The 57671-nt window shown below is 35.6% G+C and carries 50 protein-coding genes and 6 tRNA genes (2 of these 56 cut by a window edge); 25 read left to right on the forward strand and 31 right to left on the reverse strand.

Annotated features, from left to right (window positions below; genetic code table 11):
• The 4 genes from GOQ17_RS04120 to GOQ17_RS04135 form a co-directional block, all read left to right on the forward strand.
• On the forward strand, positions 1-477 hold the 3' portion of the coding sequence (locus tag GOQ17_RS04120) for an SIMPL domain-containing protein (protein WP_159635201.1). It extends 255 nt beyond the left edge of the window; the window shows 477 of its 732 coding nt (coding positions 256-732); the start codon falls outside the window, past its left edge; the stop codon is at positions 475-477.
• 131 nt (positions 478-608) lie between these two features.
• Positions 609-681, forward strand: a tRNA-Thr gene (locus tag GOQ17_RS04125).
• 23 nt (positions 682-704) lie between these two features.
• A tRNA-Tyr gene (locus GOQ17_RS04130) sits at positions 705-785 on the forward strand.
• A 9-nt stretch (positions 786-794) separates the two neighbouring features.
• Positions 795-867, forward strand: a tRNA-Thr gene (locus GOQ17_RS04135).
• A gap of 286 nt (positions 868-1153) precedes the next feature.
• On the opposite strand, the gene GOQ17_RS04140 is transcribed toward GOQ17_RS04135, so the two are convergent.
• The 3 genes from GOQ17_RS04140 to GOQ17_RS04150 form a co-directional block, all read right to left on the reverse strand.
• A tRNA-Phe gene (locus tag GOQ17_RS04140) sits at positions 1154-1226 on the reverse strand.
• Between the two features lie 40 nt (positions 1227-1266).
• A tRNA-Phe gene (locus GOQ17_RS04145) sits at positions 1267-1342 on the reverse strand.
• A 38-nt stretch (positions 1343-1380) separates the two neighbouring features.
• Positions 1381-1456, reverse strand: a tRNA-Phe gene (locus GOQ17_RS04150).
• A gap of 185 nt (positions 1457-1641) precedes the next feature.
• On the opposite strand from GOQ17_RS04150, the gene mnmA reads away from it, so the two are divergent.
• Positions 1642-2733: a tRNA 2-thiouridine(34) synthase MnmA gene (gene mnmA, locus GOQ17_RS04155; RefSeq protein WP_159635204.1), complete on the forward strand. Its 1092-nt coding sequence runs from the start codon at positions 1642-1644 to the stop codon at positions 2731-2733.
• Between the two features lie 60 nt (positions 2734-2793).
• Here the strand turns inward: mnmA and rimK are convergent, their stop codons facing one another.
• From rimK to GOQ17_RS04185, 6 genes are all read right to left on the reverse strand, one after another.
• Entirely contained in the window at positions 2794-3726 is a 933-nt protein-coding gene (gene rimK / locus GOQ17_RS04160; RefSeq protein WP_159635208.1) for a 30S ribosomal protein S6--L-glutamate ligase, read from the reverse strand.
• 59 nt (positions 3727-3785) lie between these two features.
• Positions 3786-4217 (reverse strand): ATP-dependent zinc protease family protein, encoded by a 432-nt coding sequence (locus tag GOQ17_RS04165; protein ID WP_236537049.1) that lies wholly within the window; start codon positions 4215-4217, stop codon positions 3786-3788.
• 5 nt (positions 4218-4222) lie between these two features.
• A complete protein-coding gene (locus tag GOQ17_RS04170) occupies positions 4223-5401 on the reverse strand; it encodes an AIR synthase related protein (RefSeq protein WP_159635211.1) in 1179 nt (392 codons plus the stop codon).
• A gap of 74 nt (positions 5402-5475) precedes the next feature.
• Positions 5476-5955, reverse strand: a complete 480-nt coding sequence (locus GOQ17_RS04175; protein WP_159635214.1) for a DNA-deoxyinosine glycosylase — start codon at positions 5953-5955, stop codon at positions 5476-5478.
• Between the two features lie 15 nt (positions 5956-5970).
• Complete coding sequence (locus tag GOQ17_RS04180; protein ID WP_159635216.1) at positions 5971-6474, reverse strand: ribonuclease H family protein; 504 nt, start codon at positions 6472-6474, stop codon at positions 5971-5973.
• A gap of 62 nt (positions 6475-6536) precedes the next feature.
• Complete coding sequence (locus GOQ17_RS04185) at positions 6537-6971, reverse strand: FUSC family protein (protein ID WP_201288522.1); 435 nt, start codon at positions 6969-6971, stop codon at positions 6537-6539.
• A gap of 287 nt (positions 6972-7258) precedes the next feature.
• Between GOQ17_RS04185 and GOQ17_RS04190 the strand changes: the two genes are divergently transcribed.
• A complete protein-coding gene (locus GOQ17_RS04190; RefSeq protein ID WP_236537050.1) occupies positions 7259-7972 on the forward strand; it encodes an endonuclease/exonuclease/phosphatase family protein in 714 nt (237 codons plus the stop codon).
• A 50-nt stretch (positions 7973-8022) separates the two neighbouring features.
• Here GOQ17_RS04190 and GOQ17_RS04195 read toward each other — a convergent pair whose 3' ends face one another.
• From GOQ17_RS04195 to GOQ17_RS04210, 4 genes are all read right to left on the reverse strand, one after another.
• Positions 8023-8670 carry a hypothetical protein gene (locus GOQ17_RS04195; protein ID WP_159635225.1) on the reverse strand — a complete coding sequence of 216 codons (648 nt, stop codon included), beginning with the start codon at positions 8668-8670 and terminating at the stop codon, positions 8023-8025.
• Between the two features lie 11 nt (positions 8671-8681).
• Positions 8682-9791, reverse strand: a complete 1110-nt coding sequence (gene lpxB, locus GOQ17_RS04200) for a lipid-A-disaccharide synthase (RefSeq protein WP_159635228.1) — start codon at positions 9789-9791, stop codon at positions 8682-8684.
• Positions 9792-9946: 155 nt separating this feature from the next.
• Positions 9947-11161 (reverse strand): porin, encoded by a 1215-nt coding sequence (locus GOQ17_RS04205; protein WP_159635231.1) that lies wholly within the window; start codon positions 11159-11161, stop codon positions 9947-9949.
• 207 nt (positions 11162-11368) lie between these two features.
• Positions 11369-11596: a hypothetical protein gene (locus tag GOQ17_RS04210; protein WP_159635234.1), complete on the reverse strand. Its 228-nt coding sequence runs from the start codon at positions 11594-11596 to the stop codon at positions 11369-11371.
• A 537-nt stretch (positions 11597-12133) separates the two neighbouring features.
• Between GOQ17_RS04210 and GOQ17_RS04215 the strand changes: the two genes are divergently transcribed.
• The 5 genes from GOQ17_RS04215 (at position 12134) to GOQ17_RS04235 (ending at position 17158) form a co-directional block, all read left to right on the forward strand.
• On the forward strand, positions 12134-12841 hold the full coding sequence (locus GOQ17_RS04215) for a GNAT family N-acetyltransferase (protein ID WP_159635237.1): 708 nt from the start codon (positions 12134-12136) through the stop codon (positions 12839-12841).
• A 68-nt stretch (positions 12842-12909) separates the two neighbouring features.
• Complete coding sequence (gene argG, locus GOQ17_RS04220; RefSeq protein WP_159635240.1) at positions 12910-14097, forward strand: argininosuccinate synthase; 1188 nt, start codon at positions 12910-12912, stop codon at positions 14095-14097.
• On the forward strand, positions 14097-14543 hold the full coding sequence (locus GOQ17_RS04225; protein WP_159635243.1) for a GNAT family N-acetyltransferase: 447 nt from the start codon (positions 14097-14099) through the stop codon (positions 14541-14543). The genes argG and GOQ17_RS04225 overlap by 1 nt, the downstream gene beginning before the upstream one ends.
• Before the next feature lie 15 nt (positions 14544-14558).
• A complete protein-coding gene (argC, locus tag GOQ17_RS04230) occupies positions 14559-15578 on the forward strand; it encodes an N-acetyl-gamma-glutamyl-phosphate reductase (RefSeq protein WP_159635246.1) in 1020 nt (339 codons plus the stop codon).
• Between the two features lie 41 nt (positions 15579-15619).
• Positions 15620-17158 carry a SulP family inorganic anion transporter gene (locus tag GOQ17_RS04235; RefSeq protein WP_201288524.1) on the forward strand — a complete coding sequence of 513 codons (1539 nt, stop codon included), beginning with the start codon at positions 15620-15622 and terminating at the stop codon, positions 17156-17158.
• Here the strand turns inward: GOQ17_RS04235 and GOQ17_RS04240 are convergent.
• Positions 17155-17532: a hypothetical protein gene (locus GOQ17_RS04240; protein ID WP_159635249.1), complete on the reverse strand. Its 378-nt coding sequence runs from the start codon at positions 17530-17532 to the stop codon at positions 17155-17157. The genes GOQ17_RS04235 and GOQ17_RS04240 overlap by 4 nt on opposite strands.
• A 157-nt stretch (positions 17533-17689) precedes the next feature.
• On the opposite strand from GOQ17_RS04240, the gene GOQ17_RS04245 reads away from it, so the two are divergent.
• Positions 17690-18478 carry an SDR family oxidoreductase gene (locus GOQ17_RS04245; protein ID WP_159635252.1) on the forward strand — a complete coding sequence of 263 codons (789 nt, stop codon included), beginning with the start codon at positions 17690-17692 and terminating at the stop codon, positions 18476-18478.
• 85 nt (positions 18479-18563) lie between these two features.
• Entirely contained in the window at positions 18564-19418 is an 855-nt protein-coding gene (locus GOQ17_RS04250) for an endonuclease/exonuclease/phosphatase family protein (RefSeq protein WP_159635255.1), read from the forward strand.
• 50 nt (positions 19419-19468) lie between these two features.
• On the opposite strand, the gene GOQ17_RS04255 is transcribed toward GOQ17_RS04250, so the two are convergent.
• The 4 genes from GOQ17_RS04255 to GOQ17_RS04270 all read right to left on the reverse strand — a co-directional run bounded on the left by GOQ17_RS04255 (position 19469) and on the right by GOQ17_RS04270 (position 26655).
• Complete coding sequence (locus tag GOQ17_RS04255; protein ID WP_159635258.1) at positions 19469-20932, reverse strand: RagB/SusD family nutrient uptake outer membrane protein; 1464 nt, start codon at positions 20930-20932, stop codon at positions 19469-19471.
• A 17-nt stretch (positions 20933-20949) separates the two neighbouring features.
• Positions 20950-24153 carry a SusC/RagA family TonB-linked outer membrane protein gene (locus GOQ17_RS04260; protein WP_159635261.1) on the reverse strand — a complete coding sequence of 1068 codons (3204 nt, stop codon included), beginning with the start codon at positions 24151-24153 and terminating at the stop codon, positions 20950-20952.
• Positions 24154-24376: 223 nt separating this feature from the next.
• Positions 24377-25429, reverse strand: a complete 1053-nt coding sequence (locus tag GOQ17_RS04265) for a dipeptide epimerase (protein ID WP_159635264.1) — start codon at positions 25427-25429, stop codon at positions 24377-24379.
• A 14-nt stretch (positions 25430-25443) separates the two neighbouring features.
• The gene (locus GOQ17_RS04270; protein WP_236537051.1) at positions 25444-26655 is read right to left on the reverse strand and encodes a C40 family peptidase; all 1212 of its coding nucleotides are present in this window, start codon (positions 26653-26655) and stop codon (positions 25444-25446) included.
• 121 nt (positions 26656-26776) lie between these two features.
• Here GOQ17_RS04270 and msrA point away from each other — a divergent pair, with 121 nt between their 5' ends.
• Positions 26777-27286 (forward strand): peptide-methionine (S)-S-oxide reductase MsrA, encoded by a 510-nt coding sequence (gene msrA, locus GOQ17_RS04275; protein WP_159635267.1) that lies wholly within the window; start codon positions 26777-26779, stop codon positions 27284-27286.
• Positions 27287-27374: 88 nt separating this feature from the next.
• On the opposite strand, the gene GOQ17_RS04280 is transcribed toward msrA, so the two are convergent.
• Together GOQ17_RS04280 and GOQ17_RS04285 are read right to left on the reverse strand one after the other, a co-directional pair.
• Entirely contained in the window at positions 27375-30038 is a 2664-nt protein-coding gene (locus tag GOQ17_RS04280) for a DNA gyrase/topoisomerase IV subunit A (RefSeq protein ID WP_159635270.1), read from the reverse strand.
• Positions 30039-30302: 264 nt separating this feature from the next.
• Positions 30303-32330, reverse strand: a complete 2028-nt coding sequence (locus tag GOQ17_RS04285; protein ID WP_159635273.1) for a heavy metal translocating P-type ATPase — start codon at positions 32328-32330, stop codon at positions 30303-30305.
• 182 nt (positions 32331-32512) lie between these two features.
• On the opposite strand from GOQ17_RS04285, the gene dinB reads away from it, so the two are divergent.
• Entirely contained in the window at positions 32513-33694 is a 1182-nt protein-coding gene (gene dinB / locus GOQ17_RS04290; RefSeq protein ID WP_159635276.1) for a DNA polymerase IV, read from the forward strand.
• Positions 33695-34085: 391 nt separating this feature from the next.
• On the opposite strand, the gene GOQ17_RS04295 is transcribed toward dinB, so the two are convergent.
• From GOQ17_RS04295 to GOQ17_RS04310, 4 genes are all read right to left on the reverse strand, one after another.
• Positions 34086-34712 (reverse strand): L,D-transpeptidase family protein, encoded by a 627-nt coding sequence (locus tag GOQ17_RS04295; protein ID WP_201288526.1) that lies wholly within the window; start codon positions 34710-34712, stop codon positions 34086-34088.
• A 92-nt stretch (positions 34713-34804) separates the two neighbouring features.
• Complete coding sequence (locus GOQ17_RS04300; RefSeq protein WP_159635283.1) at positions 34805-35374, reverse strand: pentapeptide repeat-containing protein; 570 nt, start codon at positions 35372-35374, stop codon at positions 34805-34807.
• 278 nt (positions 35375-35652) lie between these two features.
• Positions 35653-36225, reverse strand: a complete 573-nt coding sequence (locus GOQ17_RS04305) for a Crp/Fnr family transcriptional regulator (protein ID WP_159635286.1) — start codon at positions 36223-36225, stop codon at positions 35653-35655.
• 123 nt (positions 36226-36348) lie between these two features.
• Entirely contained in the window at positions 36349-38034 is a 1686-nt protein-coding gene (locus tag GOQ17_RS04310; RefSeq protein WP_159635289.1) for an RluA family pseudouridine synthase, read from the reverse strand.
• A gap of 147 nt (positions 38035-38181) precedes the next feature.
• Between GOQ17_RS04310 and GOQ17_RS04315 the strand changes: the two genes are divergently transcribed.
• The 6 genes from GOQ17_RS04315 (at position 38182) to GOQ17_RS04340 (ending at position 44759) form a co-directional block, all read left to right on the forward strand.
• Positions 38182-39144, forward strand: coding sequence for an aldo/keto reductase (locus GOQ17_RS04315; protein ID WP_159635292.1), 963 nt, complete (start codon positions 38182-38184; stop codon positions 39142-39144).
• A gap of 18 nt (positions 39145-39162) precedes the next feature.
• A complete protein-coding gene (locus tag GOQ17_RS04320; protein WP_159635295.1) occupies positions 39163-39633 on the forward strand; it encodes a Dps family protein in 471 nt (156 codons plus the stop codon).
• 217 nt (positions 39634-39850) lie between these two features.
• On the forward strand, positions 39851-41053 hold the full coding sequence (gene fabV, locus GOQ17_RS04325) for an enoyl-ACP reductase FabV (protein WP_159635298.1): 1203 nt from the start codon (positions 39851-39853) through the stop codon (positions 41051-41053).
• 171 nt (positions 41054-41224) lie between these two features.
• Positions 41225-41506 carry a hypothetical protein gene (locus GOQ17_RS04330; RefSeq protein WP_159635301.1) on the forward strand — a complete coding sequence of 94 codons (282 nt, stop codon included), beginning with the start codon at positions 41225-41227 and terminating at the stop codon, positions 41504-41506.
• Positions 41507-41524: 18 nt separating this feature from the next.
• Positions 41525-43192, forward strand: coding sequence for a TlpA family protein disulfide reductase (locus tag GOQ17_RS04335; RefSeq protein ID WP_159635304.1), 1668 nt, complete (start codon positions 41525-41527; stop codon positions 43190-43192).
• 82 nt (positions 43193-43274) lie between these two features.
• Positions 43275-44759: a glycoside hydrolase family 130 protein gene (locus GOQ17_RS04340; RefSeq protein ID WP_317163263.1), complete on the forward strand. Its 1485-nt coding sequence runs from the start codon at positions 43275-43277 to the stop codon at positions 44757-44759.
• A 40-nt stretch (positions 44760-44799) separates the two neighbouring features.
• Here the strand turns inward: GOQ17_RS04340 and GOQ17_RS04345 are convergent, their stop codons facing one another.
• A complete protein-coding gene (locus GOQ17_RS04345; RefSeq protein WP_159635307.1) occupies positions 44800-45525 on the reverse strand; it encodes a 3-keto-disaccharide hydrolase in 726 nt (241 codons plus the stop codon).
• 146 nt (positions 45526-45671) lie between these two features.
• Between GOQ17_RS04345 and GOQ17_RS04350 the strand changes: the two genes are divergently transcribed.
• A complete protein-coding gene (locus GOQ17_RS04350; protein WP_159635310.1) occupies positions 45672-46700 on the forward strand; it encodes a nucleoside hydrolase in 1029 nt (342 codons plus the stop codon).
• 52 nt (positions 46701-46752) lie between these two features.
• Here GOQ17_RS04350 and GOQ17_RS04355 read toward each other — a convergent pair whose 3' ends face one another.
• The 4 genes from GOQ17_RS04355 to GOQ17_RS04370 form a co-directional block, all read right to left on the reverse strand.
• Positions 46753-47727, reverse strand: coding sequence for a 2-hydroxyacid dehydrogenase (locus GOQ17_RS04355; protein ID WP_159635313.1), 975 nt, complete (start codon positions 47725-47727; stop codon positions 46753-46755).
• Positions 47728-47738: 11 nt separating this feature from the next.
• Positions 47739-49400, reverse strand: coding sequence for a DNA polymerase/3'-5' exonuclease PolX (locus GOQ17_RS04360; RefSeq protein ID WP_159635316.1), 1662 nt, complete (start codon positions 49398-49400; stop codon positions 47739-47741).
• A gap of 106 nt (positions 49401-49506) precedes the next feature.
• Positions 49507-50811, reverse strand: coding sequence for an NAD(P)/FAD-dependent oxidoreductase (locus GOQ17_RS04365; RefSeq protein WP_159635319.1), 1305 nt, complete (start codon positions 50809-50811; stop codon positions 49507-49509).
• Positions 50812-51139: 328 nt separating this feature from the next.
• On the reverse strand, positions 51140-52135 hold the full coding sequence (locus GOQ17_RS04370; RefSeq protein ID WP_159635322.1) for an acyl-ACP desaturase: 996 nt from the start codon (positions 52133-52135) through the stop codon (positions 51140-51142).
• Between the two features lie 176 nt (positions 52136-52311).
• On the opposite strand from GOQ17_RS04370, the gene GOQ17_RS04375 reads away from it, so the two are divergent.
• Both GOQ17_RS04375 and GOQ17_RS04380 read left to right on the forward strand, forming a co-directional pair.
• On the forward strand, positions 52312-53535 hold the full coding sequence (locus GOQ17_RS04375; protein WP_159635325.1) for an aminotransferase class V-fold PLP-dependent enzyme: 1224 nt from the start codon (positions 52312-52314) through the stop codon (positions 53533-53535).
• Position 53536: 1 nt separating this feature from the next.
• Positions 53537-53953 carry a SufE family protein gene (locus tag GOQ17_RS04380; RefSeq protein WP_159635328.1) on the forward strand — a complete coding sequence of 139 codons (417 nt, stop codon included), beginning with the start codon at positions 53537-53539 and terminating at the stop codon, positions 53951-53953.
• 27 nt (positions 53954-53980) lie between these two features.
• Here GOQ17_RS04380 and murI read toward each other — a convergent pair whose 3' ends face one another.
• Both murI and GOQ17_RS04390 read right to left on the reverse strand, forming a co-directional pair.
• Positions 53981-54805 carry a glutamate racemase gene (gene murI / locus GOQ17_RS04385; protein ID WP_159635331.1) on the reverse strand — a complete coding sequence of 275 codons (825 nt, stop codon included), beginning with the start codon at positions 54803-54805 and terminating at the stop codon, positions 53981-53983.
• Between the two features lie 69 nt (positions 54806-54874).
• The gene (locus GOQ17_RS04390; protein WP_159635333.1) at positions 54875-56296 is read right to left on the reverse strand and encodes a glycoside hydrolase family 125 protein; all 1422 of its coding nucleotides are present in this window, start codon (positions 56294-56296) and stop codon (positions 54875-54877) included.
• Between the two features lie 185 nt (positions 56297-56481).
• Here GOQ17_RS04390 and GOQ17_RS04395 point away from each other — a divergent pair, with 185 nt between their 5' ends.
• Positions 56482-57671, forward strand: partial view of a gliding motility protein RemB gene (locus tag GOQ17_RS04395; RefSeq protein ID WP_159635336.1) — the 5' portion only. 454 nt of this gene lie beyond the right edge of the window; only the first 1190 of its 1644 coding nucleotides appear in the window; the start codon lies at positions 56482-56484; its stop codon lies off the right edge, out of view.

Below are 57671 nucleotides of genomic sequence, written 5' to 3' on the forward strand. Positions count from 1 at the left end.
AAAGGTATTAAAGAAAATGAAATTTTGTTTGATGCAGTAAATATTATACGTGATTTCAGTTACCATACGGATGAGCGTGGTAATAGTTATAATACGTTTACAGGCTATAGTTTGAATCAGACTGTAAGTGTAGAGTCTCGCGATCTCGACAAAGTAGATAATGCATCTCGGGAGATATCGGGATTAATTTCACAAGGGGTGGAGTTAGCATCTAATGCGCCAAATTATTATTATTCCAAACTAGAAGATTTGAAATTAGCACTTATTGCTGAAGCTTCACAAAATGCAAAATCTAGAGCAGAAAATATAGCAAAAGAGTCAGGCAGTAGTTTAGGGACATTATTGAAAGCTGATCTAGGCGTATTTCAAATAACCGGTCAAAATAATAATGAAGATTTTTCGTATGGTGGAGTTTTCAATACGACATCAAGGGCTAAAACAGCGAATATAACCGTAAAAGTGAGTTACGGTCAATAATGAATTAAATTGAATATTAAAAAATTGGTTTGATATTCAGTTTATTACTGTTTAAGTATGGTTTTTAGGTTCTAAATATTTGGATTATTGGTTTCAAGTTTAGATATTTGCACCACGTTCTTAAACAGTACGCCTCCTTAGCTCAGCTGGTAGAGCAACTGACTTGTAATCAGTAGGTCATTGGTTCGATTCCGATAGGAGGCTCAAATGTGAGAATTCACAGGTCTGGAGGGGTTCCAGAGCGGTCAAATGGGACGGACTGTAAATCCGTTGCTTCGGCTTCGAAGGTTCGAATCCTTCTCCCTCCACTCCAAAAAGCCTCTTTAGCTCAGCTGGTAGAGCAACTGACTTGTAATCAGTAGGTCATTGGTTCGATTCCGATAAGAGGCTCTAATCAAAAAACTCCACTTCAAAGAAGTGGAGTTTTTTTTGTTTACGATAATTGCCAGTCATTTATAATCCAATTTTTCATAAATTCTATCGACATTTATTTGAGATTTTTATTAAAGATATGCTTGATGTTATTCGAATAAAAAACAATCTTACATATATTTTGTATTTATTTCTAGATCAAGTGTTCAAAGGTTGGTAGATACGAATTGTGTTAAGTACAAAGGGAAACTTTTTTTAGAAATTCATAAAAAAAGCCTCTGAATTTTCAGAAGCTTTTTCTTAGTGGTGCCAGCTGGATTCGAACCAGCGACACAAGGATTTTCAGTCCTTTGCTCTACCAACTGAGCTATGGCACCTTTCAAGTTTTTGATTATAAACTGTTACTTTCAGTTTTTTTGGTGGTGCCAGCTGGATTCGAACCAGCGACACAAGGATTTTCAGTCCTTTGCTCTACCAACTGAGCTATGGCACCTTAAGTTTTTGATTAGAAACTGTTACTTTCAGTTTTTTTGGTGGTGCCAGCTGGATTCGAACCAGCGACACAAGGATTTTCAGTCCTTTGCTCTACCAACTGAGCTATGGCACCTTTTTCAGCAACAATTTATCTTTTGTTGCGTTGCAAATGTAGCTTCTTTTTTTGAAATCTAAAACATTCCAAGCATTTATTTTTACTTAATTTTCCAATTACTTGATTTTGATTAAGATAAAATTACATGAAATAAACACGGTTATACATGTTTTTAGGGTATCTTTGCACTTTAATAATTTGATATGAGTAAAAAGGGTAGAGTATTGGTCGCGATGAGTGGTGGGGTAGACAGTTCAGTTGCGGCTGTGATGTTGCATGAGCAGGGGTATGAAGTGATTGGTATTACGATGAAAACTTGGGATTATGCAAGTTCAGGAGGTTCATCGAAAGAAACTGGCTGTTGTAGTTTGGATAGTATCAATGATGCGCGTTCGTTGGCTGTGAGCTATGGTTTCCCTCATTATATTCTAGATATACGTAATGAATTTGGTGATTATGTAATTGACAATTTTGTCGATGAGTATATTGCTGGTCGTACGCCAAATCCTTGTGTATTGTGCAATACGCACATCAAATGGGAAGCTTTAATTAAGCGTGCTGATAAGTTGGATTGTGAGTTTATCGCAACAGGTCATTATGCTAATATACGTCAGCATGATAATGGTCGTTATGTGATTTCAAAAGGTTTGGATGAACATAAAGACCAATCTTATGTGCTTTGGGGCGTCTCACAAGAGAATTTGGCAAGAACGCAATTTCCTTTGGGGTCATATCATAAGTCAGAAATTAAGCAAATGGCTTTGGATATGGGGCAACATGAATTAGCAAATAAATCTGAAAGTTACGAAATCTGTTTCGTGCCAAATAATGATTACCGTGATTTCTTGCGTACCAAAAGACCAACATTAGACCAAGAGATTGGTCCGGGTAATTTTATCTTGTCTGACGGTACTGTGGTAGGGCAACATATTGGTTATCCTTATTTTACCATAGGACAACGTAAAGGTTTGGGAATTGCATTAGGGAAACCGATGTTTGTAATTGAAATCTTACCAGAAAGCAATTCAGTAGTTTTGGGTGAAGAGCATGAATTGGAAAAAACACAAGCTTTCGTACGCAATATAAATTTAGTGAAGTACGCTTCAATCGACGAACCGATGGAAGCTGTTACGAAAATCCGTTATAAAGACGCTGGAGCACAATCTATATTGACGCAGCAAGGAGATATCATGCAAGTGGATTTTCCACATGCGGTAAAAGGTATTGCTCCTGGTCAATCAGCTGTGTTTTACGAAGGAAACGACCTTTTGGGTGGTGGATTTTTGATGAAATAAGTAGTTAAAAACTAATATTTACGATAGTTTCACTTTATTGTTAAAAAAGAAAGCAAGCTTTTAAAGCTTGCTTTCTTTTTTAACCTTGCGCTTAGGTGCAGGTTTATTCTGTTGTTTGAAATCGTATTGACGTTCCAAATATTTAATGATTTCTGCGGCAATATCTTTGTTTGTCGCTTTCTCAATTCCTTCTAATCCCGGAGAGGAGTTAACTTCCAAAATCAGCGGTCCACGAGCTGATTGTAGCATGTCAACACCAGCTACTGTCAAGCCCATAGCTTTGGCAGCAGCTACAGCACTTTCGCGCTCTTTGCGTGTTAATTTGATGATTTCTGCAGTCCCACCACGATGTAAGTTTGAGCGAAATTCTCCTTCTTTAGCAGTACGCTTCATCGCACCAACTACTTTTCCATCTACGACAAACGCACGAATATCAGATCCTTTTGATTCTTTGATGTATTCTTGTATCAAGATATTATTTCCCAATCCATAGAAAGCCTCGATCACGGATGAAGCTGCTTTTTTGGTCTCAGCTAATACCACACCAATACCTTGTGTTCCCTCTAATAATTTAATGACAAGCGGAGCACCGCCAACCATATTGATTAAATCGTCAACATCTGATGCTGTGCGCGCAAATCCTGTCGTCGGTAATCCTAATCCTGCTCCTGATAGAATCTGCATACAACGAAGCTTGTCTCGAGAACGAGTAATGGCTTGGCTTGGGTTAGCACTGATGACATCCATCACCTCAAATTGTCGAACAATAGCCGAACCATAAAACGTCACCGATGATCCTATTCTAGGGATTATGGCGTCAATATCATTTATATCTTGTCCTTTATAATGAATGCTCGGTTTGCCCTGTTGGATGCCTACGTAGCATTTGCTATGGTCCATGACGATACATTCGTGCCCACGTGCTGTTGCTGCTTCTACCAGACGATAAGTCGAATAGATGTTTTTGTTTGTCGATAAGACTGCTATTTTCACAAAATGATTGTTAAAGGTTTTTTATAAAACAAGAAAGTAAATATTTGGTTTTGCTTTATTTAAAGAGAATTGGCTGCTAAATTTTTTTTCGAAACATCAACCAGAAATTTTTTGTTGATGAAATTTCTACCTAATAACATAGGATACGTCATAGATGATCGATCACGAAGTGATAATTTAATATCATACAACTGATCAAACATTCTGATTTTAGTCACAAAGATGTGTCTCGTTTCGGTTTGTCCAAAGGAACTTTTTACCACTCTCTCACGATGTATCGGGAAAGTAATGGTGAGGATTTCGTCTTCTTCAAGATGTGGACGAATATGGCAGGTAATGAAACGCTGGTCATTCTTTTCCGTTATTTCAAAATCCTCACAATGTAAGACTGAAGTGTCTGCCCCTGTGTCGATTTTAGCTTCAATATTGTACATCCCGAGTTCAGGAAGATCAATAATTTCTATTCGACCAATGATGAGCTTATCCTTCACAAGTATTATTCGTATATAAATGTACCATAAGGTGACTTAACTGTCACTTGCTTTTTGTCGCTTGCTTCTACACGACCAACAATTTGTGCAGGAATACCGAATGATTCTGAAATCGCAATAATATCTTGCGCTATTTCCTCCGAAACATATAATTCCATACGATGTCCCATATTGAACACTTTGTACATTTCTTGCCAATCTGTATTCGATTCTTTTTGAATTAATTCAAAAAGTGGGGGAATAGGAAACAAGTTGTCTTTGATAACATGAACCTTATCTACAAAGTGAAGCACTTTTGTTTGCGCGCCACCTGAACAGTGAACCATACCATCAATTTGTGAGCGGTATTTGTCCAAAATTTGTTTAATTACAGGTGCGTAAGTACGTGTAGGTGATAATACCAATTTACCCGCAGTAACTTCTTCGCCAGTTTCTGTTGTAATTTTATCTGTCAACGCTTTGCCACCAGCAAATACTAAGTCGTAAGGAACTGCTGGGTCAAAACTTTCAGGATATTTCTCGGCTATATATTTACTGAATACATCGTGACGAGCCGAAGTCAAACCATTCGAACCCATACCGCCGTTGTATTCTTTCTCGTAAGTAGCTTTTCCGTAAGAAGCCAAGCCAACGATTACATTTCCAGGTTTGATGTTGTGGTTAGAGATTACGTCTTCACGCTTCATACGACACGTTACTGTACTATCCACAATAATTGTACGTACCAAATCACCCACATCAGCCGTTTCACCACCAGTCGAGTAGATCCCAACGCCCATTTCGCGCAATTCGGCTAGAATTTCTTCCGTTCCGTTGATGATTTCAGCTATAACTTCACCCGGAATATTGTTTTTATTACGTCCGATAGTAGACGACAAAATAATATTGTCAATAGCACCCACACACAATAAATCATCTAAATTCATGATGATGGCGTCTTGCGCTATACCTTTCCATACAGAGATATCACCCGTTTCTTTCCAATATACATATGCTAAGGACGATTTAGTACCTGCACCATCTGCATGCATGATATTGCACCATTGCTCATCACCGCCTAGTATATCAGGGATGATTTTGCAAAAAGCCTGTGGGTATAAACCTTTGTCGATATTTTTGATAGCATTGTGTACATCCTCTTTCCCAGCGGACACACCTCTTTGGTTGTATTTTAAGTCTGACATCTTGCCACAAAGATAATCAAAGGACTTTAGTATAACTAAATTTTTTACAAACACTCAATGGTAGTTTTCCACGCCTAAAATTTGATAATTCCCCAATGATGCAAGAGTTTATCTAAAGAGAATTGTGCGTTGGCAGGACTCGTACTTGGTAAAGTGGTATATTTGATGTTTTGTTGTTTATCGAAATACTTGTCATATAGCTTTTGAGCTTTTTGACCGTTAAAAATTACTTTGGTAATAGATGGGCTTGCAACTAAAAGTTGGTTTATGGAATTCGGAATAACTTCTGTTATGGCGGTGTCCATACTTCCCGGGCGAATCGCGGATGCACACACGTCCCAAAGTGCAATTTGTTGTTGGTGTAGTAAGTTTATTCTTTCTGCATAATCTGTTGTAAACTCCTTGCTAAAAAGTGCAAATAGAACTTTCCAAAATCTATTTTGTGGATGCGCATAATATTGGTCTTTTGCAATTGATAAATCTCCGGGTAAAGAGCCTAAAATTAGGATTCTAGGTTTTGAAGGAATGATAGGAGCAAAGGACTCTTTGAGCATTTTATATGTATATTATTACAACAACCCCTGCTTTTCTTCCATTTCAAATACAGAATCAATTTGCCATTTCAAAGGGTCTTTAGAAGCAGCTACGGCTAATTTATCGCAACGTTCGTTCAAAGGATGACCAGCATGTCCCTTTACCCAAACTAATTTTACATCGTGCAATTTATAAGATTGCATAAGGCGAAGCCATAGGTCTTTGTTTTTCTTGCCCGCGAAACCCTTTTGCATCCATCCATATACCCATTTTTTGTCGATAGCATCGATAAAATATTTAGAATCGGAGTAGATAGTGACTTTTTGCTTAATATTCTTCAGTGCTTCCAAACCGACGATAACCGCCATCAGTTCCATACGATTGTTCGTTGTTTTACGATATCCACCCGAAAATTCTTTTTCAATTAGTTTACCCTGAAAATCTGGATTTGAACCTGTGTAGATTGTGCGTAATATAGTTCCATATCCGCCAGGACCAGGGTTTCCTCTTGAAGCACCGTCTGTATATAATTCAATCATTATCTACAAAAATACAATTTTAATAATGGAATGGAGTTTAAGAATATAAGTCTTGATTATTTTTAATACGGTATTCCGAATTTCCTTTTAAGCGGTCTAAAAATCATCGACGTAAATACCACAATCAATAATCCGATTATACATCCCACAGCCACAGAGCCGAATCTGTAAATAGGTGCTTCTACTAAGGAAGCTTCATGAGGTTGTACCATAATTATAAGTAAAGCAACTAAGGCTACACGAGCCATATTCATTACATTGAATAATCGACAAACCACTATCGTGATGAAAATGCCTAATAGAATAGAATATACTGATGGTGTCAAAAATATAAGCAATACCATAGCTACAGCTGAGCCTATAAAATTTGACTTAAATCGCTCAATAGAAAGTCGCCTAGTGTCTTTTTCTTCAGGTGAAATAACTAGAATTATAGATAGTAAAGTCCAGAAAAGTTCAAAATCTGGGTATGCTATATACAATTGGTACCCAATCATAAAGCCTATACAACATCTGATAATGTAAATAAGCAATGGTGAGGAAACAATTCTTTTTAGCAGTTTGTCAAACATTCAAGTTTAGGATTTGTGACGCAAAATTACGTATTGTATTATGTTTTATACAATCTAATTTGAGTTTTCGTTTTTTGATGTCAGTTAACGATAATTTTGATTAGATTTGAGTCAATTGTTACATCTTAATTATGATCCGATATTCTTTTATATTCCTTTTGGGAATTATCATTTTCTCTTCTTGTAATTTATTTAAATCACAGCGTAGTGAAGTGAAAAAACTCACTACCTTAACCTACAACATCCATCATGGCGTGCCTGAAAATTCGACAGTAGTTAATCTAAATAATATAGCCGAAGTAATTAGGAAGAGTGGGGCAGAACTAGTAGCTCTACAAGAAGTTGACGTTAATGTACCAAGGTCAGGAAAGGTTAATCAAGCAGCAGAACTCGCTAAGTTGTTGAATATGCATTATTATTTTTCCAAATCTATTGACTTTAATGGAGGTGAGTATGGGGTAGCTATTTTGAGTAAATATCCATTGTCTAATATGCGAAATGAATTGCTACCAATGCCTATTTCTGGTGAACAACGTAGTGTTGCGATTGCCACTGTAAATTTGCCGGATAATGTTTTACTTGAATTTGCTTCGACGCATTTGGATTTAAATGTACCTAACAGAACTGCACAAGTAGAAAGATTGAATGAGATAAGTAAAAAAGATGGTAAACCCTTTTTTGTTGCAGGCGATTACAATGCGACGCCTACATCTTCTGAAATGGTAAAACTAAAAGAGGAATTTACACTTTCATGCTTAGGCGATTGTCCTTTAACCTTTCCAGTTAAAAATCCAAATAGAGCAATTGATTATATTGCGTATAATCGTGTGGCAGCCAAACAGTTTTCGCTAGTTTCTGCATATGCAATGGAAGGGGAGTTTGCTTCCGATCATTTGCCTCTAGTGGCGATCTTTAATTATAAATAGACATAAAAAGAAAATCCCTTAAAATTTAATTTTAAGGGATTTTCATAGTTTTATTCTTTACTCGTAATCGTAACTTTTCCTTCTTTACCAGGTGATCCCGAATAGATTTGACCCTGTGGTACACCACGTAGTCCTGGGGCTGAAGAACGTATTTGATCATATATATTTCTTAAATCAGAAGTTGGGGTAACTCTCAATCCACCTGGCGTTACATCTGTGTGCAAATATTTTTTTGCTTTTTTATCCTCCTTTTGGGGTGTTATACCACTTGGATCGTAAACAAGATTAATATTACCTGCATCGCCATTGGGATAAGTACGTGTTCCATTCATCGCATCTTGTCCCCTTGCAACGATGTACAAAGACCCTAGTTTTTGAAAATTGATATCAATATCAAAATTAGAAGCATTGTTTTTACCAGCCATTCCACTTATAAATACTCTTTCACCAATCTCCGCGTAACCGACCACAATTTTTACCTCTTTTTTGCCGTAAAATTGTAATGATGAACGGTCTTTCATTATTAAGGTATCAATGTATAAAACAGCACTTGAATCTTTAGTGCGTTCTGCAAAGACTTTCTTTTCTTTCTTATTTAAGACCAATTTACTAATCTTAATTTCTTCTGTCTGTGCTTGAATATTTCCAACGAAAATTAATAGCGACAATACAGCTGTTATAATTTTTGAGAAATTCATAAAACTCATTTTTAATTTAAATACTCTATGATGAGTTTGGCTGTACGAGCAGAGGCTCCCGGATTGCCTAGCTTCTCCGCCAACACATCGTAATTTTCTAAAATACTAGCACGATGCTCGGATTCCATTAAGATTTTTCCAATCTCATCTTTGATGTCCGAAGTCGTGCAATCCTCTTGTATCAACTCAATAACAGACAAGTAATTGTTGATAAGGTTTACTAAAGAAATGAATTTAACTTTTATTAACTTACGTGCTATCCACACCGAAATAGGGTTGGCTTTGTAGACTACAACCTGTGGTACACGCAATATTCCTGTTTCCAAAGTCGCAGTTCCGCTTGTTACAACGGCTGCCTCAGCATTTTTCAATAAGTCGTAAGTTTGGTCAAAAACTATAGGAATTTCCAAATCTCCGATGTATTGCTGATAATAGGATTTCTCAAAGTTTGGAGCACCTGCAATGACCAATTGATGTTTTGGAAATGAGAATGAAAGCTCAACCATCTCTGGCAGTATCTCATCAATTTCCATTTTGCGACTACCTGGTAACAGTGCGATAATGGGTGCGTCTGACAGATTATTGTCTTTTCGGAAATTAGGATTGAATTCATAAGCAGATATAGCATCGAGTAGGGGATTCCCAACGTAATCTACTTTCATCCCAAATCGTTTATAAAAATCAACTTCAAAAGGTAGGATGCAGAACATATGGTCGACCACTTTTTTGATTTTGTGCACACGTCCTTGATTCCATGCCCATATTTTTGGTGAAATATAATAGCATACCTTGATACCTTGCTTCTTCGCGAATGAAGCAATCTTCATATTAAATCCAGGAAAATCAATTAGTATGACAGTATCAGGCCTGTACTTCAGAATATCTGATTTTACGTCTTTGAGATTTCTCGAAATGGTCTTCAGATTTTTTAATACCTCAACAAAGCCCATAAAAGCCATTTGTGAAGTATGGATTAATGGAACTTGACTTGCTGCTTCTTGCATTTGATTGCCACCAACAATTTTGAAATCAGCTTGTGAATCTTCTGTTTTTAAAGCTTTAATCAAATTTGCGCCATGTAAATCCCCCGATGTTTCTCCAGCTATAATGTAATATTTCATGTAATTTTCCTTTTGAATCCTTAAAGATAAGTATTCTTTTAGGATGGATGCAGATTTGAGCTGGATTCCATAAGTCCTACTAAGAAAAATTACATTAAATCAAAAAAGGTCATTATTTCGTTAATAATGACCTTTTATAATGTGTTTAATCTCTATTAAATACCTAATTCGATTTGGAACATGCCACCCCAACTATTTTTATTGTTACTGTTGTTATACATGCCGTCTTTTACGGTATAGGTACCGTTCAATTGAAATTTCAAACGGTGGGCTTTTAAGTATTTTGTTAAACCTAATTCCAAAACTTCCGTTTGACGTTCGAAATCAGCAATTTGTTGATGCGGTTTCAGATACGTATAACGAGCTGCTACTTCATATCCTTTGTTCAATAGATAAGAAGTTTGCTGATTCACACCCCATCCTTTGTAAGCATAAGTTTCTTCCGTCGGGTCTTCTTCTAATACATTAAGTGGATTATCGACATCACGACGCATATATTCGACTTGATACGCGAAGCCTTGATATTTAAAAATTGCATCCGCAAAACCTGTCTTTAGGGTAAATGGATTGGCTACATATTTACCTAGCTGTCCACCCTCACGAATAGTACGGTCATTATAACTATAACCACCGCCGATAGACAATTTAGGTGTTTCCTCTCTTTCTAAGTCACCTTCTGAATAGTCACCACCATTTTCAAATTCTCCTAATGGCAAAAATTCTAAACGTCCAGTATATGCCAAACCATCATCTGTCGAAAGAGCTGGACGACCTTCACCAGTTGAGATAGCTGCTTTTGCATTGAAAGGCATATTGCCAATCTTATTACTCAAGTGAAAAGTGACACCAAAGTCACGGTCTATCGCAAAATTGCCATTTACCAACGAACGATCTGTAAATTGTAATTGTCCTGAAGAATTGACGCGTTGGCGGTTTCCAGGAAGTTTATTTTGACCAAAAGAAATATAGAAATCATCCGAAAAATTGTAGAATAAAACCGCATCACGTACAATATTAGCGATACCTGTATCATCAACATCTTGGTCTCCACGTGTGAAGGCTAATTGAACCGAATAGGAAATCTTTGGAGTGTAAATATAACCATCCATACGCATCCGCAAACGGCGAATACGAGCATCAAACTTACCATTATCCTCACCATCTAGTACATTGCTGAATCCTACACGATTTTGCATACGAAACCGGAAGTTGGTATAGAATAATGAATCAGGAGAGGTATATTGTATGCCTTTGAAATTTAAAATGGTCGCACGGTCATCTCTTTCTTGAGCAATAGCATTATTCATATGGCTAAGAGTAAAAATTGCTGCGGCAGCACCTAAAAAAAATACTTTTCTTAAAGTTGTCATTCCTAAAGTTAAGTTTATATAATTTGTTTTATGTTAACTAATAACCTTTTAATTAGTTTGCTAACATTAAATTAACACAAATATATACTTACATTCTGGAAAAAGATGGGAAATGCCACAATCTAACAGTTATATAACTTCAACTTAACATTAAGTTAACAATAAGCTGGTTTTAGTTTAGTCAGAAGATGATTTATTACAAAATTACTAGTTAAGCTCTTGCTCGGCTTCTCTGGCATCTATTTGATGTTGTTTGTAATTTTCAATTGCATTTTTACTCGCTTTTTGAGAAACGTATAATGCAACAATTGCAATTACAGTAACTACACTTATACCCCAAGCATATTTACGTTTATCTTGTTTCACTAACCAATACATCACATATATATAAGGGATAGCAAAAATAATATAGAAGATAATACTTGGACCTACCATGATTGTTTGTTTTAATGTTCTGCAAAATTAAGGTATTTACCATCATAAACAAAATGACTTATCCATCAGTTTGTTGTTAACAATATCACCCAAATCAGCAAAACGTAGTTTATTTATATAAATAATTTTAAACATTTCAATGTTTTTAGTGTCTTATTGATAGTTTAATGATAGAGGGTGTTTTGATATATATTATTTTGAAAAAAAAGTCTAATTCTATTACATAAACAAAAAAATAAATTAATACTTTTGCGGAGTCAGATTTAAGAAAGAAAACATATTACTCGATGTATTGTAATAAAGTAAATATTAGTATCAACAGACAAGTTTTCAATAAGCTTGTGCAGATGAGCTATGCTTTATGCAATAGATTGAATTGTCCAATTCTGCGATTTCGACGACCTATTCTGCCTCGAGCTTGATTTCGGAGGCAGAGCACTTTAGCTTCAATAGAATTCGTGTAGCTCTACGAATTTGACAATCCTTAGTTATTTATTTTGCACGAAAGTGCGTTAATTATTAGGTCGACATCTTAAGATGACAATTTCAGATTTTTTAATTATTCCTGCGACAGCTGATCATGTAATCTACGCTGATGCTATTTGTAACGAAATGTTTGAGTCTGCAAAAGCTCGTGGAACGGGTATTGCAAGACGTAAGCCAGAGTATGTAGCCAAAAAGATGGAGGAGGGGAAGGCGGTTATAGCGTTACATAAGGATGGACGTTGGGCAGGCTTTTGCTATATCGAAACATGGTCTCACGGGGATTATGTGGCTAACTCTGGTCTTATTGTGAGCCCGGAATTCCGTAAGGTAGGTTTGGCGAAAGCAATTAAAAAACGCGTATTCGAACTTTCACACGAGAAATATCCTAAAGCGAAGATTTTTGGCTTGACCACTGGTTTGGCTGTGATGAAAATTAATTCGGAATTAGGATATGAGCCTGTGACGTATTCGGAGTTGACTCAGGACGAGGAGTTTTGGGCGGGTTGTAAAAGCTGTATCAACTACGATATTCTGGTAAGTAAAGACCGCAAAAACTGTATGTGTACAGCGATGCTTTGGGACCCAGAGGAGAAAGCGAAAGAGTTGCAAGAGCGATTGAAACGTAGAGCAGAAGCGAAAGAACGTTTGGAAAGAATTTCGAAAAAACAATCTCTTTTGAAGCGTATAGAGGCAAAACTGTGGCGTTCAACAAAGAAATTTGTTGCTACGGTTTTTCCGACGCGTGCTGAAACAGCATAAAAAGATTAATTAGTACATTTGTAATACATTAGAAATAAGGACACTTCCTATAAATATTTATATAAAGAATGAAAAAAGTAGTTTTAGCATTTAGTGGTGGTTTAGATACATCGTTTTGTTGTATTTATTTGACTAAAGATTTGGGCTTGGAAGTACACTCTGTAGTCGTAAATACAGGTGGATTTTCTGTTGAGGAATTAAAAAATATCGAAGCTCGTGCATATGAGTTGGGCGTGAAATCACATACCACAATCGACGACACTGAAAACTACTACCGCGAAACTATTAAATATTTGATTTTTGGTAATGTGTTGAAGAATGCAACTTACCCATTATCAGTTTCCGCAGAACGTGTGTGTCAAGCAACAGCTATCGCGAATTATGCAAAGAAAATCGGCGCAGAATCCGTAGCGCATGGCTCTACAGGTGCGGGTAATGACCAAGTTCGTTTTGATATGATCTTCAATACCTTGATTCCAGGTGTTGAAATCATTACGCCAATTCGTGATTTGAAATTATCTCGTGAGGCTGAAATTGAATATTTAGGTAAGCATGGTTTCCCATATAGCGCTGAAAAAGCTAAATACTCAATTAACAAAGGGCTTTGGGGTACTTCAGTTGGTGGTGCAGAGACTTTGACTTCAAACCAATACTTACCAGAATCAGCTTGGCCAACAGCTACTACTTCTACAGAACCACAAACGGTTACAATAGATTTTGAAAAAGGTGAGCCTGTAGCATTGAATGGTGAGAAAATCGGTGCAGTAAAAGTTATCCAACAATTACAAGATTTAGCACAGCCTTACGGCATTGGTCGTGATATTCACGTAGGTGACACCATTATCGGTATCAAAGGTCGTGTAGGTTTTGAAGCTGCTGGTCCGATTATTTTGGTAAAAGCACACCATACGTTAGAGAAACATACGTTAACAAAATGGCAATTGGCGTGGAAAGATCAAATCGCTGCATTCTATGGAAACTGGATGCACGAAGGTCAGATGCACGATCCTGTAATGCGTGACATCGAAGCATTTTTATCTTCAGCACAAGAGACTGTTACAGGTCGCGTGATTGTGGAATTGCACCCATACCGTTTCGTAATTGTAGGTATTGAGTCAGCGCACGATTTGATGAATAATAAATTTGGTAGCTATGGTGAGATGAACGAAGGTTACACTGGAGATGATGTAAAAGGATTCTCAAAGATCTTCGGAAACCAAACTATCATTTGGCATAAAGTAAATAGCAAAGGCTAATGATTGTCCTTGGTACATTAGATAATTTACATGATTTAGTGGGCCTATTCGATCAATATAGAATCTTTTATAAGAAAGATTCTGATCTTGAAGGAGCTGCAAATTTTTTATCTGATCGTATCCTGAACAAAGAGTCTGTTATTTATATCTATTATGATAATAATATTGCGGTAGGGTTTACACAACTTTACCCTAAATATTCTTCAGCACGAATGGTACGAAACTGGATTTTGAATGATCTATTCGTCCTGAAAGAATATAGAAAAACTGGGATAGCCACTCAGTTGATCAATAAAGCTATTGAATTTGCAAAATCCAATGATGCAAATTTTGTACAGTTAGAAACCCAAGTTGATAATCTTGTAGCGCAAGAGCTCTATCAACATCTAGGCTTTGAATTGCAGGGACCTGATGCAGAATTCCTGCTTTATAAAAAGTTTATATAAACCTTAACTTTCAATATGAGCAAAATAAGAGTAGGAATAATCGGTTCGGCAGGATATACAGGTGGTGAATTATTACGTATTTTGATATTTCATCCCGAAGTAGAAATTGTGTTTGCAAACTCTGCTTCCAATGCTGGCAATAAATTATACGCTGTACACAACGATTTATTCGGTGATACAGAATTAGAATTTTCTTCGGATTTCCATTCTGATATTGATGTGTTGTTTTTGTGTGTCGGTCATGGAGATGCCCGCAAGTTTTTGGATGCTAATTCTATTGACAGTTCTGTTAAGATTATTGACTTGTCACAAGATTATAGATTACGCGCAAATACTACTTATCAAGGTCAAAATTTTGTCTATGGTTTACCAGAATTGAATCGTGAAGCGATTAAATCAGCTCAGTATATTGCTAATCCAGGCTGTTTTGCGACGAATATCCAACTGGCTCTATTGCCTTTGGCTTCAAAAGGTCTTTTGCCTGCGCAGATTCATATTAATGCAACTACAGGTTCAACCGGAGCTGGTCAAAAACCAACAGCGACTTCGCATTTTTCTTGGCGTAATAATAACTTGTCTGCTTACAAGTCTTTCGAGCACCAACATTTGCAAGAGATTTCTGAATCTTTGGACCAATTGCAAGCAGGATTTTTGCCTACTTCGGAGAAGTCCTTGTTAGAAAGAGCTGCGGAGAAAATCAATTTTGTACCACAACGTGGTGATTTCACACGCGGTATTTTCTCTTCTATTTATGTGGATTCGGATTTGACAGAAGAAGAAGCTTTTGAATTGTATAATTCGTATTATGCTTCACATCCATTTACCTCAATTTCAAAAGCAAATATTGATTTGAAACAAGTCGTGAATACCAATAAATCAATTATTCATTTAGAAAAACATGGGAATAAATTGTTGATTCTAAATGCCACAGATAATTTATTAAAAGGCGCTTCAGGTCAAGCAGTTCAGAATATGAATTTGATGTTTGGCTTAGATGAACGAACAGGTCTAAATTTAAAATCTGTAGGATTTTAATCCATAAAAGATTTATATTTTTGTAAAGCCATCGTATCCCGATGGCTTTATTTATTTCTATGGCTTTCGACAGTATTAATTTTTCTAAAATAAATTTCAAGAACGAAATATTGGCGGGATTAACGGTTTCAATGACGATGATTCCTGAATCCTTATCTTTTGCAATCGTAGCTGGTTTGACACCATTGATGGGTTTGTATGCCGCTTTTTTGATGGGGATTGTGACAGCAATATTGGGTGGAAGACCTAGGTTAGTTTCTGGCGGAGCTGGTGCTACGATAGTTGTCTTAATGGCATTAATTGTTTCACATGGTGTGGAATATCTGTTAGCAACTGTAATATTGGCTGGAATAATTCAGATACTCGTGGGAGTATTTAAGTTGGGGAAATTTGTACGTCTCATACCTCAACCTGTGATGTACGGATTTCTGAATGGATTAGCTATTATTATATTCATGGCTCAAGTGGAGCAATTTAAGGTCGTAGAGAATGGTATTTCAACTTGGATGTCAGGAGCTAGTTTATATGTAATGGGAGGATTGACTTTATTAACGATTTTTATAGTCTTAGGTTTTCCTAAATTAACGAAAGCAATTCCTGCCTCGTTGGTTGCTATTATAATAACTACTTCCTTGGTTTTCTTTTTAGATATTGATACCAAGAAAGTTTTAGATATTGCCTCAGTAAGTGGCTCTTTACCAAGTTTTCATATTCCATTTGTTCCTTTTGATTTGGAAACATTGAAAGTTATATTTCCCTATGCATTGATAATGGCTGGTGTAGGACTTGTGGAATCATTATTGACACTGACGATGGTCGATGAAATAACGAATACGAAAGGTAACTCAAACAGAGAATCAATAGCGCAAGGAACTGCTAATATCGTAAATGGATTTTTTGGTGGAATGGGAGGCTGTGCAATGGTGGCACAGACACTCGTAAATTTGGATGCAGGAGCTCGTACACGAATAGCTGCTGTTGTAGGAGCATTGGGAATCTTGGCTGTAATACTTATCGGAGGACCTGTTATTGAGCAGATTCCGATGGCAGCATTAGTAGGGGTGATGATGATGGTATCAATTGGAACTTTCCAATGGGTGTCGTTGAAAGTATATAATAAGATGCCTAAATCTGATGTTTTCGTAGGAATTATAGTAGCCGCTATCACCGTAATTTTACATAATTTGGCCTTTGCGGTTTTGGTAGGTGTTATTATTTCTGCTTTGGTGTTTGCTTGGGATAATGCAAAACGCATTCGTGCACGTAAAAGTGAAGACGAATTTGGAAATAAGATATATGAGATTTATGGACCTTTATTTTTCGGATCAGTAACTCATTTTTTGGAAAAATTCGATATGCAGGAAGATCCAGATACTGTTATTGTTGATTTTAAAGAATCAAGGGTAGTCGATATGTCAGCAATTGAAGCATTAAATAAGTTGACAGAGAAGTATGCCAAATTAAACAAAAAAGTAGTACTAAGGCATCTTAGCAAAGACAGTATTCGTCTTTTGGAGAATGCTCATGGTATCATAGAAGTAAATATTGAAGAAGATCCTACTTACAAGGTGATGCCTTAACTATACACTTTAGGTTTTTCTAATAAATCAGTTACATATCCCAAAATTTCTATCTCGCTGTCTCCATCCTCTAGCATAGAAAATGTAAGATAGGCAGCGTAAATTTCTGCACTGAACACAATATGCTTGTCGCTTATGATTTCATCCACGACATGTTCGTACACATGTATACCTATATGCGTGAGCTCATTGTGAAGGTTCGTAGAAATGGTATTGTGAGATTCTCCGGAAGCAAATCCTACAATAATATGTAATATTAAAGTGTCGTAAATTTTAGTGTCCGAAAAATGGGGTAGATATTCATCATAATTAAAACGCTTCTTTGCACTATTGACAATTTTGTCCCAAATCAAAAATTCTGTTTTTGTTTGCATAGTAGTAACGTGTTTATAAGTGGTTATAGTAAATATACACAAAGATTTTTAATTTTTTAAAAACATTTTTCTAGAATGTGCTTGCAAGTCAATTCATTGCAGCTAAAATTTGAGTGTTCATATTGATTTTCTTACATTCGAATAGAGGAATGAAATTATGGAAATAAACTTATCAGGGAAACGTGCTTTGGTCGGAGGAAGTACTTCAGGAATAGGAAAAGCTATTGCCCAACAATTAGCTAAATGTGGTGCTCAAGTTACATTAGTAGCAAGAAATGAAGATAAATTAAAGGAGACATTGGCATCTATGGATGTTTCTCAAGGTCAGCTGCATCAATATCTTATTGTTGATTATTTAGATTTTGATGATTATAAATCAAAAATTGAAAAGTATCTCGAAAACACTGAGGTTGATATTTTAGTCAATAATACGCAAGGTCCTAATCCAGGAACAATTGCCCAAAAATCTATGAATGACTATCAACAAGCTTTTGATTTATTATTTCAAAATGCTGTATATACAACTAATCTAGTAATTCCAAAAATGCAGGCTAATGGTTTTGGGCGAATTATAAACGTGTCATCAATGACCGTAAAAGAACCTCAAGACAATTTGGTGCTATCCAATACAATGCGAACAGCATTGGTCTCCTGGTCTAAATCATTATCAAATTTAGTTGCGAAAGACAGTATTACTGTGAATTCGGTGATGACAGGTTATTTTGATACGGAAAGATTGTTGTCGCTTATGGAAAATCAAGCTAAGAATGAAGGTGTCAGTTTTGAAGAAATTAAAGCTAAGCGTATAGCTTCTATACCTTCGGGAAGATTAGGAGAACCGAAAGAATATGGTTATCTAGTAGCTTTTTTAGCTTCCGAATATGCTGCTTATTTAACTGGAGCTTCTATACCTCTTGACGGTGGAATTGCTAAAAGTTTGTTTTAGATTATTGTAACTATGCTTATATTGGGGATATTAATCTTCTTAAAATCTAACCAAAATTAAGACCTTTACCATTATGAAAAACTACATGAATAAGATTCGAATTTTATTAACGTTCTGTTATGTGATTGGTGGCTTTTATGCCTTTTCACAAAAAAAAGAAGCATCATTTATCGCTGCGACATATAATATTCGCTATGATGCGCCTGCAGACAAGGCGACTGGGAATTCTTGGGATACACGTAAGGAGGCATTGACTTCCCTAATAAAGACTCATGGCTTCGATATTTTTGGTACACAAGAAGGCATGTTTAAACAAATGATTGATCTAAAGAATTTCCTGACTGAATTTGATTATTTGAGTTATCCTTACGGAGGCAGAAATGATAATCATCAAGGTGGTATTGTATATAAAAGATCTATATTTCAACCTTTAGATGCAGGAGTTTTTTGGTTAAGTGAAACACCAAATGTACCAAGTATTGGGTGGGATGCCTCAGACCGTAGGATTTGTCATTGGGCAAAGTTTAGGCATACACCTTCAGGTAAAATTTTCTTCTTCTTTAATGCACACTTTTATTGGCGCAATGAAACGGCGAGAAATAATAGCGGAGAGTTAGTAAAACAAAAAGTACAAGAAATAGCAGGTGATTATCCTGTTATCTGTGTTGGTGATTTTAACTCTACAGAACATACAACACAAATATCGGCGATTAAAACACTATTGAATGATTCATATGATATTTCTACAAATGGGCGTAAAGGTGTTGTAAATACAAATCTTGGTGGAGGAAATTTTCAAACTCCAGCAGTAAATAGAATTGATTTTATCTTTTTGTCTAAAGGTATACAAGTTAAGGATTATACAGTGTATTCAGATCAATACGCTGATGGAAGATATCCTTCAGATCATTTGCCTGTATCATGTTTTGTGAGTTTTTAGAATTGTTATTTCTGAAATAAATAAGGCTCGCATTTGCGAGCCTTATTTATTTAGTTTCTATAGCCTGGATTTTGCTGTTGATCAATTACAGGATTTGCATTAATCTCTGCAAGAGGTATAGGAAGTATAGTTTTAAAGTGTGACCTATCGATAGTAGCACCGCGGTGAGTTGTTATAATACCACCTAGCGCATCATCGAAAGAAACAGTTTTGTTGAGACGCATCATGTCAAAAAATCTATGACCTTCTCCCACTAGTTCCTTAGATCTTTCATTGCTAATCATGTCTAGTGTTACCGTAGCGTCTGTGGCTGCAGGAAGGTTTGGTGACCTTTTACGGATCAGGTTTAGATAATTTGCAGCTTTCGCTTTATCAGGAGTCGAAAGTCTTAAAGCAGCTTCTGCAGCGATTAGATATACCTCAGATAGACGTATTACTTTAATGTTTACAGCGGTTGCATTACCTTTGCCATCACCAGCAAGCGTGGTACTTCCTGAATATTTGTATAAAGCGCCAAGTCTTCCAAGTTCATCATTAATCATGATGCCTTTACGCACATCATCAGCATCTTCATTTAATAAATTGATGAAATTTGTACTAGCCGTAAAATAGCCAAGTGCAGAAGTGGTGCCATGAGATTTATTTCTGTAATAAATACCTAAAGAAGTCGTACCTAAATCACCTTCACTTGGTAACATCGCTAGTTCAAAAATCGATTCAGTTCCGTATTGTGCTCCCCATGAGCTAATCCAGTTTGCATTTGAATACAATGTGTATGCATTCGAAGAAATAATAGATTCAGCGGCTGATAGCGCATTTGAAAAGTTTTCTTGATAAAGATATACTCTTGCTTGTAATGCTTTATTACCGTAGTGATTAATGAAGCCATTTGTTTTAGTTTTCGGTAACAAATCTTCAGAAGCTTTCAGATCGGCTAAAATTTGTGTGTAAACCTCCTCAACTGTATTACGACCTAATTGTTCATCAGCGCCCAATAAAGTTGTCGTTATTGGTACACCCAAAGAAGCTTTATTTTCATTGTAAGGCTTTCCATATAACCTGACTAAATCAAAATAAATTAACGCTCTTAATGTTAAAGCTTGACCAATATAAGTGTCAAAATTTTCGTTCGAGCCATTTTCTTTTAATACATCGATCTGATTCAATAGATTGTTAATCTGTGCTAATGTATGGTATCCTTGAGTCCAAATGCCCGAATAATTGTTAGAAGATTCGCTGTGATTAAAAGTGTATAAATAGTCATATCCTCGACCTTGTGATACAATAGTGAAGTCTCCACCTTTCGTATCAGCATACAGAGGGAAATTACGTCCATAGTAATTTGAATTGGACAATTTACTCATGATACCTCTCATCATGATTTGTGCGTCAGCAGCTGTCTTTATGGATACAGATGCATCCGCCGATTCCGTTGGTTTGACGTCTAGAAAATCACTACACGAGCTGAAAGTCAGGGTAGCAAAAAGACAAGACGCTATAAATATATTTTTCATATAAACAATTTCTTAGATTAAAAACTAAAATCAATTCCAAAAGTGTACGTTTTAGCAATTGGCGTCTGCCAGCCTCGTGTACTGTATTGATCTACTTCAGGATCAGCAATTTTGTATTTGCTGAATGTCAATAAGTTTGTCCCGTTAAAGAATAATCTTGCATTACTTATTTTAACATTATTAAGTACTGAAGCTGGAATAGTATATGCAAAAATTACATTCTTAAGTCTTAGGAAACTTGCATCATATAAATGTCTACTACTTACTTGGTTTACATCCTCTAAATCTCGTCCTGTAATAACTGGATAAGAACCAGACATTGTTTCTGGATTCCACGTATTGTCTACAAAATCTTGAGAGTGCATACGTTCCCAGTAATATCCATCATCCGCTACGTCTTTATTTGCTCCGTCGTATAAATCACCTCCAATTTTGTAATTGAAATTTAGACCTAGTGAAAAGTTTTTGTAATCAACATTAGAGTTTATACCACCATAAAACTTAGGAATAGCATTACCAATGACTACACGTTGAGCTTTAGTATATGTGTATGTAGCACCGCGACCGTTGTATTCGAAATCTCCATTGGCATTGTTCGGATCATTAACATACCATACATTTTTACCATTTGTTTGATCTACACCTGCCCATTCAAGTCCATAGAATGCAAGTGTTGACTCTCCTTCACGGTAAATGAAACGTGTTCTGGCGTCACCACCAGTTGGGTCGTTCCAAACTATTTCTTCTTCAGGACCACCATTTAATTTGATGACCTTCGAAGATAGGGTTGCTGCATTAACACTTAATGACCATTTCCAATCGTTTTGATTGATGATATCCGATCCAAGTAATATTTCAAAACCTTTATTGTTAATCTGACCTACGTTCTTAGTTGAAGAACTAAATCCTGTAACTAAAGATTGTGGTACGCTTTGCAATAAATCTTTCGTATCACGGTTGTAATATTCTACCGTACCAAATAATTTATTATTAAACAAGCCAAATTCTAACCCAAATGTTGTGTTATAGTTAGTTTCCCAAGTCAAATTAGGATTAGGAGAGTTAGCTAAACCACCTCCTGGTTGTTCCATATATTTATTGCCGTAAGTAGCTAGAGCTCTCCACGCGTTATTGCTTCCTGGTAAAGTACCATTCACACCGTATGAACCTCTCAGTCTTAAACTGTTGATGTCTGAAATATTTTCTAAAAATGATTCTTTTTTAAGATTCCAAGCTCCACCAATAGACCAAAAATCGCCCCATCTCACTTGTGGGCCTAATTTTGAAGAACCATCTTTACGGTATGAAGCGGATGCAAAATATTTCTCGTCAAAATTGTATTCTACTCTAGAAAGTGCAGAAACCATGCTATTGCCCCAGCTATATGCTTGTGCGTCTAATTTACCAGCAGTAGCAACAGTATATAGTGAAGAGCTTGGTAAATCTCTACCTGTTGCACGCATGTAATCTGTGTTATTCTTTTCAATTTCAAAACCTCCCAATACACTTAAATTATGTAGACCAAATGACTTGTTGAAATTAGCCGTAGTCGAAGATACAAGTTTTGAAAAATCAGTAGACATTTCATGTACGACACCTTTGTCCGATAATCCGTTAAAATGATTTGCAGTATAATGAAGATGATCTTTTGTCAAAGTTCCATCATATGACAATATCGTCTTAAGTGACAATTCAGGTAGCAATTTTAATGACAAATATGGGCTAGCCGCAATCCTTTTAGTTTGTCCATAATTATCCCATTCATTATTGTGATAAACCAAGTTTTGTGCTAAGGATCCAAATCTCCCAGTGATTGGTTGACCAGTTTTATAGTCTGTTGGATGATAAAGTCCCCACAGTAGATTTCGACTTTGCATTAACGGATTAGTTCCTAGATTTCTAGAATCATTTATACCTGTTAAGTCAGTAAATGCGAATGAAACATTAGCCCCAAACTCCAATAATGAACCTATTTTTTGCGTTAAATTGACACGACCATTATATCGGCTATAATCATTCAAGTTAATTCTACTTTTGTCTGTTGTATAACCTAGTGAAGTAAAATATGATGTGTTGTCATTTCCACCACTAATTGATAAATCATTTGTGTTGAATTTACCAGTACGGAAAAGAACTTTGTCCCAATCGAAATATTTACCTTCTCTATTTTCTATACCATCAGTTTTTCCCTTTATAGTTACATGTTCATACATGGAAATACCTTCGGTGGTTAATTCGTAACCATGCACACCGAATCCATTACTTGTAATTGCTGCTCCTGTACTCCAGTTGAATGAATTAAGGCGAAGAAGTGCTCGTCTGTTAGCTTCTTCTGCTGAGAATCCTGATGCAATACGCGAATCATACAGAATACTATAAAGCATATTTACTTGATCCTGTACATCTGCTTTCTCATAATTATCTGTAGCCCATTCTGGACTAACAGCTAAAGAACTTTTGAAATTGATTTTGGCGGCTCCAGATTTTCCTTTTTTCGTTGTAATGATAATTACCCCATTGGCTGCACGTGATCCATATAATGAGGCAGCAGCAGCATCTTTTAGTACAGTTACACTCTCAATGTCATTTGGATTTAATGTGTTCATCACATTATTGGTGGATCCAACATAATCAGATAATTGTGAGTTCTGACCAGATGTCACTGGTACACCATCAATGACATATAATGGTTCGTTAGACGCATTCATCGACCCAATACCTCGTATACGGATACTAGTTGATGACCCCGCTTGACCAGAAGGTGAAGTGATTTGAGCGCCAGGAACTTTTCCTATTAATGCATCTTGGAAAGAAGTTACAGGAACATCTTTTATGTCTTTCGAGCCTACAGAACTAGCGGATCCTGTAAAGTTACTTCTTTTGGTCGTACCGTACGCTACTACGATCACCTCATCCAGTTCTTGATCTATAGATGATAAGGAAATATTAATGGTTTTGCGTCCAGATACCTTTATTTCTTGAGAAGTGTAGCCTATAGAAGAAATAATTAAGGTTGCATTTTGATCTGCATTCAGTGTAAAAAGACCACTTGAATTTGAAGTCACGGCAACGTTAGTGCCTTTTACACTTACAGTTACTCCAGAGAGTGGTGAGCCATTTTGGTCCGTGATTTTTCCCGCTATGGGAATTTGCTGTGCATTCACAACTTGCATTCCACAAGCTAACATGACGCACATGGATGTGAGTAGATGTTTATTCATAATTATGGTAATAGAGTTATAAATAAATATATGTAATTAAACATTATTTTTCGAATTATTTTTTTATTTATTCAATAATATAGTGCGATTTGTGATTATTAATCTAGATAAATAGCGATTTTCCAAATTATAATCATAATTATTAGTGGTTTTAAGAATTGTTGATAATAGTGTTAGAAAAAATTAAAATACCAAGCTAAACCTAGCTTGGTATCACTTATTTTTATTTTAATCTAATCCCAATTCCTGGTCGGTCAGGAAGTATGCATTTTCCATTTTCGACTTTCATTCCATCGTAGATATCATTTCCAATTAACAATGCGCCATCCAAATCAGCCCAATCAACTAGAGGAGCTAATTGTGCCGCAGCGGAAATCGCACAAGACGTCTCTGTCATACATCCCAACATCACTTTCATATCTAGAGAACGAGCGAGCTCTGCCATTTGTTTAGCTTCTCGCATACCTGTACATTTCATCAATTTGATATTGATACCTGTATATACGCCTTGCAGTTTGGGAACGTCGACTAATCGTTGACAACCTTCGTCAGCAATAGTTGGGATAGGAGAGTGAGCTGTCAGCCACGCATTCTCATCAATCATTTCCTTTGGCATAGGTTGCTCTAGGAAAACAACATTTTTTTCATGAAGCCAATGTGCCATTTCTAAGGCTTCCTCTTTGTTTTTCCAACCTTGATTTACGTCAGCGCATAAAGGAACATCTGTCACCGAACGAATCGTATCGATAATCATTTTGTCAGTATCCAATCCCAATTTTACTTTCAAAATTTTGAATTGATCGGCTTCAGCTACTTTCTTACGAATCATATCTTCGCTATCAATACCAATGGTATAAGAAGTAGGTGGAATCAAATCAGGATTTAAGCCCCAAATTTTGTAAAAAGGCTGATTCATGATTTTGCCTAATAAATCATGCAACGCAATATCTAGTGCAGCCTTTGCTGCGGTATTTTTCTCAGCTATTTGATCTACATAACTAAGAATTTCAGCTGTTTGAAACGGTGATGTGAAGGCTGATAAATCAATTTTTCTTAAAAATTGCATTACACTTTCTTGCGTTTCGCCCAAATAAGGCGGCATACTCGCTTCGCCATAACCTACAATGCCGTCATATTCTAATTCAGTCAAAACAACAGGCGTGGTCGTGCGACTAAAAGATGCGACAGTAAATACGTGTCGCATTTCTAAAGTATAGGGTTTGAATCGTAAAGTAAATTTACCCATTCGGATAGATTCAAAATTTATAGTACTCATTAGTGGGCTGTATATTAATTGCTGTATGCTGTATGTTCTTTAATATTTTTTATCTGTGGGTCTTTTGAACCGATATATCTCTTCGCTGAAACTAACGTCCTTGTTTGGAAATCATCATAATTTGGTGCATTCTTTAGCATTGAATTAATTCGAACAGTACCCGCTGAATGGATAAATTCACCATTGCCGATATACAAAGCTACGTGAGTGATTCTAGAAGATCTTCCTCCAGCAAAAAATAATAAATCAGCTGGTTTTAGATTTTTTAAGGCTAATTCTTCACTAAATTTGCCATTTTCATCTAAAATTTGAACTTCATCGCCTGCCAAAACTTGTTGAGAAGCGTCACGTGGAATTACATATCCATTCATATAGAACGATGTTTTTGTGAATCCACTACAATCAACACCTTTTACAGAAGTTCCTCCCCATAAATAAGGTAAACCCATCATACTTTTCGCACTTTGAATAATATTCTCAGCTGTTAGGTCTCGATTATGTAACCATTTATCGAAAGTGACGGCTTCTTCTTTTGGAATAAAAGCTATTCTTCCATCTGGGTATTCTACTTCATAAAATTTCTTATGCTCCTTAGATAAGGATAAAATATTACCATAAACTAAGTCTGAAACACGAATGCTTTTTTGATCAGGTTTGGAATATGATTTTCCAAATTCATTCGTATAGATTATTTTTGGAGTTTTTTGCCATGCAACATAGGAGGAAGAATCCATCGCAGTTACCGAAGAAGTCGGGACCCAAGCTATATATCCTTCTGGAGTTCGCACACGGTAATCACTTCTAATTTTTTGTAAAAGATCAACTTTTGTTCCTAATAAGACTTGAGTAGCCAATTCTTCACTATGCCCTGGTTTGCTACGCAAATTTGCTACAGAAAGTTGGATAATTCCTTGCTTTTTATCTTGTACGGAAGTGTCAGGAAGTAATTGATAATTTACAAAAGGTTCAAATTTTTGTAATTCTTGCTTCAGAACGGGTACAACTTCCTTTTCTGTTGTTTGGATTGTATACTTATTATTTATAATGTCAACATTCACTAGCTCTAAAAGTTTCGTTCTTTTATCTGGTGCATATTTCGGTTTATTTGACTCTATAGTCTGTAGTATTGATTTGTATATCGTAGAGTCAGTCTGCGCATTTGTAAACTTCATACTACCCAAGCAAATGGCAAATGGTAAGCAAAAGTATGTAAAAGTGTTTTTCATAATTAAATAATTGTAACGCCTAAAATAACACAAAAAAATGCATAAAATGGCAATTTTTGTGGTGTTTTGTTAAATGTTTTTGCGTTTTTTGCTTTGTAAATAAGAAATAACTTAAAAATATATGAAAGCAACTTTTGGTGGTGGCTGTTTTTGGTGCACAGAAATCATTTTTTTAAATACTGATGGAGTTAACTCGGTATTACCTGGCTATATGGGAGGGAAAAGACAAAATCCCACATATGAACAAATTTGTTCGGGTGGTACTGGGCATGTCGAAGTCGTACATATAGATTTTGATGAGACGAAAGTATCTTATCAAGATTTATTAGCCGTATTTTTCAAAACGCATGACCCGACTACATTGAATCGTCAAGGAGAGGATGTCGGTACGCAATATCGTTCGGTAATATTTTATCACGATACTGATCAAAAAGAAGAGGCAGAAAATTTTATTAAAGGATTGGAGGAAGCAAAAATTTATGATAATACTATCGTAACTGCTGTCGAGGAAGCTGTTACGTTCTGGCCAGCGGAAGATTATCATGTGAACTACTTTAATCGCAATCCAGAAAATCCATTTTGTGCTGCCGTGATAGCTCCAAAATTGACTAAATATTTGAAATCTCTATAATTACAATTTGTGATTTACGAATTACGATTTTTAATGGTTTAGATTTAACAACAAAAATGGCTTGAAAATTTTCAAGCCATTTTTGTTGTTAAAATAATCCGATTTGTCCGTCATCCCTGATTTGGATATCGTCTGGATTGGTTATTTCTAGAGAAACATTAGAGTCTTCTTTAGTTCCTGAATTTACTTCTTCACTTTCATTTTTCGGTGGATTGCTGAAGTCAATTTCTTCCGTCAAAGATTTTACCGATTGCACATTGTGGAATGATAAACGATTTCCTTGTGCCTTGATTTTCTTAACATCAATCAATTCGTTTAAAGGTTGATCGATGATTTCTTCAACTTGTGACTTGCCTTTCAATTGTTTGATTTTGACAACAGGATTAGGGTTATTGGTCAATAAAATCAATTTCGAACCTGGTTCATCATTTATTAGCGATACGCGCTTACCGATTTGAATATCGTCAAATACGAAACGTTTTACGTAATAAGCTTCAGATTTTCCATCTTGATGAACTGCAGTGTAAATATGATTTGGATGGAACTTTTCAATACGAATCATTTTCTCGTCGAAATGATTGCTTAAGTCAAAGTTCGATAATTCATAAGAACCATCTTTAAATACCATAAGAATCTTGTCATCTCCATCAAATTCTCCCAAGTACTTGCCACGTTCATCAGCATTCAAGCGTTTCAGTACATCATCATACCAAATTTTGCGTCCTGCCAATGTGGAAACTCCCGCACTTTTGAACGTAATCTTCTTTACGGGATATTTTGAAACCAAGTTACCCATCGAACCTTTGCCCTTAATCGCTATTTCTGCAAAATCTAAGTCAAAAGTTAGCTTACGAAGCTTAGTATGTGGTTTCAATTGTACATTTACAACTTCAGCCTCGCCATTAGGATTTGCTGTAAAATATAGGATTTTTGAACCTTTCGTTTCTTTGGTTACATCGTAATCTTTTTCACGTGTAACAGCTGTCACGGCAAAACGTTTCACATAGGTATTTCCTTGTGTGCCATCTCGATAGATTGCGTTATAAATTGTACGCTCATCACCTTTTTTGAAAACGGCAACATGGATAATATCTTTGCCTACGAATACTTTGTCTTGTACTTTGACAACACTGTATTTTCCATCTTCGCGGAATACGATAATATCGTCAATATCAGAACAATCGGTGACGAATTCGTCTTTTTTCATGCCAGTTCCGATAAAACCTTCTGCTCGGTTCACGTATAATTTAGCATTAGCTAATGCCACTTGTGCAGCTTCAACTTTGTCAAATACACGAAGTTCAGTTTTACGTTCACGACCTTTTGCATATTTAGAGCGAAGATATTCAAACCATTCGATGGTGTATTCGGTCAGATGTTTTAAGTTTTTCTTTACTTCTTTGATTTCATCATTCAACGTCTTCATTTGCTCATCAGCCTTTTTTACATCAAAACGAGTGATGCTACTCATTGGCTTATCGATTAGCTTTTTGTAATCTTCTGGAAGAATTTCCCTATAAAACTGGTCGAAGAAAGGAGCGAATAATCCATTCAATACTTCTACTACAGTTTCAAAATTTCCTGCATTTTCATAATCTGGATGCTTGTACATTCCTTCTTGTATGAAAATTTTCAGTAGAGAGTTAAAGAATATTTTTTCTTGAAGTTCGTTCAGACGAATCTCTAATTCGCGTTTTAGGAGTTCTTTAGTTTGTAATGTGTTCTCTGTTAAGATATCATTGACACTCATGAAATGAGGCTTGTTATCTTTGATTACACACGTGTTTGGAGAAATAGAAGATTCACAAGAAGTAAAAGCATATAAGGCGTCAATGGTCACGTCTGGTGAAATACCAGGTGCCAGATGAATCATGATTTCAACGTCTTTGGCTGTGTTATCTTCGATTTTCTTGATTTTAATCTTTCCTTTATCGTTGGCAGAAACAATACTTTCAATGAGACTACCTGTTGTCGTTCCAAATGGGATTTCAGTAATCGCTAATGTCTTTTTATCTCGTTCTTCAATCTTAGCACGGACACGAATTTTTCCACCACGTTGACCTTCATTATAATTAGATACATCAGCGTATCCACCAGTAGGGAAGTCCGGATATAAATTTGGTCTTTCGCCTTTGAGTACTTGAATCGAACCGTCAATCAATTCGATAAAGTTGTGCGGCATAATTTTCGTTGCCAAACCAACAGCGATACCTTCAGCTCCTTGCGCTAATAACAAAGGAAACTTTACTGGTAAAGTGATAGGTTCTTTATTACGCCCATCATAGCTCAATTGCCATTCAGTAGTGTCAGGATTGAAAACTACATCGTTTGCAAATTTAGATAATCGTCCCTCAATATAACGTGGAGCAGCAGCTGAATCTCCAGTCTCTGGATCTCCCCAGTTACCTTGGCAATCTATTAATAGATTTTTTTGTCCCAATTGCACGATCGCATCCCCAATAGAAGCATCACCGTGCGGGTGATATTGCATGGTATGACCTACGACATTTGCGATTTTGTTAAATCTACCATCATCCTTTTCTTTGAATGAATGTAAAATTCTGCGTTGTACGGGTTTAAAACCATCATTGATATGCGGTACTGCACGGTCTAATATTACATAGGATGCATAATCCAAAAACCAATTTTCATACAATCCCGAAAGGGCAATTGTATTGCTGGCATGCTCGTTTTCAGGCGATGAATTATGATTCAGATTGTTCTCTTCTGGATTAATCGTTTCGTCAATCATCTACTTTTTATTATTTGATTGTTATACGGTTTCAAATTTTTGAATTTGGTAAAATTACAAATTTATATCTAATGGGAGTTATAATGTGGATATATAATATTGGGTTAAAATATGTGATTTTGTGTGTTTAAAATTGCTGATTTTTGAAATTCTACCATTCATTTAAAAATAATAAGAGCAATCTTGATTGCTCTTATTTGTGACTGTGTGATTTTAAGGCTTACCCCAATTTTTTTGAAAATTTTTATAAAGCTTTCATAGGGCTCAAAATTTATCATTGGAGATATATTGTGTGTTTAATATTCTTACAGCATTGAGAATAGCTATTAGTGATACACCAACATCTGCAAATACAGCTTCCCACATGGTTGCCAATCCTCCAGCACCTAATATGAGCACAATGGCTTTGACCACAAAGGCTAATGTAATATTCTGCCATACTACACTTTTTGTTTTCTTGCCAATCTGAATGGCCATTGGAAGTTTTGATGGTTTATCATCTTGAATAACCACATCAGCAGTTTCAATTGTGGCATCGGAGCCTAATCCGCCCATGGCAATACCCACATCACTTAAAGCAACTACTGGAGCATCGTTCACTCCGTCACCGACAAAAGCGACAGACTGGTTTTTTGATTTTATTTCTTTTAGTTTACTGACTTTATCTTCTGGTAGTAAATCCCCATAATACTGCTTGATACCTAGTTGTTGAGCTACATGTGCAACCACAGAGCTTTTGTCACCACTTAGCATAGTCGTATTTACGTTCAACTTAGCTAATTGTTCAATTGTATAAGCAGCATCTTCTTTTATTTGGTCTGCAATGGTGATGTAACCTATATATTTTTTGTCATACGCAATGGCGAGAGTAGTATAAACGATGTCTTGCGGGTTAGTATCATATTTAATATTATACTTATCCATTAATTTGAAATTCCCGACTAAGATTTCTTTATTATCTATTACAGAACGAAGACCATGTCCAGGTATTTCTTCTGTTTCTTGTATCTTGATATTGGAATCGACTTCTCCGACATAGTCGTGAATCGCTGTCGCAATAGGATGTGTACTGTGGTTTTCTACAGCATTTACAAGTTTTAATATATGCTTTTGGTCAGTTTCTGGTTGAAACACTATTTCCTGAACTCTAAATACACCTTCGGTCATCGTTCCTGTTTTATCCATCACAATGTGTTGAATATTTGCCAGCGCATCCAAATAATTAGAGCCTTTGAAAAGAATACCATTTTTACTGGCAGCACCAATTCCACCAAAATAGCCGAGTGGAATGGAAATAACTAAGGCACAAGGACAGGAAATGACCAGGAAAACTAACGCACGATACAGCCAATCATTAAATACATAGTTGCTCACAAATATAGCCGGAATTAAACATATTAAAATAGCTAATAGTACAACTATTGGTGTATAAATCTTAGCAAATTTTCTGATAAATAATTCTGTTGGTGCTTTTTGTGCTGTTGCATTTTGTACCAATTCCAGTATTTTGCTGAGTTTGCTGTCCTCATAAGCTGTCGTGACGCGAATTTGTATTACTGTATTGAGATTTATCATACCTGCCAATACAGCTTCTCCCTGTATCTTAGAGTCAGGTTTGCTTTCGCCTGTCAATGCTGAGGTATTAAAGGAAGCCGAATCAGAAATAAGTTCTCCGTCCAGTCCTAATTTTTCGCCAGGTTTCAGTTGTATGATATCTCCAATTTTTGTTTGCAGTGCTGGAATCGTTTTGGCTTGCCCATTTTCAAATATGGTCACTTCATCTGGACGTTGGTCTAATAGAAATTGTATATTTTTCTTTGCACGTGAAACGGCTAGTGTTTGAAAGACTTCGCCAACAGCGTAAAATAACATTACTGCTACTGCTTCTGGATATTCGCCAATAGCGAATGCTCCTACAGTGGCAATTGTCATTAGTAAAAATTCGGAGAAAATATCACCATTTTTTATGCTCACGAGAGCATCTTTGATAACTGGAAAGCCAACAATGGCATACGCTATGAGATACCATATAAAACGAATTGAATCTTTAAACCATCCTTGTGGTAACCAATTGTCAAATGCTATGGCTGTTAATAATAGTATAACGGATAACACTGGTGGAATAAATAAGCGCCAAGTATGTTCACCCTCGTGACTATGGTCATGCCCTTCGTGGTTGTGATCCTTATGGTTATCTAGCAATTCTTCAGCATTGGCATTTTGATACACTTTGTGTGTTTGTGTACAGCATAGTTGTTCTCCTTTATCATTATATGTATGTTGATGGCTCATGCTGTATTATTTTTTGATTATCTGTTTTTTGTGGTTTTTATATTGGTTTGATTAAAGATAAACATTATTTTCTGATTATTTTACATGTTAGACAGAAAGTTTCCGCTTGTTTAATAAATAAAGTTTTCATATTATTTTGCTAAAAAAATTAGTATTTTTGTCAGGGGTTTTTGAATAATAAGATGGATTGGCAAGATACTAAACGATTTGTAGCTCATTTGGATTTGGATACTTTTTTCGTGAGTGTAGAACGATTAAAGAATAGCCAGTTTGTGGGTAAGCCGCTCATTGTGGGTGGTTTGAGTGATCGTGGTGTGGTGGCAGCTTGTAGTTATGAAACCCGTAAGTTTGGTGTGCATAGTGCCATGCCGATGAAGTTAGCTTTGCGTCTTTGTCCGCACGCTATAGTGGTGCGTGGTGATTCGGATAGCTATAGTTATTACTCGCGTCTAGTCACGGATGTAGTAGCAGATACGGTGCCTGTCATGGAGAAGGCTAGCATCGATGAATTTTATGTGGATTTGACTGGAGTAGACCGTTTTTTCGGTTGCAGTCAGTTTATGGTTGAGCTCAAAGAACGTATTCGCAAAGAATCGGGATTACCGATTAGTTACGCTTTGGCTTCGAATAAACTTGTGAGTAAAGTAGCGACGGATGATGCTAAACCCGATGGTCGAAAGGAAATTGCACATGGTTTGGAGAAATCCTATTTGGCTCCTTTGCATATTGAGCGTATGCCCGGAATAGGACAGAAGACTTCTACTTTGTTGCAGCAGATGGGCGTTCGAACGATTAAAGTGTTGAGCGAAATCCCAGTTCCCATGATGCAAAATCTATTGGGTAAAAATGGAATAGATTTATCCCGAAAAGCTAATGGGATTGACCCGACGCCTATAGTTCCTTATTCCGAACAGAAAAGTATTGGAACGGAAGAAACGTTTCAGCAGGACACCATTGATTTGAAATTTCTAAATAGTGAAATCATTCGAATGACCGAAAAATTAGCGTTCCAATTGCGCCAAAGCGGAAAGTTAACTGGATGTATTACGGTCAAATTGCGTTATTCAAATTTTGACACAGTAAGTAAGCAAATGGTTATTTCGTATACAGCTTCAGATGCGGTGTTGATTCGAAAAGCTAAAGAATTGTTTGCGAAACTGTACGAAAAGAGAATGTTGGTACGGTTAATTGGCGTACGTTTTAGTCATTTGGTGCAAGGTTCTCAACAGATTAATCTATTCGAAGATACGGAAGAAGCTGTACGCTTGTACCAAGCGATGGATGCGATGCGTAACCGTTTTGGAGATGAAGTGGTAAAACGTGCAATTTCTGTTCCTAAACCTAATAAGGCTAATACGGGATAAGATTTTTTATTGTAATTTCTTATTACATGTTTTTAGATATCTCCCTACGGTTGATATGATGTAGTTAGCAACGTCTTTGCGAGGAACGAAGCAATCTAAAAATAATAAAATAGAATGTGTTTAGATTGCCTCGTCATGCTTCCTCGCAATGACGACAATATAAAGGTCATTCCGACAAAAGGAGGAATCTTACGGTTAGCGTTTATAAGTATTTAGATATCTCCCTGCGGTCGATATGATGTAGTTAGCAACGTCTTTGCGAGGAACGAAGCAATCTAAAAATAATAAAATAGAATGTGTTTAGATTGCCTCGTCATGCTTCCTCGCAATGACGACAATATAAAGGTCATTCTGACCATAGGAGGAATCTCAAAGTATTTAAAAGCAGTAGTTAATGCGTAAACTGATATTTCTTCTCGACTATGGTAAAATCCAATTCTTTCTTACTCTCTTCAAATAAAAGATAACCCTGCTGAATATTTTGCCAAAAAGCATAAGTTTCTTCGTTAACTTGTTCTTTGTATGTAAGCATATTTTCTTCAATCATTTCGAAAGGAAAGATATACACAGGAATATTTTGTTGTCCTGAATCTTTCGCCCAAAGGGCGTAAAGATATATTTCTTTCATGTATTCGTCGGTCATCGGCAGACAGCCAACAGTCATACATTTGCCATGAATAAAAATATCAGTACCTGTGTAATTATGCGCTAAATCAAATGCATTGGGATAATTCAGCCCTAAGGATAGATAGAATTTACTTTTGGGATTGAAACGATTAATATGATAAAATCCTTCAGGAACTTGTTTGTCACCCTCGGCTTTTTTAGGGCCTAATTTACCCGATCGTGCACAGATTTTGTATAGCTGTAAAAGTTTGTAGTGTTGTTGTTGCTTATGTTTTGCAAATAATTCTAACCTATCCAAATCCTTGTAAGCAACGAACAAAATGTCTAAATTGGAACTGTCTAATTGATGTTTTTGAAGATTATCTAAAACTAATTCACGTTTTTCTGACATAGCAGTTTGTACTCTGTCTTCATTTGTATTTAAAGAGGGTATGTGATTGCAATTCGTCATAATACAAATAAACAGTATATAAAATAAAGTTCTCACGATTGAATGCGTAATTTATACTTTGTCAAAAGATTGGGAAGACTTTGTAAGTCAAATTTTGCTCCAGAAATTCTATTTTTTTCGGGGTCTATTTGAAAATTATATGAAGTCGTAAAATTTGCTTTCTCCAATAAGGTGCGATAGAAGTTCGCTCGTTGTAAATCGCAATTATCAAATACAGCTTCTTTCAGTTCGGTATTTTCGAAATCCACTTCGTGCATACGGCAATTCGTAAAATGTGTCTTGTTGAGTTTTAATCCCGAAAAAGAACTATGGTCGATTATACATTCTTTGAATGAGAATCCCATATTAAACTTATTCGCCGTGGGGAAGAGTAAACCTAACATCTTACAATGGGTGAATTTGCAATCTTGAAACATGGTGTTTTCAATTTTGGCTAAACTGAGGTTGCAGTGTATAAATTCGCAGTCAATGAATTTACTTCCATTCAATTCTAAATTCTCAAAATTACATTTTTCAAATTTACAGTATTCGTATTCTGCAATTTCAAAGCCTTCGACTTGAAAATCTATTTTCTGAAAGGTTTTATCTTCTATAAGGTTCATTTAATGCTTAAGGTCAATCTGTGTAAAGAATATATGTAAGTCCTCATGCTGGGCAGGCAGCCACTTTTTTCCGCAAAAAGTAGCCAAAAACTCGTCGCTGTACCGAGTTGCCACGACGTCTCAACATTCCTGCAATCGGCAACTCGCTACTGCAACGCAGGAATCAGGGTTGTGTCGGAGGATGAGGGGCTGATTCAACATTGGCGACATTCTTAACTTAACAACATTACTTCAATTATTTGATTTTTAATATTTCTCTAATCTTGGATTCATGTTAATTATAAATGCGCGACTTCTTTGCGAATGCGACTCAAGGAGGTATCGGTAATACCCAAGTAAGTAGCAATATGTTTCAAAGGCGCTTGTTGGATGATTTGCGGTTTTTCCTGAATCAATTGCAAATAGCGTTTAGAAGCAGGTTCTGTAATGATTTCGGTTGCTCTTTTTTTGCTTAGATACAACTCATACGACATCCAAGCTCGTCCCCATTCACGCATGGCTGGAATTTGATGAAACAATTCCTGAAAGTCTTCATACGTTATTTTGAAAAGCGAACAGTCTGTCAAACATTGTATATATTCTTGCGATGGTACACGTGGAAATATAGATGCGACATCTATCACCACTTCATTGTTGCCTTTAAAATCGGTTGTAATTTCATTTCCTTCGTAGTCGTACACATAAGCCCGTACTAATCCCGACTCTAGTATGTAATATTCATCCTGGATTTTGCCTTTTTCAAGAAGAAAATTTCCTTTATTGGCTTTGATTTTCTGATGCGCTTGTGCAATAACATCATAATCTTGCGACGTAAATAGCGGGTGTTGATAGACTTGATTGAGAATATCCATTGTTAGTTTATAATAATTCCTTCACAATTTAGGAAAAATCCTATAAATTAAAATTAATTTGGATTGAACTTTTTTCCGCAAAAAGTCTCCAAAAGCTCGTCTATTATTTGAAAAGTTTTTTGATTAAAATGGGTCTGCAACTTCAAACGTTAATTCTTGTTTGGTCGTAGGGTGCACAAATTGTATAAAGCCTGCATGTAAATGCAATCTATCCGCACGTTTGCCGTACAAATCATCGCCAACAATAGGTGTATTGAGTCCTTTCACATGAGCAGAATGCACACGCAATTGATGTGTTCTACCTGTTAAGGGAAAATAATGGATACGTGTCTTATTATTTTCGATGGCGACCACCTTAAATTGTGTACGAGCGGGTTTTCCATATTCGTAACATACTACTTGTCTTGGTCTATCTTCTAAATCCACACGTAGAGGCAAATCGATGATACCTTCTTGTTGTGCAATCACACCATCTAAAAGTGCTGTATAACGCTTTTGAATAGTATGCCGAATGAATTGGTCTTGAATAAATTGATGTGCATCTTTATTCTTGGCAATGACCAAAATCCCCGAAGTAGACATATCCAAACGATGAATTATCACAGGTCCCGTGATTTCGGGATTTCTTGCCAGAATGCGTGTTTGTACACTGTCTTGCACCTTGATTCCGGGAACGGAAAGAAATTCAGCTGGTTTATTGACTACAATTATTGCGTAATCCTCATAGATAACTTCGATATCTAGATTTTCAGCAGGATTTTCGAGCATGGGATTATCATCTACTTCCAGTCCTTGGAGCATATGCCCCAAAATGGGTTCACACTTGCCTCGACAAGAAGGGTAGAAGTACTGATGCTTGCGAACTTCTGAAGATGGGGAAGCTCCCCACCAAAATTCTGCCATGCAAATAGGCTTTAAATCGTTTAGATAAGCATATTGCAGCAATTTTGGGGCGGCACATTCTCCCGCACCTGCCGGAGGAAGCATCTTTATTGCCTCTTCAAAAATATCAAGTACAGCACGTTTTTCGCCATTTGCATTGAGAAAATGGTATTGGTCAAAAAGTTGATTTTGCAGATTGGAAGACTTGGTTTTGCGCAATTCCTTTTTGTCGTCGATTTCTTTTAATAAAGCATTCAACTCTTCCTCAATCAGCGCTAATCGTTGTTTGCATGACACTTTTAACACATCGTATTCGTGTTGGTCACGATAGCTTTGTTTGATGAGGTCTTGTTCTAGCTCTTGATAATCCACTTCCGAAAGTATCTCCTTTTGCGCAGCGCGAATAGCTTTACGTTCGGCTTTATTCTTTTTGTGCAATGTGCGTGCAGCAGCTAAATCTTGTTCATTTTGAGCAATGCATTCTTTCGCTAGTTCTTTTAATTCCTCAATTCTTGGATTGCTTTCCAAATTTTCAATCTCACGATTCAAGGCATTTATGGTAGCTTCTTCTTGCAGGAAAAATCCATCGGGGTCGAGCATATCAAAAATCGGAGGTATGAAATATTTATGTTGATTTGTACCGGCTAATTTTCCCGAACAAGCGGCTAAATATCCCAAGTTCCCATTATGGTCTTCGACAACCAATACACCAAACATCTTACCAATTACAAGCCCTTCTTGACCGTCTTGCAAACCAAAATTGTGTTCAAAATCTTTTTGTGTAGCTAAATACTGCTGAACTTGTTCTGAAGCTAAAATACTCAGCGGATGTGGTTCGTAGCAAAAAGGAAAAGTGAATTTTGATGGCTTTTCGATAGTAGAAATGTCGTGTTGAAAGGAGTGAAAAAACGGAATATTGAATGCCATTGCTTTTGCTTGATAAACTGCAAAATTACTAAGAAAATTTCATTGTTAGCGTAACTCTTTCTACTCCTCAATATGACAATTTTATGTTTTGATATATTCAATATTGGCTCACAAATTGACTATTTTTATAGTACAAAACGACTACTTATGGCATTTGATAAAATTCAATTTGGCAATTCAGATTTATATATTGTTCCTTTAATTTTTGGTGGAAATGTTTTTGGCTGGACATTGGATGAAGCTCAATCTTTTGAAATTTTGGATGATTTTATGGATAAGGGTTTTACCACTATAGATACATCTAATAATTACTCGCATTGGGTCGAAGGAAATAAAGGAGGCGAATCCGAAACTATTATTGGAAATTGGTTGGAGAAGCGTGGTGGAAGGGATAAAGTTAACTTGATGACTAAAGTCGGTGGACGATTTGGCTATGATTCTAAGCCGAATGTGAAAGGAGCATACATCAAGGAGCAAGTGGAGGAATCATTGCGTCGAATGAAAACAGATTATATTGATTTGTATCAAACGCATTATGATGATGAAGTCACACCCATAGAAGAGACTTTGCGCGCATACGAGGATTTAATTAAGGAAGGCAAAGTGCGGTATATTGGTGCGTCGAATATCAGTCCTGAGCGATTGGTAGAAAGTTTAGCTATCGCTAAGGAGAATAATTTACCAAGTTATATTTCCTTACAACCTGAGTATAACTTATTTGATAGAGCTAAATTTGAAAATTTATATCAAAAATTAGCTCTAGAAAATCAAATAGCCGTGATTCCTTATTATTCATTGGCGAGTGGCTTTTTGAGTGGAAAATATAAAACTGAAGAAGATTTTGCTAAAACAATTCGTGGAAAGGGAATCAAAGATAAATATTGGAACGAGCGCGGAAGAAAAATTGTCTCAGCACAACAACAACTTGCCGAACAATATAATGTTTCGCCTTCGGCAATTGCTTTAGCTTGGTTATTGGTTCAACCATCTATTACAGCACCAATTTCTAGTGCGACTAAGTTTGAACATATTGACGCTTTTGTAGATGGACTTAGTATCAAATTATCGCCAGAAGATATTCAAAAATTAAATGAAGTAAGTAAATATTAACAACTTAATATAGATAAGATGAAAACAAATATTGGAATAAAGGAAAAAGATACAGCTGCTGTGGCTGAAATTTTAAATAAATTGTTGGCAGACCATAATGTACTATATGTAAAAGCTAGAAATGCACATTGGAATATAGAAGGTCCAGACTTTCACGCTCAACATTTATTTTTCGAAACTCTCTATGATGCACTGGCAGAAACGATTGATGAGTTAGCAGAGCGTGTTCGTGCTATTGGACATTATGCAATTGGTTCTATGAAAGAATTTTTGGAATTAACGCAACTTTCGGAGGAAAAACCATCAAAAAATGATAGCCAAAGTTATATCAAAGCACTATTGAACGATTATGAAAGTATTATAATTTCAATCCGTGAAAATATAGAAACTATCGAAAAGCATGGCGACGCTGGAACAGAAGATTTTTTAGTTGGTATCATGGAAGCGCACGAAAAAACAGCTTGGATGCTGAGAGCGCATTTGAAATAATTTTCTAAAATAGAATAGCAAAACGAGCTAGATAATCATTCTAGCTCGTTTTTGTTTTAAAAGAATATATTTTTAGAATTTATGAATCTTCATAGAGTTGTTCTTAGTAAAATATTCGTTTTGATTTAGGCTATTGAATTTAAATATTAATATTCCCCCAAAAATTCCGTTAATTTGTAGCTTGATTAATTTGTAAATAACCTTACAACAATATAATATGATTATTCAACCACGTGTAAGAGGTTTTATATGTTTGACGTCACACCCAGAAGGAACGGCTCAAAATATCAAAAACCAAATCGAGTATGTAAAATCAAAAGGCAAAATCGCTAACGGACCTAAGAAAGTGCTAGTAATTGGAGCTTCTACAGGTTTTGGTTTAGCATCACGTATTTCAGCGGCTTTTGGTTCTGACGCAGCGACAATTGGTGTTTTCTTCGAAAAACCAGCTGCTCCAGGAAAACCAGGTACTGCTGGATGGTACAACTCTGCTGCTTTCGAAAACGAAGCGCAAGCTGCAGGTCTTTATGCAAAAAGTATCAATGGTGACGCTTTCTCGGATGAGGTAAAAGCGAAAACTATTGAATTGATAAAACAAGATTTAGGACAAGTAGATTTAGTGGTGTATTCATTAGCATCTCCACGTCGTACGCATCCTAAAACTGGTGTGGCTCATGCTTCAGTATTGAAGCCAATTGGTCAACCTTTCACAGATAAAACAGTTGATTTTCATTCAGGTGTAGTATCTGATATTTCTATTAACCCAGTAGAATCTGACGATGATATCGCAAATACTGTTGCAGTAATGGGTGGTGAAGATTGGAAATTCTGGATGGAAGATTTGAAAGCTGCAGGTGTTTTAGCGGATGGCGTTAAAACTGTTGCTTACTCGTATATCGGCCCTGAATTGACTTACCCAATCTATCGTAATGGTACTATCGGTCGTGCAAAAGACCATTTGGAAGGTACTGTGACAGAGTTGAATGAGCTTTTGAAAGATATTAACGGCGTTTCTTATGTTTCTGTAAATAAAGCTTTGGTTACTCAATCTTCATCGGCTATTCCAGTAGTTCCATTGTATATTTCATTATTGTACAAAGTGATGAAAGAAAAAGGTATTCACGAAGGAACTATCGAGCAAATTCAACGTTTGTTTGCAGAGCGTTTGTACACTGCTGACGGACAAGTTGCCGTAGATGACAAAGGTCGTATTCGTGTAGACGATTGGGAAATGCGTGAGGATGTGCAAGAGGAAGTTGCTAAATTGTGGACGCAAGCTACAACAGAAAACTTGGAGGAAATTTCAGATATCAAAGGTTATCGTGATGAGTTTTTCCACTTGTTCGGTTTCAATTTCCCAGAAGTAAACTACGATGCAGATACTAACGAAGTCGTAAACGTACCAAGTATCGAAGGATAATAAACTTATTTACTTTATGCTAAAAATCTCATCGATTTCTCGATGAGATTTTTTTTGTTTGCGTTAAGATGGAGAAATGGAATAAAAAAATGCCTTTTAAACAATTGTAAATTTTATTTATCTTATATTAATAAAGTTTCATTAATTTTAAGCGTTAACCAACCTAATCACATGAGACTAATCTTAATTATGACCCTATTGGCTTTTGGATTGAATCTAAAAGCACAAGAATTTACTCAATCATTTCCAACGCAATTTATTGGCAATTGGTATAATCCTAAGACCAATGAATGGAACTATGGTTTTTTCGAAAAATTTGCCATTATTAATGGTAAACCTACTTTCTATAAGGATATTAAAGAAACCAAAAAGGGTGTGAAAATCACCTTTCAAGAAAAGGAAAAAGTTAAGCCAATCGAATTGGTTTTGGCAAATAATCAGCTTAAAATATGAAAAACTAAATACAATAAAGTGGATAAGTTCTTACCCAATTATACAAGAACTGACACGACTTCCTTTTATGATTCAAAATTCCATAAAGTAGACTCAGCTTATATTTCGGGATATATAAGGAATCTCAAAGATAATCAACCGTTTTTAGTTGATCTTTTAAGTTTTTTAAATAGCGATAATGAAAAATCATTTGCTGATATTGACGAAAATGGTTTGTTTAATGTTAAGGTACCATTAATTAATACATCGGAGGCTTACATCGATTGGCATAGAAGTTCTATAAGAGATATTTTAACTCCTGGAGAACATTATTTTGTTTATAAAGATTTGGAAAATGGTGAAACTATTTTTTATGGTGATAATGCACGATTCCATAATGAAATAGTCAAGTATGACCAATATCTAGGTGATAATATATATGTTCCGGAAACTGATGATGGTTGGGGAGCAAAATTTAAATTTGAGCGTTCATTAAAAGATACGGCATATTTATATTTAAAATTAGCTCAGATGGATAGCGTGTTTGCTATAAATGATAAATTCAAAAGCATTTATAACTTATCAGCTCGGACAACCTACTATATGGATAAAGGCAATAGAGCGAATATTTCATTCGCATTAATGCAAAAGAGATTTGAATTGGACCGAAATCAAAATGAAAAATTTTCTGACCAATATATGAGTGCTATTAAAAATCAATTAAGTACTCCTGTTTCTTTATTCCGTGATAATAGATACTTTATTCGAAATTATTATCAATATTATCTAGAAGATGAGGAAATCAAAGCTTACACAAGTGAGGTTTTATATAATCTTATTCAGAAGAATGAGTTAATAACAAATGATTCATTAAGACGGTATATTGAATTGCAGAGAAATTTGGATATTGGTAATTATAATGTTCAAGATTCATTAGAACATGATAAATTAGAAAAGGAAAATTTATATTTAAGTCTTCAAAATCTTGTCCAGAATAATTATGATAAAGTTGATGAGGAGATTAAATTCATTTTTTTAACTAAAAATCTAGAAAATGTTAAAAATATAATTGATAATGATATTTTAATAGATTTATTCTGTTTTGATCAGATATTTCAAGATTTTGAAATGAATAAAATTCCTTTATCTCTGTCCAAATTTGAAAAAATTAAGGGATATATTTCTAATACATTTTTTCATGAATTAATAGAAAATGAAAATGCATTATTAGAAAAATATAAGTCAACAAATTTTCAGTTTGCTAATAATTTTAAAAATACAGATCATCTAAAAGAGTCAAAAGATGCAGATCTTATCCTTAAAGAAATTTTACAACCCCATAAAGGTAAAATTGTCTATATGGATTTTTGGGGGGCGTGGTGTGGTCCATGTGTAGCCGAAATGGAATATGCTCCAGCGGCTAAAAAGGCTCTTGAGGGAAAAGATGTCGTTTTTATCTATATGGCGAATCGAACATCTAAAACAACTTGGGAGAATTTCATAAAGTCTAATAATTTGGAGGGTGAAAATGTTTTTCATTATAATCTACCCACCGAACAACAATCAATGGTTGAGCGTAAATTGGGAGTGCCACATTTTCCAACTTATATGTTATTTGATAAAGAAGGTAAATTAGTTATCAGTCAAGCTCCAAGACTAAGTCAGTTGGAATTATTGGTGTTAGAGGTTGATAAGTTGTTAGAATAGGTCTGTTCACTTTATACAAATTGTTTAAAGTAATTTAGTTGTTTATTTGTAACAAAAACTCCTTTTATATGTTATAGAAAAAATGAGAAATAACAATATGGGGATCAAATTAACACGCAAGAACATATACTTTAGACCTGATTCCAGTCGGGTTTTAGCTAGATATTTTAATATTAATGATGAACGTAAAGCGAAAGTAATAAATCGCGTCTTATCACTTAGTAAACAAGAGACTGATATCGCTTTAAATCAACTATTGCGCAATTTTTCGAGTCGTCACCGCAGTGTTGTAGATATTTGGGAGCGCAATTTCAAGCGTTGTATGGATTCACCACTTGGTGAAGAGTTATTGAATTACTCTTATACACATCGTCAAAAATTATTGATTGGAGCTTATTTTACGATGGAATATTCTATAGAATCAGCTGCTTTTTTTAATCCTTCCATTGTCGAGTCTCCAGATCAGACACAACTAGAATCTGGTCAAAAGCGTATCATATTGAGTTTTCGTGCTACAGGTGAGGGGCATGTATCTTCATTAGTTTTCAGATCGGGAGTCATAGATGAAAATCTAGATATTCATTTAGATGAAGTAGGACGCTTACTGGAGAAGCCAAAGCAGTTTAAAAATCATGAGTATTTTAAAAAAGATTTTTTTGACAAATTATCAAATATAGATTCGGTAGATGAAGAATTTCATAATGTAGTACTTCAAAAATTTCCTGAGAAGTTTGTGTATGAGGAATTAAGAAGATTTATAAGGGAGTTAATGTCTGAATATGGTCAAAATTTAGAGTATGCTCAATACTTAAATCATATATTATGGTTAGCCTCCTCACATTATCAAATTACTTATTCATTGGATACATCTATTTCTGAAAGAGTAATATTTCCGATTTCGGACACGGAAAAAAATGGGATAGAAGACGCAAGGTTTTTAAAATTTGATCACGATAATGGCTCTTCAACATACTATGCAACATATACCGCTTATGATGGTATGAGCATAATGCCTAAATTATTGTCTACTAAAGATTTTATCACATTCAAAGTACAACCTATTAACGGTAAAATAGCTAATAAAGGTGCTGCAATTTTTCCGAGAAAAATCAATGGTAAGTACGCTATGCTTTGCCGTGTAGACGGAGAAAATAATTTTATTGCTTTCTCTGAGGATTTGATTAATTGGCATAATGAAGTTTTCTTGTTGCGTGAACCGCAATACCATTGGGAATTTATTCAAATTGGAAATTGTGGTTCGCCGATTGAAACAAAATACGGATGGCTGGTATTGACACATAGTGTAGGGCCTATGCGACAATATAGTATAGGCGTGAGTTTGTTAGATTTAGAAGATCCTAGAAAGATTATAGGAAGATTGCATGAGCCTTTATTATATCCGAATCAAGAAGAAAGGGAAGGTTATGTGCCGAATGTCGTTTATTCTTGTGGTCAAATCGTGCACAATGGACACTTGATTCTTCCTTATGCTATGTCTGATCACTCATCTACGTACGCAACTATTTTATTGGATGATTTATTAGAGGAATTATTGAGAAATCCATAACAATTGTAATGTAAAAGGAGGAAATTTCCCTCCTTTTACATTACAATTGTTTAATCTTTATATTTCTGAAAGAAACTCCTCGTGACCAATCTTGAAGAGCTATGTGACCTTTGGTATATTTCCCAAATTGGGGATAATCTTTAAAATTGGATTTTGAAACCATATTATGCCATTGTTCAGAATTAAAATCCATTTTAGCTGTTTGATGTCCATTTAGATAAAATTCTATTTTCCCATCTTTTTGTACAATACGAGATTCGTTCCATTGCCGTTGCATTTTTGTGCGCACACTATTTAGCTGCGGGGTAAAATTATACAAGCAACCGGATTTCTTAAGCGGAAGATTAAAATCCATATGAGAATCTTCTAATAATTGATATTCTGGTCCAGAAAAAAACGTTTGCGCAATTGAAGGTTCTTCTTTCACATTGATAAAGACACCGCTGTTACCTTCTTTTTCTAGCTTCCATTCAAACTTTAGCTCATAATTTTCAAATTGCTGGTTGCTAACTAAATCAATTCTGTCGGATTCACTATTAGGATCACAATAAATGTAATCATCTATCACCATCCAAGCTGAAGATGGTAATCTATTATTATATAAATGCCATCCATCTAGATTTTTTCCATTAAATAAAAGTGTCCAACCTTCTGACTCTTCTTTTTCTGATAATGTATTAGGTTGCTGAGAATTTGAGGAGCATGCTACTGTTGCAAATATTAAAATTAACGTATATAAATAATTCAGTTTCGATAGGAATCTCATAATATTTCTGTGGTTATTAAAATTGTACAATTTAAGTTATAAAGTTTGAAAATTAAAAATTTTTAAATATTTAATTTTGTTTATAATTCTTAATATTTGTTTTATTTTGTTTATATTTAAATGATTAACTAATTAAAACATATACCTTGAAATACTTATTTTTAATACCATTGTTGGCGATAGGATTATTGTCAATGGCACAAATCACGAGTAATCCATTTCGAACAGAAGGAAAACTTCAGGTAATTTTTGATACAGATATGGGCAATGATATCGATGATGCATTAGCGTTAGATATGTTGTATAAATATACAGATCAAAATAGAATCAATCTTTTAGGGATTATGAATAATAAGACTTCTGATTATTCTACACGCTTTTTGGATATGATGAACACTTGGTATGGACATTCTAAGATACCAATAGGTAGAATAGAAAACGGAGTTATTATCAATGATTATGTGGACTACAGCAAAAACATGGTGGCATATAATGACTCTATAAAATTTTATAAGTATAGTATTAAGGATCATGATAAATTATTGGAATCCCATAAGTTGTACCGTAAAATATTAGCTAAGCAAAAGGATCAATCTGTTATAATTATTTCCGTGGGTTTCTCAACTAATCTAGATAGATTATTGAAGTCTGAAGGGGATCAATATTCACCATTGAGTGGTGTTGATTTGGTGCGCAAAAAAGTGAAATACCTTTCCATAATGGCAGGTTCATTTGGTGAAAAGAAGCGTGCTGAGTTTAATGTAGTTCACGACATACCAGCAGCTAAGTTTGTGATAGAAAATTGGCCAGTAGACATAGTTTTGTCACCGTTTGAAGTAGGGTTAAAAGTAATGTATCCTGCAAAAAGTATTGAGAATGATTTTAATTGGACTAAGAATCACCCACTAGTGGATGCGTACAAACGCTATAGACCTTTCCCATATAACCGCCCAACTTGGGATTTGACTTCTGTGTATTATGCAATAGAGCAAGAAAATAATTTGCTTGATATTTCTAAGGCAGGAAAATTGACTGTTGATAACAAGGGTTTTACATTTTTTGAAGAAAGTCAGAATGGAAAGCACTATGTCTTGTCTATAGATGACAAAAATATTAAGCCATTGCAAGAGTACTTTGTAGAGTTGATCAAACAAAAACCTAGAAAATATAGGTAACAATTAAGTAATATAAAGTTAGAGTCCAATATCTTGATATTGGACTCTAATTTTATTTATACACCTCTTTATTTACAATTTGCATCATTTTATTTCCATTCTTGGCGACAATAAGATTATTTGCTGCCATGATTGCCATTTGTGTGCGGGTCTCTATTGTCGCAGAACCAATGTGAGGCAATACACAAACATTTGGCATCTGTAATAAAGGATTGGTAGAAGACATTGGCTCTGGGTCAGTCACATCTAATCCGGCTCCCCAAATTTCCCCTTGTTGTAAGGCTTCTATTAAATCTTGTTCATGATGTACTTTACCACGCGCTGTATTTATAAGAATAGCAGATTTTTTCATGCGTTTAAAAGCTTCTTTATTAAATCGATATTGTGTCTCTGCGGAAAGATTCGTATGCGCGGAAATAACATCCGACTGCGTCAATAAATCATCAAAATTAACATACTTCGCATTTACTAGTTGTTCAGCTAATGGGTTTCTACTGCGGTTGTAGTAGATGATGTTCATATTGTAAGCAGCTTTTGCTTTCTTTGCTAATTCTAACCCAATACGTCCTAATCCGTAAATGCCCAGTGTTTTGCCATTGAGTTCAATACCTAAATCTTGCATAAACTCAAAATCCTTCCATTTACCCTCACGAACTTCATTGGCACGATAAAATGCTTTTCTCGAAACTGCTAACATCAACAGAAATGCTACATCTGCCGTTGCTCCACTTAACACATCAGGTGTATTAGAAACCGGAATGCCTAAAGCTGTTGCGGTTTCTAAATCTACATGGTCGTATCCCACGCTCGCCAATGCAATACCTTTTAGGTGCTTACAAGATTCTAAAAAATGTTTGTCTAAATCAGCATGACCCACATTTAATAATAAATCAGCAGTTTGACATGCGTCAATAAGTTCTTGCTGTGTTAGTTTTTTATTCTCAGAATTAACAGTGACTTCCAAGCCATATTCTTTTAAAACTTCAATTGCTGCAGCTGGAATATTGCGCGATATATATACGTTCATGTGTTTTTCGTTTATTTTTTTATATTGAAATAAGCTGAAATCTGTTCCAATGAGAATGCATTCAAACATTTGTCTGCTGATAAACCACCTTTGCGACCTACAAATACACCGTAATGCATATCCAAAAGTCCTTCTGTGCGGTGTGCATCGGGATTGATAGAAAGTAAAACTCCTTTTTCTAAGGCATAACGGTGCCATCTCCAATCCAAGTCCAAACGCAATGGATTCGCATTAATTTCGATTACTACTTTATTGGCAGCACAAGCGTCAATGATTTTTTTGAAATCTAATGGATAACCAGCTCTTGATAAGAGTAATCTTCCTGTTGGGTGGCCCAAAATTGTGGTATATGGATTTTCAATAGCCTTGATAAGACGAGCGGTAGCTTTTTCTTCATCCATTTTCAAATTGCTGTGTACCGATGCTACTACAAAATCGAATTTGGCTAAGATTTCGTCCGAATAATCCAATGAACCATCCGAAAGAATATCGGATTCAATGCCTTTGAATATTTTAAATGGAGCTAGTTGTTGATTTAATTTATCAATCTCAGCCCACTGTTGATCCAATCGCTCCACAGTCAATCCATTGGCATAAACGGCTGTCTTTGAGTGGTCACAAATACCTAGATATTCTAAGCCTAATTCTTCTTTACAATATCGTGCCATTTCGGCTAAGGAATGCACACCGTCCGAGTAGGTGGAGTGATTGTGCAAAGTTCCTTTGAGGTCTTCGAATGTAATCAGTTTTGGTAAAGCTTTATTTTTAGCTAATTCAACTTCATCCAAACCTTCACGAAGCTCCGGCTCGATATAAGCTAAACCTAGTTTGCTATAAATATCATTTTCATCGGTTCCATGTGGAATTTGTGAATTAATTGATTTTAATAAATCAATATGTTGTGTTGAACCTGTTGTTAGGAGTAATTCTTTTGCGAAATTATCAGTAGCACTATATACTAAAAATGGGCATGCATTTTCATCAACAAAGGAAATACTATTATTGTTAATTTCTACCTGAGATTCAAATTTTAAATCTATAATAGCTTTTTCTAAATTTTGTAAGGGCGCATTGGTTATTAATTCTACGCGTTGAAGTACTTCACATTTGCGTCGAAATTCCCCCGTAAAACTTAATTCAAAGCCATGCAAATCCGCTCTTAAAGATGTAAATATTTTCTCTGCAAAGGGTAATACTTTGGCATACAAGAACCAGCCTTGATTGTCCATTGCAAATTCGATGGATTTCTTGATGTCTTCTTGTGTCTTTAATCCAAAGCCTTTGGCTTCTATTAATCTGTTTTCGTTGCAGGCATAATACAATTCGCCTACCGATTCGATTTCTAAATCATTCCAAATAATTTGGATTTTCTTCGGGCCTAATCCTTTAATTTTAAGCATTTCCAAAATTCCAGCAGGTGTTTTGGCGATTAATTCATCCAATTCTGGAAATGAACCTGTGGTAATAACTTGCTTAATTCTTTCAGCTGTACTTTTACCTATTCCTTGCTGTGCGCTCAGCTCCTTAAGAGAAGCAGTAGCGGCAGAGAAGGGGAGTTTATCTATTTTGAACGAGGCACTCGCCATTGCTTTTGTACGAAATGGATTCTCGTTATAAAGCTCCATTAATTGTCCACAAAGTTTGAATGCGCGTGCTATCGTTTTATTATCCATAGTAAGTTTTAATTTTATTATCAAAAGTACTAAATAAAAAAATGTCGGCAATTTACATTACCGACATTTGTACTTATTATTTGTTTTAATATAGGATTCTAATTATCTAAGCTTGCGCTTTTTCTTTGTCTGCAGGTCTTTCATATTTGTCTACGATAAGACGAACACCAGAGTTTTTAGTCATAAACTTAATTGTCCAGTTGACAAATGTTACCAACTTATTGCGGAAACCGAAGATAGACATTAAGTGAACAAACATCCACGTCAACCAAGCGATAAAACCATTCATGTGGAATTTTCCTAAATCAACAACGGCTCTATTACGACCAATTGTCGCCATGGAACCTTTGTCAAAATATTTGAAATCCTCTGTATTTGGTTTATTTGACAAAATATTGATGATATGCTTCGCTACGTAAGTTCCTTGTTGTTGCGCTGCAGGAGCCACACCCGGAAGACCTCGTGGCGTTTCTTCTGTAATCATCGCCGCCACATCACCGATTGCATACACTTCATTCATGCCTTCTACTTGACATTGGCCATTTGTACGGATACGATTACCTCTTTCTATGATAGCAGCATCTATTCCGCCTGGGAATTGACCTTTCACACCAGCACCCCAAATCACAGTTTTAGTTGTAATACTTTGACCATTGTTAAATGTAATCGTATCACCATCGTATCCTGTCACTTGTGTGTCTGTCAATACAGTCACGCCTAATTCTTTCAAGTATCTTTCTGAATCACGTGAAGATTTTTCCGAAAGCGCACCTAATATTTTGCTTGTACCCTCTACCAAGTAAACTTTCATTTCGTTTACGGATAACTCAGGATAATCTTTTTTTAATACGTGAAGTTGAATTTCTGCGATAGCGCCAGATAATTCCACACCTGTTGGACCACCACCTACAATCACAAAATTCAAATATGGAGCACGGTCAGAAGCGTTTTTTAACAAAACTGCTTTCTCTAGATTTTGCAACACATAACTTCTGATGTTAAGCGCTTCTTGAATGCTTTTCATCGGAAGAGAGTTTTTCTCCACTTCTTGGTTACCAAAAAAGTTACTTGTTGCGCCAGAAGCGATTACTAGATAATCGTAATCGTAAGTTCCTACAGAGGTGTGAACTTCTTTCTTATCTTTATCGATATGTAATACATCCGCGAGACGAAATTTAAAATTCTCTTGATTTTTAAACATCTTGCGAATAGGGAAGGAGATGGAATCCGCCGCAAGAGTACCTGTCGCAACTTGGTACATCAAAGGTTGGAAAGTGTGAAAGTTGTTACGGTCAATCAATAAAACTTCTACTTCCTTATCTTTTAATTTTCTTGCTACTTCGACACCTCCGAATCCACCACCAATAATGATAACACGAGGGAAAGAACGTTCAGAACGATTTAATAACATATCGCTAGTTTGTTTGTTTTCTGTGAAAATGAAATGCAAATATCTTAAAAAAATAAGATAATTCCATATTAATTTTTTAATAGTTTACTTATAAAATTGTGTAAAATACAGCGAAATAGTGTAATTAACCCATTTTTGGTTGTTTATACAATATTTTCTTAGTGTAATTTATACACATTATATGTTTAGACGCTATTTTTCTATAATAGTTTAACAGTTTTGAGTTTGATTTGTTGAGGTAGAGAGCAGGGAGATAACTATTTAAAAGAGGCAATTAGCGTAAAGAAAAAAACGCTCTAAAATTTAGAACGTTTTCATATCTTTTATTTTATCCGTATATCCATTTGAATTTATATTCCAATTCTGGAACTTTTATTCTGTCTGCTAATCGAAGCAAACGGTCTGGTAATTTCATCAAATAATCACGTGCTTTTTCGCCTTGTTCATTAAGACCTGATATTTGGTCAATTTTCCATTCGGCGATTAATTCTTTCAAAATATCAACGTAATCAATAGCTGTATAAACGTTAATACGTTGTGCAGCATCCGAGAAATGCGAGAATGCACCACCTTTAGCTTCACCAGATTGTCTCAAAAAGTGAGCTGGCATAACAATTTTTTTACGCATCATATCTTCAAAAGCTAGCATCACCTCACTTTGGTCAACTTCAAATGCTTTTGAAATAAATGACATATAGGCTTTGGCGTGACGTGCTTCATCTGCAGCGATTACACCACACATTTTTGCTAACAATTTATCACCACTTTTTTTCGAAATACCCGCTACACGTCTATGCGAAACATTAGTAGCCAATTCTTGAAAAGAAGTGTAAATAAAATTGCGGTAAGGGTCTGCTCCAGTACCGATATCAAAACCATCAGCAATCAAATGTTGCGTACTCATTTCGAATTCGCGCATATTGATTCTACCTGATAGATATAAATATTTATTCAATAAATCTCCGTGTCTGTTTTCTTCGGCAGTCCAAGCACGTACCCACTTCATCCATCCGCCTTGCTCATTTTTATCGACTTCCTCGACCATCGTCAACCAAGATTCATAGGTTGGCAATGCTTCTTCGGTAATCGTATCACCGATTAATACAGCTACTAAATCGTAAGGTAATTCTTTTGCACTTTCTTGTAAATCACGAACTTCTTCGAAGAAAGTACTTCTAGAAGAATCTGGAAGAAAATCAGCGGGTTGCCACATTTCTTCTACTGGTTTTAAGTATTCACTCATTTCGTTGAGCATGTAAGGCTCCAAATAAGTCATTACTTCTTTCCTAGATCCTTCTGGAATATTTAATGGTAATTCTTGCATAACTAGTACAAAGGTATGTATAAATGAAATATGTGTTTGGAAAAATAACAAAAAAAATATTCGAAAAGTTTCCAAAAATATATTGTAATCATCATCTTTTACTAAAAGAATACATTTAAAACTCTCATTTTGGATCTATATATATTACCTTTGTAACGAAAATTTTGGAGATAAAATTGAAAAAAATAAATATAGAAAAAGTTCGTGCTGATTTTCCTTTGTTAAAAAGGGAAGTGAACGGTAAACCCTTGGTTTACTTGGATAATGGTGCGACCACACAAAAACCACAAGTTGTAATCGACGCTATCACCAATTACTATAGCGATATGAATTCGAATGTGCATCGTGGTGTACATTACTTGAGTCAGATATCAACTGATGCTTTCGAAGTTACACGTCGCAAGGTCCAAGAATTCATAAATGCGAAAGATGATTTTGAAATCATCATTACCAAAGGAACAACAGATAGTATTAATCTAGTTGCATCGTGTTACGGTAAAGCTTTTGTGCTTGAAGGGGATGAAATTATCATTTCTGCGATGGAACATCACTCGAATATAGTGCCTTGGCAGATGTTGTGTGAGGAGAAAGGAGCTATTCTTCGTGTCATTCCAATGAATGAAAACGGGGAGTTGGATTTAGAAGCTTACAAAAATTTATTATCCGACAAGACGAAATTAGTTTCTATAACGTATGTGTCGAATTCATTAGGTACAATTAATCCTATTAAAGAAATTATAGATTTAGCGCATACTAAAAATGTTCCTGTTTTTGTAGATGCAGCACAGGCAATTCAGCATATTGCTATTGATGTTCAAGCTTTAGATGTTGACTTTTTAGCTTTTTCAGGTCACAAAATGTACGCACCAACGGGTGTAGGTGTATTGTATGGCAAAAAAGATTTGCTAAATGCGATGCCACCTTATCAAGGTGGTGGTGATATGATAAAAGATGTGACTTTCGAAAAGACAACGTACAATGAGTTGCCATTCAAATTTGAAGCTGGCACACCAAATATTGAAGCAGGAATCTGTCTGGCGGCAGCAATTGATTACATCAATGATTTAGGAATTGATAATATTAAAGCTTATGAAGACGAATTGTTGGAATATGCTACTACTAAAATCAAAGAAATTCCTGGTGTAAGACTTATAGGTGAAGCGGCTCAAAAATCTTCTGTGCTTTCCTTTGTCGTGGATGGTGTACATCCGTATGATATTGGGGTGTTATTGGACAAATTGGGTATTGCGGTTCGTACTGGGCATCACTGTGCACAGCCTGTGATGGACCAATTTCAAATTCCAGGAACAGTACGTGCTAGTTTAGCTGTGTACAATACCAAAGAAGATATAGATACATTTATTGCGGGTTTGACTCGTGCATTAAATATGCTTTTGTAAAATGACAATAAACGAAATACAAGACGAATTAATCGAGGATTTTGCGTTTTATGGGGATTGGATGGAGAAATATGAGTATATCATCCAATTGGGTAAGGAAGTTCCGTTGATTGATGAGCAATACAAGACAGACCGATTCATTATTAAGGGTTGTCAATCTAAAGTGTGGTTGTTTCCTGAAGTAGTTGACGGGAAAGTATTTTTCAAAGCTGATTCAGATGCAGTAATTACAAAAGGTTTGGTTAGCTTAATGGTGAAGGTATTATCAGGTCACACAGCCAAAGAAATAGCAGAAGCAGATTTGTACTTCATCGACCAAATCGGTTTGAAAGAGCATCTGTCTCCGACACGTGCCAATGGACTTCTATCTATGGTCAAACAAATGAAAATGTATGCAATAGCTTTGCAAAATAGATAAACAATAAAAGGTCTCGAAAGAGACCTTTTATTGTTTATTGACTTTAATACTTTTTGCTTCTATATTTTCTCCAAAGAATACGAATGCTTTTTCTGAAAAGTCTTTAGCATCGTCTGTCGTATAAAAAGCTATTTTTCCTTCTTTACTACATTTTTCTTCGATTTCAGGATGTCGAATCAAGTAATCGGATAAGCTATCTGCGACCAATTCACCTTGTGCTAGTATTTGGATATGCGCTGGCGTGTATTTCCGGATTATAGGATACAAAATAGGGTAGTGTGTACAAGCTAATACAATAGTATCAATATCAGGCGATTGACTCAAAAGCTCATTCACATCTTTCTGAATAAAGTAATGAGCACCTTTACTGTTGATTTCATTATTCTCCACCAAAGGCACCCAAAATGGGCATGCGTGTTGGAAAACGTTAATTTCAGGATGAAGTTTTTCTATTTCAATTAAATAAGATTGGGATAAAACCGTACCTTGTGTTGCTAGAATTCCAATGTTATTTGTCTTTGTATATTCATGAATGGATTCTGTCGTAGGACGAATCACACCCAACACTTTTTTACCTTCGGGTAAGTCATTTTGTTGGATAGTTCGTAAAGCTTTGGCAGATGCCGTATTGCAGGCTAGAATGACAAGATTGCATCCTAAGTCGAACAATTTGAAAACACATTCTTTGGTAAATTCATAAACGGTTTCGAAAGAACGAGTGCCATAAGGAACACGAGCGTTATCGCCTAGATAGATATAATCATATTGAGGAAGTTTCTTATAAATCTCCTTGAAAACGGTTAATCCGCCATATCCAGAATCGAAAATACCAATGGGACCTTGTGTGCTCATAAAAACAAAAGACTTAGGGTTATTCCTAAGTCTTTATATATGATATAAAATTTTGAATAAGAATAACCGTTAAAACTTCAACAAAGATGGCTTTTCTTTATATATTTTCCATAATAATTCCCCAAATAAAGTATTAGCCCATGCAAACCAGTGACGTGTGAATTTCTTTGGGTCATCCTTATGGAATGTTTCATGCATAAATCCAGTGTCACCATGCGTAGACGCTAACATTTTGATACTATCACGAATTTCGTCATCATTTGTTGAAGTCATGGCACGCATTGTAATAGCCATAGGCCAAATCATATCACGACCAATGTGAGGCCCACCGATTCCTTCGCCAGCTTTACCTTTGAAAAAGAACGGATTATTTTCCGATAAAATGAATTTTCGTGTGCGTTGGTAGGTCTCATCGTTCACATTTACAGCACCTAAATAAGGTAATGATAATAATGATGGGACATTTGCGTCGTCCATCATCATAGTACTTCCAAATCCATCTACCTCATAAGCATATATTTTTCCAAATTTAGGATGGTCGATAATACCGTATTCATTTACAGCTTTCTCTACTTCATTAGCTAAAGCCTCCATTTTTGAAGCTAATGTTGTATTGTTCTTAACTTTTCTTAAGATTTCTGCGGATTGTCGCAAACTTACTACTGCGAATAAATTCGAAGGAATTAAGAATAAGAATATAGTACAATCATCTGAAGGTCTAAAACTAGAACATATAAGGCCAACAGGATTAACTGGATATCCCCAACCATCTACTTGTAATGTGTCTGTTCCTCTTGAAGTAGTGCGTGAAAAGTTATATGGTCCTAAGTTTTCTTTTCTTTGTTGTTCTACAAAAGTCTTGTATGTATTTTCTTGCGCTTTTACCCATTCATCATTAAAAGGAGTAGTATCATTTGTTGTTTTCCAATATTGATAAGCTAGACGAATAGGATAACACAAAGAGTCAATTTCCCATTTGCGCTCGTGAATACCAGCTTTCATTTCGGTGTGGTCAGAGAACCATTCGCCCTCTTTAGTTGGATCGTTGTAAAAAGCGTTTGCATATGGATCGATGTTAATGCACTTCGATTGTTTATTAATTAGCCCCAAAATAAGGTCTTGAAGCTTTTTATCTTTATGCATGAATTGCAAATACGGCCATACTTGAGCACTACTATCTCTCAGCCACATTGCATCGATATCACCAGTGATGACGTAAGTCAATTTTTGTGTAGTAGTCGATTCATCATAAATTGTGGTGTCCAATGTGTTAGGAAAACAGTTATTAAATAACCATCCTAACTCTTTATTACTCACGTTTTTTTGAAACTCCTTAATAGCATCTTCAATGATATTGCTATTGAAATGTCTTTTTGCAAATGGTACTCTTACTTCTGGAAAATTAGCATTGGATTGCGCAAATGAAAATTTACTTGCCATCATACCAGCACCAAGTAATGCAGATTGTTGTAAAAATGTTTTTCTATTCATGTTTATATGGTTATCAGTTAAAAGTTGACTTATAAAACGTTTTAGCTGTCGCTAATATAATATTTTTTAAAGAGAATTATTGTAAAAATTATATTCCTATTTAGGCATGAATATTGTTTATTAAAAAGAAATTATTAAAAACATGGATTATTGTATATCATTGTAGTCAGTTCTCAAAATCATCTATGCTTAAAAAAAAGAAGATATCCTCATTACTGGCATCAATAATACTGCTAAATGGAGGCGTCCTAATGCCCGCTGCTGCACAAGTTGCAAATCAAGTTTATTCTTATGATCAATCCCAGAAATATAATGATATTTTATACAGTTCCAAAACAAGGTTACATACTGCGTCCCGACCTTTTCTGTTCAAGAGTCAACTTTTAGAGCGAAAAGACTCCTTGGCTAATGCTAACGCAGTTTCATCAGAGAATTGGATTATGCGCAAACTTTTCAATGAACATTTGGTAGATGTAAAAAAAGATGATCACTCATTTTATTTAGACTTTCTCCCAGACTTTCAAATTGGTTCGGAAGTTGTTGATACTGAAAAACGTACGACTTGGATGAATACAAGAGGAGTGCAAGTTGGTCTTACTATAAAAGATAAATTTACATTCCACTCTTCCTTCTATGAAAATCAAGGTGTATTTGCCAATTATATGGATGACTATATATCAGAAGTCGGCGTAGTGCCAGGTCAATCTTCTGTAAAAAAGCCATTTTCCAAAAGAACTAAAGATTGGATGTACGCGACAGCATCTTTGACGTACGACTTCAGCCCGTATTTCCAATTAACAGCTGCATTTGATAAAAATCACATCGGTGATGGATATCGCTCGCTATTATTATCGGACTTTTCATCTAATTATACTCATCTTAAATTTACAGGTGAAATTGGTAATGTGCAATATACTTCCATATGGGCCTATATGAATGACCCTATGAATCCTCGAATAGATTCTTTAGACTCCGGAGGACGATTTGGCGATGGAATCAAGTACGGAGCATTCCAATTCATTGATTATAATGCAACAGATAGGCTATCAATTGGATTTTTTCAATCCGTAATATGGTCAAATAGAAATCAGGCGGGATACAGAGGGTTTGATTTTAATTATTTGAATCCTGGTGTATTTTTCCGTCCAGTCGAGAATAATAATCGCACATCTCCAGATAAAATGTTTTTGGGGTTGAATGCTAAATACAAAATCTTAAATAATATTACAGCTTACGGACAATTTTTGCTTGGAGAGTTTACAGCTAAAGAATTCTTTGCAGGGAATGGTTACGCACATAACAAGTGGGGTACGCAGTTGGGTGTTAGAGGATTTAATACGTTTGGTGTACGCGGACTTAATTTCTTAGGAGAATA

This window comes from Sphingobacterium composti (assembly GCF_009829075.1).
GTDB classification, from domain to species: Bacteria; Bacteroidota; Bacteroidia; order Sphingobacteriales; family Sphingobacteriaceae; genus Sphingobacterium; species Sphingobacterium composti.

Coding starts and splice junctions, on each gene's coding strand:
- dinB (WP_159635276.1), top strand. CDS start 32,513: ATGGATTGGCAAGATACTAAACGATTTGTAGCTCATTTGGATTTGGAT.
- argG (WP_159635240.1), top strand. CDS start 12,910: ATGAAAAAAGTAGTTTTAGCATTTAGTGGTGGTTTAGATACATCGTTT.
- fabV (WP_159635298.1), top strand. CDS start 39,851: ATGATTATTCAACCACGTGTAAGAGGTTTTATATGTTTGACGTCACAC.
- GOQ17_RS04235 (WP_201288524.1), top strand. CDS start 15,620: ATGGCTTTATTTATTTCTATGGCTTTCGACAGTATTAATTTTTCTAAA.
- GOQ17_RS04345 (WP_159635307.1), bottom strand. CDS start 45,525: ATGAGATTCCTATCGAAACTGAATTATTTATATACGTTAATTTTAATA.
- GOQ17_RS04185 (WP_201288522.1), bottom strand. CDS start 6,971: ATGATTGGGTACCAATTGTATATAGCATACCCAGATTTTGAACTTTTC.
- GOQ17_RS04355 (WP_159635313.1), bottom strand. CDS start 47,727: ATGAACGTATATATATCGCGCAATATTCCAGCTGCAGCAATTGAAGTT.
- GOQ17_RS04370 (WP_159635322.1), bottom strand. CDS start 52,135: ATGCAAGAATTACCATTAAATATTCCAGAAGGATCTAGGAAAGAAGTA.
- GOQ17_RS04300 (WP_159635283.1), bottom strand. CDS start 35,374: ATGAACCTTATAGAAGATAAAACCTTTCAGAAAATAGATTTTCAAGTC.
- GOQ17_RS04380 (WP_159635328.1), top strand. CDS start 53,537: ATGACAATAAACGAAATACAAGACGAATTAATCGAGGATTTTGCGTTT.
- GOQ17_RS04180 (WP_159635216.1), bottom strand. CDS start 6,474: ATGATTGAATTATATACAGACGGTGCTTCAAGAGGAAACCCTGGTCCT.
- GOQ17_RS04215 (WP_159635237.1), top strand. CDS start 12,134: ATGACAATTTCAGATTTTTTAATTATTCCTGCGACAGCTGATCATGTA.
- GOQ17_RS04265 (WP_159635264.1), bottom strand. CDS start 25,429: ATGAGTACTATAAATTTTGAATCTATCCGAATGGGTAAATTTACTTTA.
- GOQ17_RS04225 (WP_159635243.1), top strand. CDS start 14,097: ATGATTGTCCTTGGTACATTAGATAATTTACATGATTTAGTGGGCCTA.
- GOQ17_RS04295 (WP_201288526.1), bottom strand. CDS start 34,712: ATGTCAGAAAAACGTGAATTAGTTTTAGATAATCTTCAAAAACATCAA.
- GOQ17_RS04175 (WP_159635214.1), bottom strand. CDS start 5,955: ATGCTCAAAGAGTCCTTTGCTCCTATCATTCCTTCAAAACCTAGAATC.
- GOQ17_RS04210 (WP_159635234.1), bottom strand. CDS start 11,596: ATGGTAGGTCCAAGTATTATCTTCTATATTATTTTTGCTATCCCTTAT.
- GOQ17_RS04195 (WP_159635225.1), bottom strand. CDS start 8,670: ATGAATTTCTCAAAAATTATAACAGCTGTATTGTCGCTATTAATTTTC.
- GOQ17_RS04205 (WP_159635231.1), bottom strand. CDS start 11,161: ATGACAACTTTAAGAAAAGTATTTTTTTTAGGTGCTGCCGCAGCAATT.
- GOQ17_RS04245 (WP_159635252.1), top strand. CDS start 17,690: ATGGAAATAAACTTATCAGGGAAACGTGCTTTGGTCGGAGGAAGTACT.
- GOQ17_RS04320 (WP_159635295.1), top strand. CDS start 39,163: ATGAAAACAAATATTGGAATAAAGGAAAAAGATACAGCTGCTGTGGCT.
- GOQ17_RS04255 (WP_159635258.1), bottom strand. CDS start 20,932: ATGAAAAATATATTTATAGCGTCTTGTCTTTTTGCTACCCTGACTTTC.
- GOQ17_RS04340 (WP_317163263.1), top strand. CDS start 43,275: ATGAGAAATAACAATATGGGGATCAAATTAACACGCAAGAACATATAC.
- GOQ17_RS04365 (WP_159635319.1), bottom strand. CDS start 50,811: ATGTTATTAAATCGTTCTGAACGTTCTTTCCCTCGTGTTATCATTATT.
- GOQ17_RS04260 (WP_159635261.1), bottom strand. CDS start 24,153: ATGAATAAACATCTACTCACATCCATGTGCGTCATGTTAGCTTGTGGA.
- GOQ17_RS04240 (WP_159635249.1), bottom strand. CDS start 17,532: ATGCAAACAAAAACAGAATTTTTGATTTGGGACAAAATTGTCAATAGT.
- lpxB (WP_159635228.1), bottom strand. CDS start 9,791: ATGAAATATTACATTATAGCTGGAGAAACATCGGGGGATTTACATGGC.
- GOQ17_RS04280 (WP_159635270.1), bottom strand. CDS start 30,038: ATGATTGACGAAACGATTAATCCAGAAGAGAACAATCTGAATCATAAT.
- GOQ17_RS04315 (WP_159635292.1), top strand. CDS start 38,182: ATGGCATTTGATAAAATTCAATTTGGCAATTCAGATTTATATATTGTT.
- murI (WP_159635331.1), bottom strand. CDS start 54,805: ATGAGCACACAAGGTCCCATTGGTATTTTCGATTCTGGATATGGCGGA.
- argC (WP_159635246.1), top strand. CDS start 14,559: ATGAGCAAAATAAGAGTAGGAATAATCGGTTCGGCAGGATATACAGGT.
- GOQ17_RS04360 (WP_159635316.1), bottom strand. CDS start 49,400: ATGGATAATAAAACGATAGCACGCGCATTCAAACTTTGTGGACAATTA.
- GOQ17_RS04270 (WP_236537051.1), bottom strand. CDS start 26,655: ATGAAAAACACTTTTACATACTTTTGCTTACCATTTGCCATTTGCTTG.
- GOQ17_RS04390 (WP_159635333.1), bottom strand. CDS start 56,296: ATGAATAGAAAAACATTTTTACAACAATCTGCATTACTTGGTGCTGGT.
- msrA (WP_159635267.1), top strand. CDS start 26,777: ATGAAAGCAACTTTTGGTGGTGGCTGTTTTTGGTGCACAGAAATCATT.
- GOQ17_RS04285 (WP_159635273.1), bottom strand. CDS start 32,330: ATGAGCCATCAACATACATATAATGATAAAGGAGAACAACTATGCTGT.
- GOQ17_RS04250 (WP_159635255.1), top strand. CDS start 18,564: ATGAATAAGATTCGAATTTTATTAACGTTCTGTTATGTGATTGGTGGC.
- GOQ17_RS04305 (WP_159635286.1), bottom strand. CDS start 36,225: ATGGATATTCTCAATCAAGTCTATCAACACCCGCTATTTACGTCGCAA.
- GOQ17_RS04330 (WP_159635301.1), top strand. CDS start 41,225: ATGAGACTAATCTTAATTATGACCCTATTGGCTTTTGGATTGAATCTA.
- GOQ17_RS04170 (WP_159635211.1), bottom strand. CDS start 5,401: ATGTCAGACTTAAAATACAACCAAAGAGGTGTGTCCGCTGGGAAAGAG.
- mnmA (WP_159635204.1), top strand. CDS start 1,642: ATGAGTAAAAAGGGTAGAGTATTGGTCGCGATGAGTGGTGGGGTAGAC.
- GOQ17_RS04310 (WP_159635289.1), bottom strand. CDS start 38,034: ATGGCATTCAATATTCCGTTTTTTCACTCCTTTCAACACGACATTTCT.